At 68.0% G+C, this 54417-nt stretch carries 54 protein-coding genes and 2 riboswitches (2 of these 56 running past the window's edge); of the genes, 27 read left to right on the top strand and 27 right to left on the bottom strand.

The window, feature by feature from the left end; genetic code table 11:
- The 4 genes from accB to ACZK1G_RS20050 all read right to left on the bottom strand — a co-directional run.
- Positions 1-233: the 5' end (the start) of an acetyl-CoA carboxylase biotin carboxyl carrier protein gene (accB, locus tag ACZK1G_RS20065; RefSeq protein WP_049443248.1), read on the bottom strand. The gene continues 247 nt to the left of window position 1, outside the view; only the first 233 of its 480 coding nucleotides appear in the window; it begins with the start codon at positions 231-233; its stop codon lies off the left edge, out of view.
- A 53-nt stretch (positions 234-286) separates the two neighbouring features.
- On the bottom strand, positions 287-706 hold the full coding sequence (locus ACZK1G_RS20060) for a lysozyme inhibitor LprI family protein (RefSeq protein ID WP_049443320.1): 420 nt from the start codon (positions 704-706) through the stop codon (positions 287-289).
- Between the two features lie 2 nt (positions 707-708).
- Positions 709-1158 (bottom strand): type II 3-dehydroquinate dehydratase, encoded by a 450-nt coding sequence (gene aroQ, locus ACZK1G_RS20055; RefSeq protein WP_014038684.1) that lies wholly within the window; start codon positions 1156-1158, stop codon positions 709-711.
- 351 nt (positions 1159-1509) lie between these two features.
- The gene (locus ACZK1G_RS20050; protein ID WP_049443249.1) at positions 1510-2238 is read right to left on the bottom strand and encodes a DOPA 4,5-dioxygenase family protein; all 729 of its coding nucleotides are present in this window, start codon (positions 2236-2238) and stop codon (positions 1510-1512) included.
- A gap of 166 nt (positions 2239-2404) precedes the next feature.
- Here ACZK1G_RS20050 and ACZK1G_RS20045 point away from each other — a divergent pair, with 166 nt between their 5' ends.
- Positions 2405-3232 (top strand): isocitrate lyase/PEP mutase family protein, encoded by an 828-nt coding sequence (locus tag ACZK1G_RS20045; RefSeq protein ID WP_049443250.1) that lies wholly within the window; start codon positions 2405-2407, stop codon positions 3230-3232.
- Between the two features lie 73 nt (positions 3233-3305).
- On the opposite strand, the gene ACZK1G_RS20040 is transcribed toward ACZK1G_RS20045, so the two are convergent.
- The gene (locus ACZK1G_RS20040) at positions 3306-3839 is read right to left on the bottom strand and encodes a hypothetical protein (RefSeq protein ID WP_101766173.1); all 534 of its coding nucleotides are present in this window, start codon (positions 3837-3839) and stop codon (positions 3306-3308) included.
- A 126-nt stretch (positions 3840-3965) separates the two neighbouring features.
- On the opposite strand from ACZK1G_RS20040, the gene ACZK1G_RS20035 reads away from it, so the two are divergent.
- Both ACZK1G_RS20035 and ACZK1G_RS20030 read left to right on the top strand, forming a co-directional pair.
- Positions 3966-4562 carry an NAD(P)H-dependent oxidoreductase gene (locus tag ACZK1G_RS20035; RefSeq protein ID WP_101766172.1) on the top strand — a complete coding sequence of 199 codons (597 nt, stop codon included), beginning with the start codon at positions 3966-3968 and terminating at the stop codon, positions 4560-4562.
- A gap of 16 nt (positions 4563-4578) precedes the next feature.
- Complete coding sequence (locus tag ACZK1G_RS20030; protein ID WP_101766171.1) at positions 4579-5172, top strand: TetR/AcrR family transcriptional regulator; 594 nt, start codon at positions 4579-4581, stop codon at positions 5170-5172.
- A gap of 5 nt (positions 5173-5177) precedes the next feature.
- On the opposite strand, the gene ACZK1G_RS20025 is transcribed toward ACZK1G_RS20030, so the two are convergent.
- Positions 5178-5972, bottom strand: coding sequence for a D-alanyl-D-alanine carboxypeptidase family protein (locus ACZK1G_RS20025; protein ID WP_101766170.1), 795 nt, complete (start codon positions 5970-5972; stop codon positions 5178-5180).
- A gap of 118 nt (positions 5973-6090) precedes the next feature.
- Here ACZK1G_RS20025 and ACZK1G_RS20020 point away from each other — a divergent pair, with 118 nt between their 5' ends.
- Both ACZK1G_RS20020 and ACZK1G_RS20015 read left to right on the top strand, forming a co-directional pair.
- The gene (locus tag ACZK1G_RS20020) at positions 6091-7644 is read left to right on the top strand and encodes an alkaline phosphatase (RefSeq protein WP_101766169.1); all 1554 of its coding nucleotides are present in this window, start codon (positions 6091-6093) and stop codon (positions 7642-7644) included.
- Positions 7645-7686: 42 nt separating this feature from the next.
- Positions 7687-8253 carry a GIY-YIG nuclease family protein gene (locus ACZK1G_RS20015; protein WP_101766168.1) on the top strand — a complete coding sequence of 189 codons (567 nt, stop codon included), beginning with the start codon at positions 7687-7689 and terminating at the stop codon, positions 8251-8253.
- Positions 8254-8260: 7 nt separating this feature from the next.
- On the opposite strand, the gene ACZK1G_RS20010 is transcribed toward ACZK1G_RS20015, so the two are convergent.
- Entirely contained in the window at positions 8261-8404 is a 144-nt protein-coding gene (locus ACZK1G_RS20010; protein ID WP_182474401.1) for a hypothetical protein, read from the bottom strand.
- 98 nt (positions 8405-8502) lie between these two features.
- Here ACZK1G_RS20010 and ACZK1G_RS20005 point away from each other — a divergent pair, with 98 nt between their 5' ends.
- Positions 8503-9402 carry a LysR substrate-binding domain-containing protein gene (locus ACZK1G_RS20005; protein WP_101766167.1) on the top strand — a complete coding sequence of 300 codons (900 nt, stop codon included), beginning with the start codon at positions 8503-8505 and terminating at the stop codon, positions 9400-9402.
- Positions 9403-9436: 34 nt separating this feature from the next.
- Here ACZK1G_RS20005 and ACZK1G_RS20000 read toward each other — a convergent pair whose 3' ends face one another.
- The gene (locus ACZK1G_RS20000) at positions 9437-10153 is read right to left on the bottom strand and encodes a transporter substrate-binding domain-containing protein (RefSeq protein WP_101766166.1); all 717 of its coding nucleotides are present in this window, start codon (positions 10151-10153) and stop codon (positions 9437-9439) included.
- 82 nt (positions 10154-10235) lie between these two features.
- Between ACZK1G_RS20000 and ACZK1G_RS19995 the strand changes: the two genes are divergently transcribed.
- Positions 10236-10607 carry a VOC family protein gene (locus ACZK1G_RS19995; RefSeq protein WP_101766165.1) on the top strand — a complete coding sequence of 124 codons (372 nt, stop codon included), beginning with the start codon at positions 10236-10238 and terminating at the stop codon, positions 10605-10607.
- Between the two features lie 64 nt (positions 10608-10671).
- Here the strand turns inward: ACZK1G_RS19995 and ACZK1G_RS19990 are convergent, their stop codons facing one another.
- A complete protein-coding gene (locus ACZK1G_RS19990) occupies positions 10672-11514 on the bottom strand; it encodes an arylamine N-acetyltransferase family protein (protein WP_101766164.1) in 843 nt (280 codons plus the stop codon).
- 202 nt (positions 11515-11716) lie between these two features.
- On the opposite strand from ACZK1G_RS19990, the gene ACZK1G_RS19985 reads away from it, so the two are divergent.
- A complete protein-coding gene (locus tag ACZK1G_RS19985) occupies positions 11717-14254 on the top strand; it encodes a methyl-accepting chemotaxis protein (RefSeq protein ID WP_101766163.1) in 2538 nt (845 codons plus the stop codon).
- 46 nt (positions 14255-14300) lie between these two features.
- On the opposite strand, the gene ACZK1G_RS19980 is transcribed toward ACZK1G_RS19985, so the two are convergent.
- From ACZK1G_RS19980 to ACZK1G_RS19960, 5 genes are all read right to left on the bottom strand, one after another.
- The gene (locus ACZK1G_RS19980) at positions 14301-16823 is read right to left on the bottom strand and encodes a PepSY domain-containing protein (RefSeq protein WP_101766162.1); all 2523 of its coding nucleotides are present in this window, start codon (positions 16821-16823) and stop codon (positions 14301-14303) included.
- 533 nt (positions 16824-17356) lie between these two features.
- Complete coding sequence (locus ACZK1G_RS19975; protein ID WP_101766161.1) at positions 17357-17920, bottom strand: TlpA family protein disulfide reductase; 564 nt, start codon at positions 17918-17920, stop codon at positions 17357-17359.
- Positions 17917-20298, bottom strand: a complete 2382-nt coding sequence (locus tag ACZK1G_RS19970; protein ID WP_101766160.1) for a protein-disulfide reductase DsbD family protein — start codon at positions 20296-20298, stop codon at positions 17917-17919. Before ACZK1G_RS19970 ends, ACZK1G_RS19975 begins: the two co-directional genes overlap by 4 nt.
- Positions 20295-20633, bottom strand: a complete 339-nt coding sequence (gene cutA / locus ACZK1G_RS19965) for a divalent-cation tolerance protein CutA (protein WP_014648595.1) — start codon at positions 20631-20633, stop codon at positions 20295-20297. The genes ACZK1G_RS19970 and cutA overlap by 4 nt, the downstream gene beginning before the upstream one ends.
- Before the next feature lie 68 nt (positions 20634-20701).
- A complete protein-coding gene (locus ACZK1G_RS19960; RefSeq protein ID WP_049443265.1) occupies positions 20702-22492 on the bottom strand; it encodes an endonuclease in 1791 nt (596 codons plus the stop codon).
- Between the two features lie 358 nt (positions 22493-22850).
- Here ACZK1G_RS19960 and ACZK1G_RS19955 point away from each other — a divergent pair, with 358 nt between their 5' ends.
- The 3 genes from ACZK1G_RS19955 to ACZK1G_RS19945 all read left to right on the top strand — a co-directional run bounded on the left by ACZK1G_RS19955 (position 22851) and on the right by ACZK1G_RS19945 (position 25613).
- On the top strand, positions 22851-23138 hold the full coding sequence (locus ACZK1G_RS19955; protein WP_006396661.1) for a co-chaperone GroES: 288 nt from the start codon (positions 22851-22853) through the stop codon (positions 23136-23138).
- 81 nt (positions 23139-23219) lie between these two features.
- Entirely contained in the window at positions 23220-24869 is a 1650-nt protein-coding gene (gene groL, locus ACZK1G_RS19950; RefSeq protein ID WP_014038666.1) for a chaperonin GroEL, read from the top strand.
- 132 nt (positions 24870-25001) lie between these two features.
- Entirely contained in the window at positions 25002-25613 is a 612-nt protein-coding gene (locus ACZK1G_RS19945; RefSeq protein WP_014038665.1) for a DUF6445 family protein, read from the top strand.
- Between the two features lie 49 nt (positions 25614-25662).
- Here ACZK1G_RS19945 and ACZK1G_RS19940 read toward each other — a convergent pair whose 3' ends face one another.
- Both ACZK1G_RS19940 and ACZK1G_RS19935 read right to left on the bottom strand, forming a co-directional pair.
- Positions 25663-26826: a serine hydrolase domain-containing protein gene (locus ACZK1G_RS19940; RefSeq protein WP_101766159.1), complete on the bottom strand. Its 1164-nt coding sequence runs from the start codon at positions 26824-26826 to the stop codon at positions 25663-25665.
- Between the two features lie 67 nt (positions 26827-26893).
- Entirely contained in the window at positions 26894-27823 is a 930-nt protein-coding gene (locus ACZK1G_RS19935) for a pepsin/retropepsin-like aspartic protease family protein (protein WP_049443267.1), read from the bottom strand.
- A gap of 106 nt (positions 27824-27929) precedes the next feature.
- On the opposite strand from ACZK1G_RS19935, the gene ACZK1G_RS19930 reads away from it, so the two are divergent.
- The 6 genes from ACZK1G_RS19930 to ACZK1G_RS19905 all read left to right on the top strand — a co-directional run bounded on the left by ACZK1G_RS19930 (position 27930) and on the right by ACZK1G_RS19905 (position 33017).
- Positions 27930-28637: a response regulator gene (locus ACZK1G_RS19930; RefSeq protein WP_049443268.1), complete on the top strand. Its 708-nt coding sequence runs from the start codon at positions 27930-27932 to the stop codon at positions 28635-28637.
- Positions 28638-28669: 32 nt separating this feature from the next.
- Positions 28670-29968 carry a sensor histidine kinase gene (locus tag ACZK1G_RS19925; RefSeq protein WP_049443321.1) on the top strand — a complete coding sequence of 433 codons (1299 nt, stop codon included), beginning with the start codon at positions 28670-28672 and terminating at the stop codon, positions 29966-29968.
- Between the two features lie 71 nt (positions 29969-30039).
- Positions 30040-30540 carry a MarR family winged helix-turn-helix transcriptional regulator gene (locus ACZK1G_RS19920; RefSeq protein ID WP_101766158.1) on the top strand — a complete coding sequence of 167 codons (501 nt, stop codon included), beginning with the start codon at positions 30040-30042 and terminating at the stop codon, positions 30538-30540.
- Positions 30537-31277 carry a DNA alkylation repair protein gene (locus ACZK1G_RS19915; RefSeq protein WP_101766157.1) on the top strand — a complete coding sequence of 247 codons (741 nt, stop codon included), beginning with the start codon at positions 30537-30539 and terminating at the stop codon, positions 31275-31277. The genes ACZK1G_RS19920 and ACZK1G_RS19915 overlap by 4 nt, the downstream gene beginning before the upstream one ends.
- Positions 31278-31390: 113 nt before the next feature.
- A complete protein-coding gene (locus tag ACZK1G_RS19910) occupies positions 31391-31648 on the top strand; it encodes a hypothetical protein (protein WP_049443322.1) in 258 nt (85 codons plus the stop codon).
- A 295-nt stretch (positions 31649-31943) separates the two neighbouring features.
- A complete protein-coding gene (locus ACZK1G_RS19905) occupies positions 31944-33017 on the top strand; it encodes a 3-deoxy-7-phosphoheptulonate synthase (RefSeq protein WP_101766156.1) in 1074 nt (357 codons plus the stop codon).
- 197 nt (positions 33018-33214) lie between these two features.
- Here ACZK1G_RS19905 and ACZK1G_RS19900 read toward each other — a convergent pair whose 3' ends face one another.
- Positions 33215-33832: a trimeric intracellular cation channel family protein gene (locus ACZK1G_RS19900; RefSeq protein WP_005411215.1), complete on the bottom strand. Its 618-nt coding sequence runs from the start codon at positions 33830-33832 to the stop codon at positions 33215-33217.
- 84 nt (positions 33833-33916) lie between these two features.
- A riboswitch (glycine riboswitch) is annotated at positions 33917-34020 on the bottom strand.
- Between the two features lie 13 nt (positions 34021-34033).
- A riboswitch (glycine riboswitch) is annotated at positions 34034-34123 on the bottom strand.
- A 40-nt stretch (positions 34124-34163) separates the two neighbouring features.
- Here ACZK1G_RS19900 and ACZK1G_RS19895 point away from each other — a divergent pair.
- From ACZK1G_RS19895 to ACZK1G_RS19885, 3 genes are all read left to right on the top strand, one after another.
- The gene (locus tag ACZK1G_RS19895) at positions 34164-34439 is read left to right on the top strand and encodes a GIY-YIG nuclease family protein (RefSeq protein WP_049443272.1); all 276 of its coding nucleotides are present in this window, start codon (positions 34164-34166) and stop codon (positions 34437-34439) included.
- Positions 34440-34560: 121 nt separating this feature from the next.
- Positions 34561-34992: a nuclear transport factor 2 family protein gene (locus tag ACZK1G_RS19890; RefSeq protein WP_075676067.1), complete on the top strand. Its 432-nt coding sequence runs from the start codon at positions 34561-34563 to the stop codon at positions 34990-34992.
- Between the two features lie 5 nt (positions 34993-34997).
- On the top strand, positions 34998-35453 hold the full coding sequence (locus ACZK1G_RS19885) for a hypothetical protein (RefSeq protein ID WP_101766155.1): 456 nt from the start codon (positions 34998-35000) through the stop codon (positions 35451-35453).
- A 102-nt stretch (positions 35454-35555) separates the two neighbouring features.
- On the opposite strand, the gene ACZK1G_RS19880 is transcribed toward ACZK1G_RS19885, so the two are convergent.
- Positions 35556-36836: an NAD(P)/FAD-dependent oxidoreductase gene (locus ACZK1G_RS19880; protein WP_101766154.1), complete on the bottom strand. Its 1281-nt coding sequence runs from the start codon at positions 36834-36836 to the stop codon at positions 35556-35558.
- Between the two features lie 123 nt (positions 36837-36959).
- Here ACZK1G_RS19880 and ACZK1G_RS19875 point away from each other — a divergent pair, with 123 nt between their 5' ends.
- Together ACZK1G_RS19875 and ACZK1G_RS19870 are read left to right on the top strand one after the other, a co-directional pair.
- Entirely contained in the window at positions 36960-37739 is a 780-nt protein-coding gene (locus tag ACZK1G_RS19875; protein WP_101766153.1) for an NYN domain-containing protein, read from the top strand.
- A gap of 112 nt (positions 37740-37851) precedes the next feature.
- The gene (locus tag ACZK1G_RS19870; RefSeq protein WP_101766152.1) at positions 37852-38472 is read left to right on the top strand and encodes a glutathione S-transferase family protein; all 621 of its coding nucleotides are present in this window, start codon (positions 37852-37854) and stop codon (positions 38470-38472) included.
- Positions 38473-38569: 97 nt separating this feature from the next.
- Here the strand turns inward: ACZK1G_RS19870 and ACZK1G_RS19865 are convergent, their stop codons facing one another.
- The gene (locus tag ACZK1G_RS19865) at positions 38570-40747 is read right to left on the bottom strand and encodes a primosomal protein N' (protein WP_101766151.1); all 2178 of its coding nucleotides are present in this window, start codon (positions 40745-40747) and stop codon (positions 38570-38572) included.
- A 412-nt stretch (positions 40748-41159) separates the two neighbouring features.
- Between ACZK1G_RS19865 and ACZK1G_RS19860 the strand changes: the two genes are divergently transcribed.
- The 4 genes from ACZK1G_RS19860 (at position 41160) to sppA (ending at position 46346) form a co-directional block, all read left to right on the top strand.
- Entirely contained in the window at positions 41160-42164 is a 1005-nt protein-coding gene (locus ACZK1G_RS19860) for a hypothetical protein (protein WP_049443276.1), read from the top strand.
- The gene (locus ACZK1G_RS19855; protein WP_049443277.1) at positions 42157-42738 is read left to right on the top strand and encodes a DUF3106 domain-containing protein; all 582 of its coding nucleotides are present in this window, start codon (positions 42157-42159) and stop codon (positions 42736-42738) included. Before ACZK1G_RS19860 ends, ACZK1G_RS19855 begins: the two co-directional genes overlap by 8 nt.
- A gap of 205 nt (positions 42739-42943) precedes the next feature.
- Entirely contained in the window at positions 42944-44308 is a 1365-nt protein-coding gene (locus ACZK1G_RS19850) for an MATE family efflux transporter (RefSeq protein ID WP_101766150.1), read from the top strand.
- Between the two features lie 115 nt (positions 44309-44423).
- The gene (sppA, locus tag ACZK1G_RS19845) at positions 44424-46346 is read left to right on the top strand and encodes a signal peptide peptidase SppA (protein WP_032958263.1); all 1923 of its coding nucleotides are present in this window, start codon (positions 44424-44426) and stop codon (positions 46344-46346) included.
- Between the two features lie 98 nt (positions 46347-46444).
- On the opposite strand, the gene ACZK1G_RS19840 is transcribed toward sppA, so the two are convergent.
- Positions 46445-46657 (bottom strand): hypothetical protein, encoded by a 213-nt coding sequence (locus tag ACZK1G_RS19840; RefSeq protein WP_014038644.1) that lies wholly within the window; start codon positions 46655-46657, stop codon positions 46445-46447.
- Positions 46658-46769: 112 nt separating this feature from the next.
- Between ACZK1G_RS19840 and ACZK1G_RS19835 the strand changes: the two genes are divergently transcribed.
- A complete protein-coding gene (locus ACZK1G_RS19835; protein ID WP_014038643.1) occupies positions 46770-47546 on the top strand; it encodes an SDR family oxidoreductase in 777 nt (258 codons plus the stop codon).
- A 92-nt stretch (positions 47547-47638) separates the two neighbouring features.
- Here the strand turns inward: ACZK1G_RS19835 and ACZK1G_RS19830 are convergent, their stop codons facing one another.
- From ACZK1G_RS19830 to ACZK1G_RS19800, 7 genes are all read right to left on the bottom strand, one after another.
- Positions 47639-48358: a hypothetical protein gene (locus ACZK1G_RS19830; RefSeq protein ID WP_049443325.1), complete on the bottom strand. Its 720-nt coding sequence runs from the start codon at positions 48356-48358 to the stop codon at positions 47639-47641.
- Positions 48359-48392: 34 nt separating this feature from the next.
- Positions 48393-49082 (bottom strand): hypothetical protein, encoded by a 690-nt coding sequence (locus ACZK1G_RS19825; RefSeq protein WP_049443278.1) that lies wholly within the window; start codon positions 49080-49082, stop codon positions 48393-48395.
- A 43-nt stretch (positions 49083-49125) separates the two neighbouring features.
- Positions 49126-49716 (bottom strand): L-threonylcarbamoyladenylate synthase type 1 TsaC, encoded by a 591-nt coding sequence (tsaC, locus tag ACZK1G_RS19820; RefSeq protein ID WP_080347457.1) that lies wholly within the window; start codon positions 49714-49716, stop codon positions 49126-49128.
- A gap of 97 nt (positions 49717-49813) precedes the next feature.
- Entirely contained in the window at positions 49814-52303 is a 2490-nt protein-coding gene (locus ACZK1G_RS19815; protein WP_101766149.1) for a DNA topoisomerase I, read from the bottom strand.
- A 193-nt stretch (positions 52304-52496) separates the two neighbouring features.
- The gene (locus ACZK1G_RS19810) at positions 52497-53426 is read right to left on the bottom strand and encodes an RDD family protein (RefSeq protein WP_014038638.1); all 930 of its coding nucleotides are present in this window, start codon (positions 53424-53426) and stop codon (positions 52497-52499) included.
- A 49-nt stretch (positions 53427-53475) separates the two neighbouring features.
- On the bottom strand, positions 53476-54240 hold the full coding sequence (locus ACZK1G_RS19805) for a pilin (RefSeq protein ID WP_101766148.1): 765 nt from the start codon (positions 54238-54240) through the stop codon (positions 53476-53478).
- Positions 54241-54279: 39 nt separating this feature from the next.
- Positions 54280-54417, bottom strand: the 3' end of a protein-coding gene (locus ACZK1G_RS19800) for a DUF494 family protein (RefSeq protein WP_005419622.1). The gene runs 336 nt beyond the window's last position; only the last 138 of its 474 coding nucleotides appear in the window; its start codon lies beyond the right edge, outside the window — the gene reads right to left on this strand; its stop codon occupies positions 54280-54282.

The following is a 54417-nucleotide window of genomic DNA, read 5'->3' as shown; positions in this document are numbered from 1 at the left end:
GGGCCCGGCTTGGCGGTGCCGCCGGTGGAGGCTTCGGTCGGCGACTGCATCGGCATCGCCTGCGGCGCCGGAGCGGCCGGAGCGGCATACACCGGGGCCGCAATCGGGGCGGCATAGCCGGCCACCGGGGCGCGCGACAGGCGCACCGACTCTTCGCCTTCCTTGATTTCGATTTCAGCCAGGTTCGACTCTTCCAGCAGGTCGATCAGCTTCTTGATTTTGCGGAGATCCATGGTGGCCTCTTTGCTCGTGATGTCAGTGTGGTGGGAAGCGCATCGCGCTCGGGTCAAAGCAGTTCGTAGAACTCGCGCAGCTGCCGCGTACGGTCGCGCGCGAGGGTGGTCAGGCAGCGCATCTGTGCGCCGTTGCGTGCCGTGCCATCGGAATTGAGGGCATAGACCGCGTTGCAGTCGTGGTCGCGCAGCTGGATCCAGGCACGCTGGGCCAGTACCAGCTCCTGCTCGGCATCGCCGCAATAGCTGCAGGTGCCACCGCGGGCCGGGGTACGCAGCTGGCGACGCGCCTGTGCATAGACGGTATTGAGTTCGGCATCAGCGGCGGCGGCCACGTCCGAGGCGCACAGGTCGCTCTCCATCGTGGTACCCGGATGGGCGCAGTCGATGCCTTCGTCCTTGCGGTCGAACGCGGCGGCGGCACCGTAGATGCCGGCCCACGCCACAACGCCGGCGAGCACGCGCGGCAGCATCTTCACGCGCTGGCCGCCTGCACGCGCAGCAGTGCCGCGTCCATCGCGTAGCGGTAGCTGTCGGCACCGAAGCCGCATACCACGCCCACGGCCTTGTCACTGAAGTAGCTGTGCTGGCGGAACGGCTCGCGGGTATGCGGGTTGGACAGGTGGATCTCGATGAACGGCACCGCCACCGCCGCCAGCGCATCGCGCAGGGCCACCGAGGTGTGGGTGAAGGCGGCGGGGTTGATCAGGATGAAAGCGGTTCCGTCACTGCGCGCGGCCTGCACGCGGTCCACCAGCACATGCTCGGCGTTGGACTGCAGGCTGTCCACGGTGTGCCCGGCGGCCGATGCCTGGGCAGCCAGGGCCTGGTCGATGTCGGCCAGCGTGGTGTGGCCGTAGACCTCCGGCTCGCGGGTGCCGAGCAGGTTGAGGTTGGGGCCGTGCAGGACCAGCAGCTTCGCCATGGGATCCGGAAGACGGGAAAGGGCGGCAGTCTGGCGGAACCGGCGGATGCTGTCCAGTTCGGCGAAGTTTGCAGCGTTTCAATCGATCGTTTGAAATCTGCCGGAGTGCTTGTGGCCGTATGGCGGGCGCTGGATCAAGGCGCGCTGAACGTGGTGCTGGCCGGGGATGCTGGCACGTAGGCCGACGATGCCGGCAAGGCTGGGCGCTGACCGATGCCGCAATGGGCCGTGATGCGGCGGATCCACGCCATGCGTGGATGAAGGAAGTTCGGTGCGCAGCAAGCTACGCACCCACCGAGGGGCAGCCCGAGGCGCGCTGCACGCCACCCACCGCCCCCGCCACGCACCCGCTCAGGTCTCCAGCGGCACTGTCGGCACCACGTTCGGGAACACCTCCTCCAGCGGCTCCCGTTCCCCCGGCTTCGGCGTCGGCCAGTTGTAGGCGTTCACCGGCTGCGCGCGATTCACCCATAACGCGTAATACAGATGGTCGGCGCGGCCATCACCGGTGTTGGGGTGGATCAGGATGGTCAGCCCCAGGCTGTTGAGCTGCAGCCAGGGCACCAGCACCGGCAGCAGGTCGTTGGTGAAGCCGAAATAGAACGAGGGAGTGACGTGCGGTCCGCGCGGCTCAAGGTTCCAGTTGCCCAGCTCGACCGGGAAGCGCTCGGCGGCCCAGCGCCGCAGCAGCGCGGCCTTCTCGAAGCTGTCCTCGTCGAAGTAGATATGCGCGTGGTAGCTCTTGATGGCGGTGTAGGCGCGTGGCCGGGTGGGCAGCGTGGCCTCGCCGGGGCGCACGCTGGCCGGGCGCGGGGTCGGTTCGCTGGCGGTGGCCTGGCCCCAGGGGCTGCGGCCCTCCGGCGCCGGCGGGATGATGGTGCGGAAGCCAGGGCGCCCGGGTTCGGTGGTGTTCACCGTGCTGTCGCTGCGCGCGGCTGCGGTGGCGGTCGACGCGCTGGCCAGCCCACCGGCGGCCAGTCCGGCCGAGGCGATCAGGCGACGCCGTGCGGGCGAGAGCAGGTCGGCCCAGTGGGCGTCATCGTCGCCGGCGTCGATGAGGGTCGGCGGGTCCGGGTGCATGAAGGGCTCCGTGGCGGCATTGTGTGGGCAGGCAAGCACGCTCGGGCACCTGCATCCACAGCGTCCAATAAGCAGGCGGCATCACCTCATGCACGGCTGCCTTCATCGCCATTGAGCGCGACCGGGCGGCGGGCTAGGGTGCAGGTCTGCCGCCCCGGAGCCCGCCATGACCTCGTCCGATGCCGATACCCAACGCAAGCGCGCGGCCTTCCGCCAGCTGCATGCAGCAGGGTGCTTCGTCCTGCCCAATCCGTGGGACGTGGGCAGTGCACGCTACCTGCAGCGGCAGGGCTTCCAGGCACTGGCCACGACCAGTGCCGGCTGCGCCTGGAGTGAAGGGCGGCCGGATGGGGCGGTTTCGCTGCAGGCCACGCTGGAACATCTGCGGCTGATGGCGGCAGCGACACCGCTGCCGTTGAACGCCGATTTCGGTGATGGCTTCGGCGCCACGCCACAGGCAGTGGGGGAGGCGGTGGCGGCGGCGATCGATACCGGCATCGCGGCGTTGTCGATCGAGGATGCCAGTGGCGTAGCTGATGCGCCGCTGCGGCCGATCGGGCAGGCGGTCGAGCGACTGCGCGCGGCACGTGCGGCCATCGACCACGCGGGTGGCGATGTGCTGCTGGTCGGGCGGGCCGAGAACTTCTTCGTCGGCGTGCCGGATCTGCAGGACACCCTGCAGCGCCTGCGCGCCTACGCCGAGGCCGGCGCCGATGTGCTGTATGCACCGGGCATCAGCACGCGTGAACAGATCAGCGCGGTGGTCGCCGCTGCGGGGCCGAAGCCGGTGAACCTGCTGGTCGGTGGACCGACACCGCTGAGCCTGCAGGACATCGCCGCACTCGGCGTGCGCCGGGTCAGCCTGGGCGGTGCGCTGGCGCGTGCGGCGTGGGGTGGGCTGATGCAGGCGACCCAGCCGATCGCGCAGGACGGCCGCTTCGATGGCCTGCAGCAGGCGGCCTCGGGTGCGGCGTTGAACGCGCTGTTCCGTTGACGGAAACCCCGGTGCGGACTCTGGCCAGCAGGGACAGTGGATCCACGCCATGCGTGGATGGATGCGCCTACGCCTACAGCGCTTCCGTCTCACTCTCCGGCAGGACCACGCCCGGTTCCAGGTCGGGCAGCAGCTGCTGCAACAGCCCGGGGTTGTCCGGCAGCGCGGCGCCATCCAGATAGCGCCATTGCGTGGTACCGACGCTCCGCACAGCGACCATGAATGACGTGCTGCGCATCGGCGCCTCGCGCACGCGCAGCAGCGACTGGCGCGGTACGAAGCAGACTTCCTCGTCACCGGCCGCATAGGTGCGGCCTGGCACGCCCGCCTCGTCGCTGATGATGGTGACGCCGGCCTTGCGCAGCGCCTTCACCGTGTCGCGGGTCGCCCGCGCAAAGGCCTCGTCGCCGCCAGCCAGCTGCTTCAGGCTGGGATGGGTGCGCGCGATGATCAGCTCGGTATCGCCCCGGGCGAAGGCGTCCATCATCGCCTGCACCTCCTTGCGCAATGCAGCCGAGTCTTCCGGACTGAGTTCACCGGCCAGCGCTGGCGCAACGGCCATTGCCATGGGCAGGGCCAGCAGAAGGGCAAGCAGATATCGGTGCATCGTCGGGTATCTCAGCGGGAACCGCCGCACTATACGGTGGATGCGGAAACAGCGTCCCACGCATGGTGCTGGTATCCCGGGCGTCACTACTTACTATTGGTAGTTAGTGAATTCCGGACATCCCCCATGCACACCCTCATCGTTACCGCCCATCCTGAATCCGCCGCGTTGACCCATGCCATCGCCAGGTGCATCGGCGAAGCCATCATCGCGTCGGACGCCGCCAACCGCGTGACCCACGCCGATCTGATGGCCGAAGGCTTCGATCCGCGCTTCAACATGCAGGACCACGCGCTGTTCCGTGGCACCGGCGCAACGCCGGCCGACGTCGCCGCCGAGCAGGCGCGGCTGGAGGCTGCCGACACGTTGGTACTGGTCTACCCGTTGTACTGGTGGTCGTTCCCCGCGCTGCTGAAGGGCTGGATCGATCGTGTGTTCACCCAGGGCTGGGCCTACCAGGACGGTGCCGATGGCAAGGTGCAGAAAAAGCTGCAGCGGTTGCGCGTGCACCTGGTCGGCATCGGCGGGGCCGGCGCGGACATGATCGAACGGCGCGGCTACGGTGCGGCGATGAAGACCCAGATCGACATGGGCATCTTCGACTACTGCGGCGCGCGCGTGCTGTCGTCCGACCTGCTGCTGGACGCCGATTCCGGTACAGCCGAAGCGCATCTGCAGACCGCGCTGGCGATCGGCCGTAAAATCGGTACTCCGATGCGCTGACCGCCGTGCTCCACCGATGCCTGCCAACGCCGCACCCACGCGCCGCCGATTGACCCGTGAGCAACGCGCCCGCCAGTTGCTGGACGTGGCCTGGGCGCTGGTCGGCGACGAAGGTACCGATGCGCTGACGCTGGGGCGGCTGGCCGAGGCTGCGGGTGTGACCAAGCCGGTGGCCTACGATCACTTCGTGACCCGCAATGGGCTGCTGGCCGCGCTCTACGATGACTACGACGGTCGCCAGACGATGGTCTTCAACGAGCGCATCGGCCGCGCCCGGGCGCAGTTGGCCGATCGTGCGGCGGCAATCGCCTCCGGCTACATCGACTGCATCCTCAGCCAGGGCAGCGAAGTGCAGGGCATCCTTGCCGCGCTGGTCGGTGCACCCGAACTGCGCGAGGTGAGGCGGCGCTACCAGCAGGATTTCATCGACAACTGCGACATCTGGCTGGGCCCATTTGCGGCCGACGGCACGGTGCCACTGGCCGGGTGCTGGGCGATTCTCGGTGCGGCCGAGGCCCTGTCCGAAGCCGTGGCAGCAGGCGCGCTGGACAAGGCCGACGCCGAGGCCGAGCTGCAGCGCTTGATCGTGGCGACGGTCAAGCGGCGCTGAGCCGCTCAGGCGTCGGCGGTGTTGCCGGCCAGCGCTGTGAACCCGGCGGCCAGACGCTCGCGCACAAGGGCATCGCGTGCGTCACGGCTTTCAGAACCCAGCACCACGGTGATCAGGCGTACCGGCTGATCCCGCCCGGGCACTGACCGGCATGCGGTGGCGGCCAGGCAGAAGCCTGCTGCCTGGGTGTAGCCGGTCTTCAATCCATCCACGCCGTTTTCGCCAAGCAGGGCGTTCTGGTTGCTGCGGCTGAAGCTGCCATGCGCGAACGCGCGCTGCGCGGTGATTGCCAGTATCTGCGGATGGTCATTCAGCAGGCAGGCGGCGAGTACCGCCATGTCGCGCGCGCTGGAGGCATGGTGCGCGGTGGTGATGCCGGACACGCTGGCGAACCACGTGCTGCGCAGGCCGAGCTGGCGCGCGTGCCGGTTCATGCGGTCCAGGAATGCGGGTTGTGATCCGTCCAGATGGCGCGCGATGGCCAGCGCCGCATCATTGCCGGAGACGATCATCAACCCTTCCAGCAGGCGTGCCAGGCTGACCGTTTCGCCGGGCGCCAGGCCCATGCGCGTTTCATCCTCGGCCACCGCATGCACATCTTCGGCAGCGATGGTGACCACTTCGTCCCACGCACGACCGTTCTCTTCGACGCATTCGTAAGCGGCGTAGGCGGTCATCAGCTTGGTCAGCGAGGCCGGTTGCCGCGCGATGTCCGCGTTGTGCTGGTGGATCACCGCGAAGGTTGCCGCATCGAGGGTGATCGAGGACAACGGCGCGCGTGCAGGAGCAGGAGACGGCATGGATGCGGTGATGGAGGAAGGCCTGCAGGATAGCCCGCGGCGGCTGCATGAAGCTGCAATATTGAAACGATATAACGTACCGTTATTGTGGGCCGCCGCTGGCCCGACGGGATCTCCGATGACTGCACGCATGCCACGCCGCTGGCTCCATTCCTCGCTGCTGCTTGCGCTGGCCGCGCTGGGTGGCTGCCAGCCCAACCTGCGCGCCGATGCTGTTCCCACCGCCGCAGCGCGCCCGCACAACGTGATCGTGATGATCAATGACGGTGCCGGATGGGGCACCTGGGACGCCGCCGCCTACTGGCAATACGGCAGCCGCGAAGGCGCGCCATATGCGGATTTCCCGCAGCGTCTGGCGGTCACCACCTTCCCGTTGAACGTCAGCAGCCAGCCGACCCGCGACAACGCACAGACCCTGGGCTACGACGCGGGCAAGGCCTGGGACAGCGAACCGGTGCCGGCGCAGGACCTGCCGTTCGTCGGCTACCAGTACCTGGCGGCAGTCGCGACCGACAGTGCTGCGGCCGGTACGGCGTTGTCCTCTGGCATCAAGACCTACAACAACGCCATCAACTTCAACAACGATGGCAATCCGGTCGAGTTCAATACGCTGCGCGCCAAGCGCCTGGGCATGGCGACCGGCGTGGTGACCTCGGTGCCGTTCGCGCATGCAACGCCGGCGGCGTTCGCGGCGCAGAACGAATCGCGCAACAACTATCACGCGATTGCGCACCAGATGCTGGCGCAGGGCCACATGGACCTGGTGATGGGCACCGGCGGTCCCGGCTACAGCGTTGATGGTCACGCCTGTGACGAGGGGGCCGGCTCGGCGAAGGCCGAGGGCTGCGCGAACCCGTGGGAATGGGTCTCCCCGCAGGATTGGCAGCAGCTGGAAGCGGGCAGCACCATTGCCGGCAATCCGGCGGGGCCGTGGCGCCTGATCCGCAGCAAGGAAGAGTTCACTGCATTGGCGCAGGGTCGGTTGCCGGCCGACCGGCCGCTGATCGGCGTGCCGCGCGTGGCCAATACGCTCCAGCAGGCGCGCCAGCTGCAGGTGCTGGACAAGGATGCGGCCACGCCTTCCGGTGTGAGGAAGATCGACAGCGTGCCCGATCTTGCGACCATGACGCGTGGCGCGCTGCGGTTCCTGCAGCAGCGTTCGGCCAAGGGCCTGTTCCTGATGGTGGAAGGCGGTGCCACCGACTGGGCCGCGCACACCAGCGCCTGCGGCACCGAATGGCACTACGGCCAATGCAGCGACCAGCCGCAGTACGGCCGCCTGATCGAGGAAACCGTGGAGTTCAACGACGCAGTGGCAGCAGTGGTTGAATGGATCGAGCGCAACGGCGGTTGGGAGCGCAACCTGCTGATCGTCACCACTGACCATGACAACAGCATGCCGATGGGCCCGGATGCACAGAACGTTGCCTTCGCGCCGGTACGCAACAACGGCCGTGGACGCATGCCGGGGATGAGCTTCCGGCCCACCGGCAACCACTCCAATGCGCTGGTGCCGCTGTGGGCCAAGGGCGCAGGTGCGGAGCTGCTTGGAAAGCGCGTACGGGGCGTCGATGCCGGTTACCGCCAGCACGTGCGCTGGAATGACGGCAGCTACATCGACAACACCGACGTGGCTGCGGCGGTGCAGGAGGCACTGCAGCGTCCACGGTAACGCCCGGTTGCACCCGGGCTGTCGTCGAGGCAGCCTGCGCACATGCAGTCGGATATCCGCATCGACGGTCGTGTCTTCGCCTACGTCTTCCCCTGTGCGTGGGAAGACTACGCGAAGATCGGTTTCTCGCGTGATCCGCTCGGACGCATCAGCGCATTGCACCGGCGTTGGTTCGAGTTCTTCGATCTCGACGCCGGTGCACTGGTGGAAGCGGAAAGCGAGCGCGATGCAAGAGATCTGGAACTGCAGCTGCGTTCGCCGTTCAAGGCGCACCGCGCGCCGGCGCCGATGACGGTCCAGGACAAGGCTGGGGGGCGCACCGAATGGGTACGTGGTGCCAACCAGGCTTTGTCGCTTGCGATTGCCGCGTTGGGCGAACAAGGCTATCGCTGTTATCCATTGAAGGCGTGGCTGCGGGCCGCCCTGCGCCTGCGCCTGGATCGGCTGCACGACTGGGCTGCGGTGCAGCTTCCGGAAGAGGAGGGCCTGCGGATGCCCGGTGGCCCCGGCGAGGGCGTGCTGCGTGACACCCTCGACGGTTGTCGGGCATTGGATATCGATCCGACCCCGTGGCTGCCTGAACACGTCCAGCGCTGGTATGCAGGCTGAGGGGCGCTCAACGGGCTCGCGGCGGCTGAACCGGCGCAGCCGGTTGCCGCGGGCACTGCGGGGCAGGTGTGGACGGGCTGGCAAGCTGCCGTGCCAGCTCGGCGCTGGCCACGTGGCCGTGCAGGAACAACAGGCTGCCGTAGATGTTCATGAGCGTGCCTCCACTTGAGTGGATTGCACGATACGGGCAGCATGGAAGGGCAAAAAGCGACATTTCCGCAAGCATGCCTTGAGAGGAATTCAAGCCTTATGTCCCGTCCGCCCCTTCATGCCCTGCAGGGTTTCGTGGCTGCCGCCCGGCTCGGCAACCTGTCGCGCGCGGCGGCGTCGATGAACCTGACCGTCAGTGCGCTCAGCCATCAGATGCGCCAGCTGGAAGAGCGGCTGGGGCAGCCGTTGCTGGTCCGCCAGCCGCGTGGCGTCACCCTCACGCTGGAGGGGCAGCGCCTGCTCGACCAGGTCGGCCCGCATCTGGATGCGATCAACGAGGCCTTCCAGCCCTATGCCGCACGCGCCGAGCACGTGCTGACGATCAGCGCGGTACCGTCGATGGCGTCGGCGTGGCTGGTGCCGCGGCTGGGGCACTTCGTGGCCGAGCACCCGCAGATCGAGATCAACCTGCAGTCAAGTGAGCGCCTGGTTGATTTCGAGCGGCAGCGCCAGTTCGATGCCGCGCTGCGGCTGGGCAGCGGGCAGTGGCCGGGCCTGGTGGTGGAGCCGCTGTTCGACGAGTGGCTGCTGCCGATGGCCAGCCCGGCGCTGATCGAACGCATGGGAGGGATCGACCGCGTGCCGCTGAACCAGTGGCCGCTGTTGGGGGATCCCGATGGAGCGTGGGGCGCCTGGTTCGCGCTGAGTGGACAGAACCCGCCGCCGCGCTTCGTGGCGGTGCTGGATGATTCGGAGGCGCACCACCGCGCGGCGCTGGACGGGGTAGGCGTGGCGCTGGGACGGGTGACGCGGGCGCGCCTGCTGCTGGATTCCGGCCAACTGGTGGCGCTGTCCAGCCTGCGACTGAAAACCGCCTGGCCGCATTGGCTGGTCTACCCGCAGCGCTCGGCCCGCCATCGTGGCTTCCTCGCGTTCCGCGACTGGCTGCATGCGCAGGCCGCCGAGCACGTGCGGCACATGGCAGACGCACATCTTTAGCGTTGGGCCATGCTCGACTGCGTGTGCGCGGCATTCACCGTACCAACGTAACCGCCTGCCCGGCACGGGCGAAGGCTTCGCCCAGCAACGAGCCTGCCTTGATCGCCTCCACGTCCTCGAACAGCGCCTGCAATGCATCGGCCGGGCGCGAGGCCGGCGCCGCGACCGCCTGCTGGATCGCGGTGAAGCGGTCGGCCAGTACGCGGTGGCCGGGATGGGCCTGTGCCCATGCCGCCAACGGTTGGCGCACGCCGGCGGCGGCATCCAGGCGCTGCTGCTCGAACAGGGTGATCGCCGCCGCCGACGTCTCGGCCCGCTCGATCTTGGCGTGGCGCAGTTCGCGGCTGAGGAACAGGTCGTAGGCCGCGCCACGACCGACCGCGATGCGCAGGCCATCGCGGTCCAGGTCGGCCACCTGCTGCGCAGGGCTGTCCTCGCGCACCAGGTAGGTGCCTTCGATCTCCACATAGGCGGCACTGAAGGCGATGCGGTCGGCACGCGCCGGATCGATGGCCAGGAAGGCCAGGTCCCAGGCATCCTCGCTGGCCGCAGCGACCACCGAGGCCGCTGAGTCGTGGCAGGTGAAGCGTGCCTGCACGCCCATGCGCTGCGCCAATGCCGTGGCCAGTTCCAGCGACGGCCCGCGCGGGGAGCGCGCATCGCCCTGTGCCAGCACCGGGTTGCCCAGGTTGATGGCCACGCGCAGGTAGCCCAGCGGTGCCAGCGCACTACGATGATCGGCCAGGGACATGCAGGACTCCGCGGGGAAAGGGCGCCCCAGCATGCCAGTGCCGCCCTGCAAGGCCGTGTCAGTATCCGGTTATCCTGCGGCGATGAACCCCATCCTGCACGTTGAGATACCGGTCACTGACCTGGTCCGGGCCATCACGTTCTACCAGCAATGGCTGCAGGTGGCGGTGGACGAACCGATCCTGCTGCATGACTGCAGGATGGCGTACCTGCCGTTTGCCGATGAGGCCGCCGGCGCCAGCATGTCGCTGGTGCAGGGTGCGGACTACCGGCCCTCCGAACAGGGCGCGCGCATCTATATCGGCGTCGATGACCTGGATGCCAGCCTCGAGCGTGCGCTGCAGGCAGGGGCCGAGCTGCGCTTCGGCCCGGCCGATGCCGGCGACTGGCGCGTGGCCGAGATCCGCGACAGCGAAGGCAACCGGATCGCATTGCAGGCGCGCGCGGTTCTGTAGCGTCGAGCGATGCTCGACTGACGCGTTCCCCGCGCCGCCAACAGCAGTCGAGCATGGCTCGACGCTACACGTGGGTCGCGGCACGCGAGCGCTGCAGCCAGTCGTTGATCGCCGGATCCAGCCGTGGATCGTCCGGCAACTGCATGCCGAAGCGTTGCTGCAACACTTCGCGCACGTCGCCAACATCATGCAGCGGGCGCTTGTCCGGTGCCTGGCCAGGGCGGTACTCGGTGTAGTTGCCGCTGCCGATGGTGCGTCGCCAGTCCGGCCCGGTCAGTGACGCGCGCAGCTGGCCGGGGAAACTGGAATCGGGATGGGTGCACACGTACCAGTTGCCCACCACGTTGTCGATCGGTGCCGGCGCGTGCAGGTCGAAGCGATACATCGCCCGCCAGCCATCGCTGGACTCGGCGGACAGCACGAAATCCCCCTCGCCGGGCAGGCGCTGCAGCAGGAAGCGCTCGTGAGGCGTGGCCTGCGGCTGTGGATCACGCAGGCGCAGCGGCACGGTCGGGGTCAGGCTGCCGAAACCGGCATCCACCAGCCAGTCATCGCCGTCCACCTGCACGCGCAGCAGCAGGTGGGTCCGTGCGGTCAGTTCGCCGTCCTGGGCGGCCAGCAGCACGCGCGCGCTCAACGGCTGCGCATCGAAGCCCAGCGCCTGCAGCAGCGCCAGCAGGCCGCCATTGAGTTCGAAGCAGTAGCCGCCACGGTGGTCGTCGAGCAGCTTGCGCTGCACGCTGTCCAGGTCGATCGGCACTGCATCGCGCAGCAGGCAGCTGAGGGTTTCGAACGGCAGCAGTGCGTTGTGGCGCTGCTGCAGCAGCGTCAGGCCCGCCAGCGTCAGCGGTGGCGGTGCATCCAGCTGCAGGCGTTGCAGGTAGCGGGGGACATCGAGCGTCGTCATGGGGGCACCGGGCGGGGAGGGAGGTCCACTGTGCTCCCCCAACCGGGGTTGAGGTCAAGCACTGCGCGGGTGTCATCCCCCCGTCGCCTGTGCCGGGTACAAAGGCCGCGTCCGCCAGCAATCGGTGGAACTGCACCAAGAACGCCCTAAAGTTGCTCCATTTCCAGCCGATACAGGTGCGTCCTTCCGCCTGGAGTCTGTCATGTCGGCCGTTGCCCCCCACCTCCGGTCCCTGCGCATGCGGCTTGCCGCGCTGCGCTCGGCGTCCCCCGGCCTGCTGCTGTGGCTGCAGCCGCACCGGCTCAGCGTAGCCAACAAGCTCAAGGCGACCCTGTGGGTCTGTGGCCTGGGCCTGATCGCGATCGCTGCGGTCTACGCCTGGACCGGCCATGCCAGCACGCAGGCGGCACGCAGCCAGGCCAGCTACCAGCACGGCAGCGATCTGGCCGCGAGCCTGGCGACACGGGTGGCCGAGGCGCGTCGTCTGCAGACCCAGTATGCACGCAGTTTCGACGATGCCGACCGCGCGCAGCTGCTGGCGACGCAGAAGGCGCTGCAGGCCGATCTTCAGGCGCTGCGCGCGATGCCGATGGATGCCGGCCGGCGCAAGGCGCTGCAGGCGCTGACCGAAGCTGCCGGTGCATTCTCGCAGGGTGTGGCCGCCCTGTTCGAACGCGTCGATGAGATGGGTCGTGGCGATGCCGGCCTCGCCGCGCAGCTGCAGCAGGCCGCCGACACCCTGCAGGCGCAGGTGGATGCGCTGCAGCGGCCTTCGTTGGCGTTGTCCCTGCAGAAGATGCGCCGACAGGAGGCGCTGCTGCTGCTCGATGGCGATTCCACCCATGCCGACCGTGCGAGCGAAGAGAAACTGCCGTTCGATCTCGCGCTGGTGGGCCTGCCGACCGATGCGCAGGATGCCCTTCGCAACGGCATGGAGGCCTATCAGGTCGCGTTGCTGGGCTATACCGCCGCCCGCGTTGGCCTGGATGTGGAGGCGCAATCGTTGCTGGATACCGCCGCAGGCGTGGCGCCGGCGCTGGCCGCCTTCCAGCAGGCCCAGATGGCGGTGCTGGCCGAGGCACAGGCGCGCCAGCAGGCCGGCACGCGCACCATGAGCGTGCTGTTCGCAGTGACCCTGCTGCTGGTCGCCGGCGTGTTGATCACCAGCCTGGTGCTGGTGCTGCGTGCGGTGCGCCAGCCGATCCAGGACACCCTGCGTTTCGCCAGCGATATCGCCGACGACCGCCTGGATACCACCCTGCGCGTGTACAACGCCAACGACGAGATCGGACAGCTGGCACAGCGCCTGGTCGACATGCAGCAGCGCCTGCGTGCGCGCATCGAGACCGAGCGTGCCGGTGCGCGCGGCAATACCCGCGTGCGCCAGGCGCTGGACAGCGCGCAGACCGGGCTGATGGTGATCGATGCCGAGGGCCAGGTGGCCTACGTCAATCCGGCACTGCTGCAGCAACTCGAACGCCAGCTCGAAGACCTGGTGGGCAGCGATGCAGTGCGCCTGCATCCGGCGTTGGCCAGCCTGGCCGGCGTGCGTCAGCGCGAGGAGCGCGAGATCGGTCATGTCGGTGTGCGCTACCAGCTGATTGCCAACCCCATCATCGACGAAGGGCAGTTCCTCGGCGTAGCGGTGGAATGGCGCAGTCGTGCGCTGGAGACGCTGCTGGAAACCGAAGTGGCTGCCCTGGTCGATGCGGCGGCACACGGTGACCTGCATGGCCGTATCGCGCTGGAGGGCAAGCAGGGCTTCGTGCGCACGTTGTCGACCAGCATCAATCGCCTGCTGGCCACCTTTGAAACCAACCTCGGTGACCTGCAGGCACTGCTCGCTGCACTGGCCCGCGGCGACCTCAGCGTGCGCATGGAGGGGGACCTGCAGGGCGTGTTCGCGCGCATGCGGGACGATGCCAATGCCACCGTCGCGCAGCTGGGCCGCATCGTCACCCGCATCCAGCAGGCCACGTCCAGCCTCGATACCGGTGTCGGTGAGATCGTTGCCGGTCATCACGATCTGTCGCAGCGCACCGAGCAACAGGCCGCCAACCTGGAAGAGACCGCAGCGTCGATGCATGAGCTGACCGACACCGTTGGCCGCAACGCCGATGCCGCCGGTCGCGCCGATGCCCTGGTGCAGGGCGCGGCAGCAGTGGCGCAGCGCGGCGGTGAGGCTGTTGGCCAGGTGGTGGCAACCATGCATGGCATCAGTGAAGCGTCACGGCGGATCGGTGACATCACCCAGCTGATTGATGGCATCGCCTTCCAGACCAACATCCTTGCGCTCAACGCGGCGGTGGAAGCGGCGCGCGCCGGCGAGCAGGGCCGCAGCTTCGCCGTGGTGGCTGCCGAAGTACGCCTGCTGGCGCAGCGCAGTGCCGAGGCGGCCAAGCAGATCAAGGGCCTGATCGAGGATTCGGTGGCGCGCGTCGGGCAGGGCAACCGGCAGGCCGAGCAGGCCGGCACCACGATGGGCGAGATCGTCGGCAGCGTGCAGCAGCTGGCCGACCTGCTGGCTGGCATCCGCAGTGCGTCGCAGGACCAGCATGCCGGCATCGCCCAGGTGAACCAGACCATCGTGCAGATGGAAGCCAGCACCCAGCGCAACGCCAGCCTGGTGGAAGAGGCCGGTGCCTCGACTGCGCAGATGCAGGCGCAGGTACATGCCCTGGCCGAAGCAGTGGGCGCGTTCCGTCTGCAGTCGATACCGCAGGCGCGTGCGGCGGCCTGAAGCTGCCCCGGTAGTGCCGGCCGCTGGCCGGCACCACCCTTGTGGCTCAATACACGTCGCGGCGGTAGCGCCCGTTTTCCAGCAGCGTTTCCACCACTTCATCACCCAGCGCGGTACGCAGCACCTGGTCCACGCCTTCGGCCATGCCCTGCAGCGAGCCGCAGACATGGATCACCGCACCGCGCTGCATCCACCCGCGCAGCGCATCGGTGGCCGCCCGCAGGTAATCCTGCACGTAACTACCCTCGCCATCGCGCGAGAACGCCAGGTCCACCCGTGCAAGATGGCCGGCGACCTGCCAGGCCTCGATCTCGTCGGCGAACAGGAAGTCGTGTGCGCGCTGGCGCTCACCGAACAGCAGCCAGTGCCCGTGCTCGCCTGCGTGGGCGGCTTCGCGCAACAGGCTGCGCAGCCCGGCGATGCCGGTGCCGTTGCCGATCAGCACCATCGGGGCGCCACTGACACGATGGAATCCAGGATTGCGGTGCACACGGGCAACGATGCTGGCACCGATCGGCGCATGCAACGACAGCCAGCCCGAGCCCAGCCCGGCTCGACCGGAGGCGTCATGCACCAGCCGCACCACCAGCTCCACCACGCCATCATCCGTGCAGGAGGCGACCGAATACTCGCGGCTGGGCAGCAGCGGCAGCCCGGCCAGCCACAGGCAGGCATCCTGCACCGCCAGCGCAGCATCGGCCTCGGGCAGCTCGCGTTCGCTGGCCAGCGCCAGCAGCGTGCGCGGATGGCCGTCGACCAGTAGTGGCTGCAGCGGGTCCAGCCCATGTGCCTTCAACACGGCACCGGCATGCCGCGCGTTGTGGCGGGGCGCGATGTGCAGGATGTCACCCGCCTGCCACTGCATGTCGGCCGGTGTGGCAAGACGGATACGCCAGATGGCTCCGCCGATGCTGCCCGGGTTGAGGCGGTCGCGGCCGAGCAGCCGCCACTCATGCATCTGCGTAGCCGCAGGCAGCATGCTGTCATCGGTGGTGATGCCGGTCAGCGCACCCAGCTGCTGCTGCCACTGGCGCAGCGCCGGCACCGAAGCGGCATCGACATCGATGCGCTCGAACAGCGGACGCGCGCCATTGTCGATCAGCCAGCCATCGAACTGGCGGCCGAAGCCGCAGTAATGAGGGTACTGGCGGTCGCCCAGCGCAAGCAGGCCGAACTGCAGGCACGACAGGTCCAGGCGTTGTGCGAGCAGCAGCCGCGCGGCGCGGCGCGCCGCATCCGGCGGCTCGCCATCGCCGAACGTGCTCAGCACCAGCAATGCCTGGGAGGTGGCCTGCAGCTTCGCGGCATCGACGCGGGCCAGCGGCAGCACCTGCACCGCATGACCGGACGCCTGCAGCTGCGCGGCCGCACGCCACGCCAGTTGTTCGCCCAGTCCGCTCTGGCTGGCATGCACCACCAGCCATGGCGAACCACCGCCATCGGTGGTCGTTGTCGGCAGCGACCGGCGCAGCCCTCGCGCCGCACGTTGGCTGCGGCGGCGGTCCAGATACAGCATCCAGCCGGTGATGAAGAACAGGCTCATGCCCAGGCTGCTGAGCATCACCACCACCCGCCCGGGCACACCGAAGTAGCTGCCCGAATGCAGCGCGAACACGCTGGTGGCCAGCTGCCCGCCCGCACCCTGGCGTGCGTACGGACGGGCATCGAGAATCGCGCCGCTGGCCGGATCGAGCTGCAGCAGGTCATGCGCACGATCGTGGTGGCCGCCGCGCTGCGACGGATCGCCGGCCATCACCCGCACGTTCAGCGCCTGCCCCGGCTTCTCCGGCAGACGCAGGTCGATGAAGCCGGTGCGCACGCCGGGCAGTGCGTACAGCGTGGCCTCGATGCGATCCAGGTCCAGTGCCGCGTCGGCGGCCACCTTGTGCTTTGCCGCCGGCGCCACACCCAGCAGCGTGTTGGCCGCGTTGCGGTACCAGTCGAACGACCACCACAGGCCGGTCAGTGCACTCATCAGGTAGATCAGCAGCACCCAGGTGCCGATCACCGAGTGCAGGCTCCACAGGAAGCCACGGCCGCTGCGCGTCCACTCCACCGCCAGCCAGCTGCGCCAGTGCCACCAGCGCCGTGGCCAGCGCAGGTAAAGACCGGACAGGGTGAAGAACAGCAGCGCGATCGCACAGCTGCCGGTGATCCACTTGCCGCGCTCACCGGCGGCGAGGTGGCGATGCAGGTCTTCGACGAAGTCGAAGAACGCCTGCCCGCGCAGGGCGCTGAAGCGCTCGCCGCTGTACGGATCGAAGTACACCCAGTGGTCCTTGCCGCCGGCAAATCGCGCAACCGACGGCCGCTGTCCCGTGGCGTCCACGCGCAGGCGTTGCAGGGGCCGCTCGCTGCCGGCCTGCAGCAACGGCACCAGTTCACTGAGTGCAAGGGGATGCTGGCCGTCCGCATGGTGCTCGGCGATTTCGGCGAAGCCGGGATTGGCCGCGCGCAGCAGCTCGTCCTCGAAGGACAGCACGGCGCCGCTGAGGCCCATCACGGCCAGGACGGCACCGGCGGTGATGCCCAGCAGCCAATGCAGTTGGAACAGGACGTTCTTGAACATCGAAGGAGAGGGGCCCGGGAGGCTGCCGCCCGCATCCTGCGCAACAGCAAATGAGAATTAGTCGCGGAATTCTCCGTGGCGCCCTGCCTGCGGTCAAGCGGAGGGATCGGCCGGGCGGCGCCCGGCACCTGCGGTAGTGGCCGGCCGCTGGCCGGCAACAGCAACAGCAGGTTGCCACTCCACCATGGACAGATTTCCGCGATCTGGTGGAACGGCAGTGGGGTCAGATCCGTTTTCCGCAGGAAAACGGATCTGACCCCGGATTTATTTCGATATCTGACAGATGTGTCGACCAAGGTCGACACCTACCAACAGCTGCGGGAGTCTGTCAGAGGCGGGGCGGTGTGGGTGGTCAGGACCGTTGGCGCCATGGATGGCGCCATCGAGCCCCCATGGATGGGTTTACGGCGTGTCCTGCCCAGCCACACCGCCCCGCCAGGCCATCAGCAATCCGGAGCCGCATTGGCTTTGGCTTTGGCTGTTGCCGTGGCTTGAAGGCCTCTGCAGGTGCAGGGTGCAACCCTGCCGGACCCTCACTTCACCCAGCCGTCGATCTCACCGTGCTCGAACGGCCCCAGCTTCGCCTTCACCAGCCGCCCCTGTGCATCGAACAGCGCGCTGTAGGGCAGCAGGCCCTGCATATTGCCCAACTGCACGCTGGCATCGCGTGGCCCCGGCGTCTCGACCACGATCGGGTAGTCCACCGGCACCCGCAGCAGGAAAGCGCGCACGTCGTCCGGGGTATCGAGCGCAATGCCCAGCACCTGCACGCCGTTGTCGCCCTGGGCATCGGCGAAGCGCGCCAGTTCGGGCATCTCTTCCACACAGGGCGCACACCAGCTGGCCCAGACGTTGATCAGCAGCGGGCGGCCGGCGAAGCGAGCGCGCAGGTCCAGCGGCTGTCCCGCCAGGTCCGGCAGCGTCAGCGCCGGCAAGGGATCACCCACCTGCAGCGGGGGCGTCACGGCCGTCGCCGTGGAAGCCGTCGCTGGCGCGGCCGGTGCAGACGGGCCAGGTGACAATCGATGCCCGGCCCACAGGCCGAGGCCGGCGGCCAGCACCGCTGTCCACAGCAGCGCTGGCCGTTGCCACTTCATCGTGCGGTGCGCAGCAGCGCTTCCTCGACCACCGCCTGGGTCAACAGGGTCGGCAGCACGGTCGGCGGCGCGCCGGGGCCATACACCACGTACAGCGGCACGCCCACGGCCTTGTGCTCTTCCAGGAACGTGGTGATCTGCGGGTCGACATTGGTGTAGTCACCGCGCATGTACACCGCGTTGGTGCGCTTGAGCAGTTCCTTGAACTCCGGCCGCGACAGCACGGCGCGTTCATTGGCCTTGCAGCTCACGCACCAGTCGGCGGTCATGTTGACGAACACCACGCGGTTGTCGGCGCGCAGGCGGTCCAGCAACTGCGGCGAATACTCGACCACGTTCTCGCTGGCCGCCTGTGCGGCCCGTGCCGGCGGTGCCAGCTGGGTCACGCCCCAGGCAGGAACCAGCGCACCAATCGCCAGCAACACGCCGAGCAGTGTCACCGCGCGCGAGCCAGTCCAGCGGTTGCGTTCAAACAGCCACAGGCCGAAGGCGAACAGCAGCAGGCCGCCCAGCACCAGCGCCATGCCGTCCACGCCGCGCTGCTTGCCCAGTACCCACAGCAGCCACAGCGCGGTGGCATACATCGGGAAGGCCAGCACGTGCTTGAGCGTTTCCATCCACGGGCCGGGCTTGGGCAGGCGGCGTGCCAGCGCCGGCACGAAGCCGATCAGCAGGAACGGCAGCGCCAGGCCCAGGCCGAGGAACAGGAACACGGTCATCGCCTTCAGCGGCGGGGCAATGAAGGCATAGGCAATCGCCCCGCCCATGAACGGGCCGACACAGGCGCTGCCGACCAGGCAGGCCAGCGCACCGGTGAAGAAATCACCGGCCGGGCCGCTGCGGCTGGCCAGCGACTGGCCGAGGTTGCCGATGCCACCGCCGAGGGTGAACACGCCCGACAGGCTCAGGCCCACCGCGAACATGATGTACGCCAGCGCCGCCACCACGCCCGGGTGCTGCAGCTGGAAGCCGATGCCGACGGCGTTGCCGATCGCGCGCAGGCCCACCATCAGCGCACCGATCACCGCGAAGGCGACCAGCACGCCCAGCGTGTACCAGAGGGCATGGCTGCGCGCACGCTCGGGGCTTTCGCCACTCTGCGCCAGGCTCAGCACCTTCAGCGACAGGATCGGCAGCACGCAGGGCATCAGGTTCAGCACCAGGCCGCCGGCCAGCGCCAGCAGCAGCACCCAGACGAACGAGCGGTCCGGATTCGGCGTGGTCACCGGTGGCCGCGTGCGCAGGGCGTTGCCATCGCGCGCGTCGGCGGCGAACTCATTGCGTGCGCCCTCACTGCCGCTGGCGGCGGGAGCGGCGCTGCCGTCGTTGGGCACGGTCGGCAGCAGGCGCAGCGGTGCGCCGTTGGCGGATTCACGTGGCGCGCCGGCGGCGCGCAGCGGGCTGATCACCTCGTTGCGTGCTGGCGCCTGGTCAGTGCTGGCGGAGAGCTTGCCCGCCGGAATCGACAGCTTCACCCGGCGGGTCATCGGCGGGTAGCAGATGCCATCGGTCTGGCAGCCCTGGAAGGTCACCACCAGGGTGCTGTCGACCGCATCAGTGACAGTGCGGCGCAGCGGCAGCGGCACTTCCACCTGGTTGAAGTAGACCGAGACATCGCCGAAGTGCTCGTCGCGATGCGATTGCGCGGCTGGCCAGCGCGGCTTGTCGGCCAGCACGCCGGCGCTGCCTTCCAGCTTCAGCGAGGTGCGGTCGCGATACAGGTAATAGCCGGGCGCTGGGCTGAAGCGCAGCAGCAGGGTGTTGCCGTCACTGGCGATGGCATCGAAGCCGAACGCCTGTTCCGACGGCAGCGGCAGGGCCTGGCTGTTGTTGGCCGCGCCCGGCAGGCGCAGGCCACCGCTGTTGCCGGCACCGGCCAGCGGGTTGTTGAACGGGCTGGCCGCACCCGTACGCGCGGCAGGCGGCGCGGACGCCGCACCGGCGCCCGGCAGGGTGACCTGCACCACGCGCTTCTGCGGCGGGTAGCAGACACCGGCATCGGCGCAGCCCTGGTAACGCACTTCCAGGCTGATGGTGCCGGCGGCGTCGGTCGGCGTGCCGGGCAGGGTGGCCTGCAGGCGCTCGCGATAGGTCTCGACCTCGCCGAAGAAATCGTCGTGGTGCCTGTCGCCCTTGGGCATCTGCAGCGCGCCGGCGTTGAAGGCCGGGTCGGCCTTGACGCTGGTGCGGTGGCGATACAGGTAATAGCCCGGTGCGATCTTGAACTGCAGTTGCACCTGGCCCCGTTCGGGGGCACTGGCGGTCAGCGCGAACGCCTGGTCCACCGGCAGCAGGTCCTTCTCATCCAGCGCGAAGGCCGGCAGCGAGAGCCACAACAGGGCGCACAAGGCGGCGCCGCGCGCAAACAGAGTCTTCAATCAGTGTCCTCCCGGGTCTGTGCCCGGATCCAGTCCAGATACGCCGGCAGGCCGGCCCGGGTTTCGACCGCGATGCACTCCGGGAGTTCATACGGATGCAGTGCGACGATCCGGGCAATCGCGTCATCGACGCGGCTCGCGGTGGTTTTCACCAGCAGCTGCAGTTCGGCGTCGGTGGTCACCTCGCCCTGCCAGCGGTAGGTCGACTGCGCGCCATCGAGGCGGGTTACGCACGCCGCCAGGCGCTCGCCGACCAGCGCGTGCGCGATGCGCTCGGCACTGGCCCGGTCCGGGCAGGTGGTCAACAGCAGCAGGACGGGATCGACGGTCGACATGACCGTCGAGTATAGGGCCGCCGCCGGGTCAGGGCCCGGCGGCGGCGGTGGACCGCTGCGTTGCGCGGTCAGTTGGCCAGCTGGCAGGTGGCCGGCTTGGCCGAGGTGAACAGGGCCGGGGTTGCCCACTCGGGGTGGTCGATGAACGGATTGCGGTTGCCCTGGAAGCTGTAGACCACGTCATTGCGCGCACGCTCGGCATCATCCGGCGGATCGGACAGGTGCCAGTCGATCAGGGTCGACAGCAGGCCCATGTAGGCCGGCGAACTGCTGGTCTTGACGATCTTGCTGCGGTCGTCGGTCAGCTCCAGGTCCGGCTCGGACTGGCCGGTGGCCGCATCCTTGCCGCCCTCGTAGCGGATCGCCATGTACATCACCGCACGCGCCATGTCGCCCTTGCGCTTGCCCCACACCTCGAAGGTGCCGGTGTTGCCGTCCGGCGTGCGCACCCAGTTGGAGTTGCCCGGATAGCCACCGCTGCCGCCGCCCTGACCGTTGTTGGCCTCGGTGGCGCGCTCGCCGCAATTGGCGTCGCACTTGCCGAACGGCTTGTTGCCACGGTCGGCGTTCCACTGCGCGTCGGTCAGGTACAGCATGTGGGTGTCGGTGTACGGCGCGTACGGCAGGCCCTTGTCGCCGGTGGTGCTGGCAAAGCCCAGCGAGTTCGGCCAGGTGTGCTCGCGGTTGTACTTCAGGCCACTGCCGCTGCCGGCGCGATCGGTCACCTTGGCGTAGCTGTGGTTGCGATACGCATCCAGGATCCTGCCGGAATTGTTCGGATCCTCGTCGGCGATTTCCAGGATGGTCCAGGTACTGGTGCCCGAGCCACTGTACGGATAGGCGGTGTGGCCCTTGATGGTGGCGTGCAGCGAGCAGCGCAGCTGGCTGGGGCTGCTGGTGTTGACCTTGGAGTAGTAGCCGGCCGGCACGCCCGGGTTGCCCGGGTCCGGATTGCCGCCGGTGCTGGCCACGGTGAAGGCGATGCGGCTGTCGGCGGCCGGGTGCGCGCCCTGCAGGTCGGTGATGCGCGCGGCACGGATATCGAAGCGGCAGGCTTCACCGGCCACCAGCGCGGTGTTGGTGGACAGCTTCACGCTGCGGCCGCTGGCCGGGAAAGTCAGCGGCACGCTGCCGGAGGTGCCGCAGCTCAGGGCGAAGGCGCCACTGGCCAGGTTCACCGTCTCGCTGAACACCACTTCCAGGTCGGCGGCGGCCGGGAAGGTGCTGCTGCCCTGCGCCGGGGTGGTGGTGGAGACCGACGGCGGCGTGTTCGGGCCCGGGGTGCCACCGCCGCTGAAGGTCTGGCCGTTGTTGCAGCTGCCGAACGTCTGCTTGGCCGACTCGGCCCAGGTGAAGTGGGCGTACTGGCTGCCGCTGCCGGTCAGCTGCAGCGAGGTGCCCGGCGCCGTGCTGTTGGTCTCGGCCACCGGGATGTTCTGGCTGGTCATGCCGGCGGCAGGGCCGCCGGAGGCGGTGATGGCGCCCTCGTAGCTGAGGAACTGGACCACCTTGCCGCTGGCATCGACCAGGGCGATGCCGTCGTTGGGGCCGTTCTGGATGCCGTTGGTCGGGTAGTTGACCACGGCGATCGTGGCGCTGCCGCAGCCGGCGGCGCTGCCAGCCGGCACCGGCTTGTTGTCGTACACCACGGCGGCCGAGGCGTTGGCGCCGTTGTACAGGTACAGGCGGTAGCCGGACAGGTCCTCACCGGCGGTGGCCACGACCTCGATCGCTTCGCCGACGTCACCGGCGGCGGTGCTGTCGTCGTAGTGCAGTTCATTGATGAAGACCTCGGCCTGGGCCGGCGCGGCGGCCAGGGCCAGCAGGCAGGCGGCGGCAAGCGGGGACAGCAATCGCATCGACTACTCCTTGTGATTGGGAATGCGCGGCCGAGCCTAAGGCCGATCCAGTGACACTTTGTCGTAAATGAACGTCAGATATCTGACAGTGCGACGCTGGTCACCAAATGTCGAGGGTTTTGGGCACGGGGTTGTCGCGCTGCACCGGCCTGAATGCCTTCACGCAGGGTGGGAATCCGCGCATCCCGGGGCGGCGAAAATTTTTGCTCGCCCGGCCTTGAAAGGTCCGGGCGCAGCTCCATCTCTGTCCTGCTCCCGATTCATCGGGCTTTTTCGCGAGCAATGCTGGCAGTCACCTGGGGTGAGTGCTAACATCGCCAGACTTTTTCAGACCAATCAATAACTTAAGAGGTCTCTCATGAGCATCAAGCCGCTGCACGACCGCGTTGTGGTCAAGCCGATCGAAGCCGACGAAATCTCCGCCGGTGGCATCGTCATTCCGGATTCGGCCAAGGAAAAGTCCACCAAGGGTGAAGTCGTGGCCGTCGGCCCGGGCAAGCCGCTGGACAACGGCAGCGTGCGCGCTCCGTCGCTGAAGGTCGGCGACAAGGTCATCTACGGCCAGTACGCCGGCAGCTCGTACAAGAGCGAAGGCGTCGAGTACAAGGTCCTGCGCGAAGACGACGTGCTCGCCGTCATCGGCTGAGCCCCGGCGCGACCTGTTTCAACCTGATCCCCAAATCCCAGCCGCCGGGCCTCGTCCGGCGCTACCAATGAGGTAAATGCAATGGCTGCCAAGGATATTCGTTTCGGTGAAGACGCCCGTTCGCGCATGGTGCGCGGCGTCAACGTTCTCGCCAATGCCGTCAAGGCCACCCTGGGCCCGAAGGGCCGCAACGTCGTGCTGGAAAAGAGCTTCGGCGCGCCGACCATCACCAAGGACGGCGTCTCCGTCGCCAAGGAAATCGAACTGGCTGACAAGTTCGAGAACATGGGCGCGCAGATGGTGAAGGAAGTTGCTTCGCGCACCAACGATGACGCGGGCGACGGCACCACCACCGCCACCGTGCTGGCCCAGGCCCTGATCCGCGAAGGTGCCAAGGCGGTTGCCGCCGGCATGAACCCGATGGACCTGAAGCGTGGTATCGACAAGGCCGTCGTGGCCGCCGTTGCCGAACTGAAGACCATCTCCAAGCCGACCGCCGACGACAAGGCGATTGCCCAGGTCGGTACCATCTCGGCCAACTCGGACGAGTCGATCGGCCAGATCATCGCCGACGCGATGAAGGAAGTCGGCAAGGAAGGCGTGATCACCGTTGAAGAAGGCTCGGGCCTGGACAACGAGCTGGACGTGGTCAAGGGCATGCAGTTCGACCGCGGCTACCTGTCCCCGTACTTCATCAACAACCAGCAGTCGCAGACCGCTGATCTGGATGACCCGTTCATCCTGCTGCACGACAAGAAGATCTCCAACGTCCGTGACCTGCTGCCGGTGCTGGAAGGCGTCGCCAAGGCCGGCAAGCCGCTGCTGATCGTGGCCGAGGAAGTCGAAGGCGAAGCGCTGGCCACCCTGGTGGTCAACACCATCCGTGGCATCGTCAAGGTCGTGGCCGTCAAGGCTCCGGGCTTCGGCGACCGTCGCAAGGCGATGCTGGAAGACATGGCCGTGCTGACCGGCGGCACCGTGATCTCCGAAGAAGTCGGCCTGTCGCTGGAAAAGGCCACCATCAAGGACCTGGGCCGCGCCAAGAAGGTGCAGGTTTCCAAGGAAAACACCACCATCATCGATGGCGTGGGCGACAAGGCGGCCGTCGATGCACGCGTCGGCCAGATCAAGACCCAGATCCAGGACACCTCCTCCGACTACGATCGCGAGAAGCTGCAGGAACGCGTGGCCAAGCTGGCCGGCGGCGTTGCCGTGATCAAGGTCGGCGCGTCGACCGAAATCGAAATGAAGGAAAAGAAGGATCGCGTCGACGACGCCCTGCACGCCACCCGTGCAGCCGTTGAAGAAGGCGTGGTCCCGGGCGGCGGCGTGGCCCTGGTTCGTGCGGTCACCGCACTGGCCGGCCTGAAGGGTGCCAACGAAGACCAGAACCACGGCATCCAGATCGCCCTGCGCGCGATGGAAGCCCCGCTGCGCGAAATCGTGGCCAACGCCGGCGAAGAGCCGTCGGTCATCATCAACAAGGTCAAGGAAGGCACCGGCAGCTTCGGCTACAACGCCGCCACCGGCGAGTTCGGCGACATGCTGCAGTTCGGCATCCTGGACCCGACCAAGGTGACCCGTTCGGCGCTGCAGAACGCCGCTTCGATTGCTGGCCTGATGATCACCACCGAAGCCATGGTTGCCGAAGCTCCGAAGAAGGACGAGCCGGCCATGGGTGGCGCCGGTGGCATGGGCGGCATGGGTGGCATGGGCGGCATGGACTTCTAAGTCCACGTCCCCGGCGGTCGTTGCCGGCCCTGGTCGGCACGCCTTCCCGATGCAAGGAAGAACCCCGCCGCGAGGCGGGGTTTTTCGTTGCCCGGTTGCTGCCGCCGCAGCGCATCGCTACGCTCGGTGGCCATGCCTACCTCGTTCATCATCGTTGACGACTTCCTTTCTCCTGCCGATGCGCAGGGGTTGCGCCAGGCGGCGCTGGGCCTGACCTATCCCGTGCAGGAGGGCGCGTTTCCCGGCCGCAATTCGCAGCAGCGGCTGGATCTGGATGGACTGTCCGGCGCGGTCTCGCGGCTGGTCAACGAACCGCTGCGGCCGGTCAACCCGCTGCAGTCGCACGGCAAGTTCCGGATCACCCTGGCCGGTGATACCGGCCGCGCCAAGGTGCACGCCGACCACTCGCACTGGTCGGGCATCCTCTACCTGAGTGCACCGGAGCACTGCGAGGGCGGCACCGAGTTCTTCCGCCACCGCCGCACCGGCACCGAGCGCATGGCCCTGGATGCAGCGGAGCTGGCCGCATTAGGCTATGCCAACGGCGGCGACATGCATCGCGACATCATCGAGCGCGACAGCAACGACGACAGCCAGTGGGAAATGACCATGCGCATCCCGATGCGCTTCAACCGGCTGGTGCTGCTGCGCCCCTGGTTCTGGCACACCGCCGGGCCCGCGTTCGGCGACTGCCTGGAGAATGGCCGGCTGGTGTACCTGATGTTCTTCGAACAGGCGCGATAAGCGGGGCAGCCATCCACGCCGCGCTCGCCACGCAGGCGTCATCGCACCGTCACTCGACGAATGCCTTCGCCGCGCCGTACTCCCACTGCCATGGCACGCCGGTATCGCCCAGCACGAACGCCACCAGTGCCGGGAACGTAGCCTCCGCCCGTACATCGTTGCCCAGGATCACCACGCAGCGTTTGTGCCGCTCGATGCACACCAGGGTGTTGCCGACCGCATCGTCGTGGCCGCCCTTGTAGAAGCCTGCACCCTGGGGACCACGGAAGGTCACTACGCCCAGGCCCGCGGCCAGATCCCTGTGCTGCTGCGCAACGGGCAGCTCCGGCTGCAGTGTTGGGAACTGGCTGGCGGTGGTGATCGGTAGCTGTGGCCGCACCAGCTCCCTGCGCATTGCCGGGGACAGCCCATCGCCGCGCACATAGCCGGCGGCGAAGTGGGCCATGTCGGTGATGGTGGTATCCATCGACCCCGCCGCCCGCACACGGCTGCGTTCATCGTGCGGCTCTGAATTGCCTTCGGCCGTCCAGCCATCGGCCAGGTTGCCGGCGAAATCGCTGCGCCACGTCATGCTGGTCCGCGCCATGCCGAAGCGATCGAACACGCGCTGCTGCATCAAGGTGCCCACGTCCTGACCCGGCCGCCCGCGTTCAATCACGAACTGCAGCAGGATCAGCCCATCACCGGAGTATGCGTAGCGGCTGCCGGGGTCGAAGTGGAACTTCAAGCGGCCATCCGGTTCGAGAAAGCCGAAGTTGGCGAAGCCGCTGGCGTGGTTCAGCAGCCGTCGCGGCGTGAGCTGGCGCCAGCGCGCATCACTGGCCAGCACGCTGTAGTCGGCGTACTTCTTCGGTTCCGGTGGATAGTCCGGCAGCGGTTTGTCCAGGGCGGTAGCAATGCTGGCGTCCAGATCGATACGCGCGTCCTGCACCAGTTGTGCGACCAGGTACCCGAACGCCATCTTGGTCAGCGATGCGGCGTACATCACAGTGTCGGTGCGCAGCGGCTCGCCCGCGGCGTTGCGTTCACCGTAGGCGGCCACGTGCACCACCTTGCCGTCGTCGATCACCGCCAGCGCCATCCCGCGCGCATGGGCCGCCTGCATCAGCCGCTGTGCTTCGGCATCGATGCGAGCCGGCGTGGGCACGGGTGGCGGCGCGGCCAGTACCGCCAGCGGGAGCAGCGTCAGCAACATCAGGGTGGCACGGCACATGCGTGGAACTCCTGGTGGGGCGCACGGCGATGCTACGCCAGGCTGCCGCTGGCGTCATTGCCAGATGTCAGCTGGCCTGCGGCCGGCGCAGGCAGATCCGGGCCGCGCCGGCACCGAAGTCCACCTGGCCTCCGCGCATTGCATCGGCACCGAGGATCAGCGCCGGCCGCGCCTCCAGGCCGATCGCCTTGAACACCGGTAGTTCGCTGATGCGGACCTCCATCGACGGGTGCTTCCAGCCGCTGCCGGTCATCCCGGGCAGGGTGTACAGCCAGGTGGCCTGCGCGCCGCCGCCCAGCCCCTCGGTGCCCTTTTCGCGCATGCTTACCCGTGCGTCGCTGCCGTCGGTGCGCAACCCCAGTGCGCGGGCCGCTTCAGCGTTGAGAACAGTCTGCGCCGCGCCGGTGTCGACCACGGCAATGGCCTCCACACCCGGCGTGCCCAGTGCCAGTGTGATGAAGCCGAACTGGCGCAGGCTGGCAGTGCGCTCGGGCAGCGCATTGGGCTGGCAACCCGGTCCTTCCAGGTTCAATCGGCCAGGCGTCCATAGCGCCAGGCGATTGCCGCCGAAGTCCCAGCGCGTGTCCCAGCGTCCGGTCAGGTCATTGCCGATCAAACCGTCGATGGCCGGATCATCGTCCTTGGCCAGGGAGGACAGGTCGACCTGCATGCCACGGGCCTGCAGCTGCCAGCTGCCCAGCTGCCAGGACGTGCTGCGCGTGCGCTGCAACCGGGCCGCCTTCGCACTTGCGCCCTGGGCGTGCGATACCGCCGCATCCGCATCCTCCAGGCCATAGCGCCTCGCCACACGGGCATCGACCAGCGTTGCCCCGGCGGCACTGTCGACCACGAAGCGCAGCGGTTCGGCGCGTCCGTCCAGCAGGACGGCCACCGCCGGATGACCACCCTGCATCCACATTGGCAGCACGTGTTCGGGGGCATCGGACGCCAGCGCAGGCAGCGGCGCAGCAAGCAGGGACAGGAGGATGAGGCGCAAGGGAAATCTCCGCAGTGATCATGGGCGCCCATTGGCGCGCAGCGGCGTATCGCGGGAATATCGCTGTTGATACCGTCCTGATACAGACCGGCCCGATACTGCCCGCATGACGACTCCCGCCCGTGTCATCGTTGTCGATGACGACGCCAGCATCCGCGATGCCATCGCCGATTGCCTGTTGCTGCATGGCTACCAGGTGCGGGTGGCCGCGGACGCGACGGCGCTCGACATGGTGCTGCAGAGCGAACGGCCCGACCTGATCATCCTTGACTGGATGATGCCCGGCGAGGACGGGCTTTCGGTCTGCCGCCGGCTGCAGGCACGCGCCATCCCGATCCTGATGCTGTCGGCGATGGGCAGCGCGCCGGATCGGGTGATCGGACTGGAGATGGGTGCGGACGACTACCTGGCCAAGCCGTTCGATCCGCGGGAGCTGCTGGCACGGGTACGCGCGCTGCTGCGCCGCCAGCACAAGCTGCGCGCGCAGGTGGCCAGCGAACTGCGCTTTGCCGGTTGGCGGCTGCTGCCTGATCAACGTCGCCTGTTCGCGCCGGACGGAAACGAACTGATGCTCAGCCGCGGTGAGTTCAGCCTGCTGCTGGCGCTGGCCGAACGTCCCGGGCGGGTGCTGGGGCGTGAGCAGCTGCTGCAGCTGAGCCGCGGTGAACCCACCGACAGCGTCGATCGTGCGGTCGACCTGGCGATCAGTCGGCTGCGACGCAAGCTGGGGCAGGCCTCACCCGGTGCTGAAGCCCTGGTGCAGACCTTGCGCGGTGAAGGCTACCGCTTCGACGCCGAGGTACAGGTGTTGTGAGCAGCCGGTGGCCGACCGCGCGCTGGATCGCGATGCTGGCCCTGGCCAGCCTGCTGCTGGCGACATTGGTCAGCGTGGCCGTGGTTGGCTGGATGCCCCGGCCCGCGCCTCCGCCGATGCGGTTGGACCAGGCCGTGCAGGTGCTGCGCGGCGAACAGGCCGCAGCGCCATTGGGCCTGCATCTGGCGACACAGGACGCACCACCACAGGGCAGCGCCAGCGACTGGCTCACCCAGTTGGCGGCGCTGCAGATGGGTTTGCCGGCGAAGGAGGTACGCCTGGTCTGGAGTGGGCAGGGCAAGGCGCCGGACGTGCAGGTCATCGAGGGGGGTACCGTGCTCGATGCCACGGCGCGGGCCGGTGTACTGAAGGCGCAGGCGGCGGTACTGACCGCCATGCAATGGCCGCCGTTTGAACTGGGCGTACGCCAGGCCGATGGCCGTTGGCAGGTGGTCGGCAGCGATCACAGCGATCTGGCGGCCTGGCGCCGCCAGGTGGTGCTTGCGCTGCTGGGTGGTGCGGTCCTGCTGGCGCCGCTGGCGGCGTGGGCATCGATCCGGCTGGGACGCCCGCTGCACCGCCTGGCCGAAGCCAGCGCACGGGTGGACCTGCAGGCCGCAGCGCCCTTGCCGGATGACGGCCCACGCGAGGTACAGATGCTGGCCGCTGCGATCAGCACCGGTCGCGATCGCCTGCATGCGCAGGCACAGGACATGACCCACATGCTGGCCGCAGTGGCGCATGATCTGCGCACGCCGTTGACCGGCCTGCGCCTACGCGCCGAGTTTGCGCCTGCGCCACAGGCGGCACGGATGGTGGCGGACATCGAGCGCATGGATACGATGATCGAGCAGGTGCTCGACTACGCACGTGGTGAACTGCAGCCGTTGCAGATGCACTCGCTGGATCTGGCTGCGCTGCTGGAGGAGTGCGTGCAGGCGGCGCTGCTGCGCGGAGCCGGCATCTCCATCCAGGGGCCGGACACGCTGCGCTGGAACGGCGATGCGCTGCTGATCCGGCGCGCGGTCGACAATCTCATCGACAACGCCGAGCGCTACGCCGGGGCCGTGGAGCTGCAGCTCGCCATGGCCGGCCACAGGGTGCAGCTGGATGTGATGGACCGCGGCCCGGGCATCGCCGAGGCCGACCGTGCACGCCTGCTGCAACCGTTCCAGCGCAGCGAGAGCTCGCGCAGCCGCGCCACCGGTGGCGCCGGGTTGGGGTTGGCTGTGGCCGCCAATGTGGCCAGGCGGCACGCAGGCGAACTGCAGCTGCTGCACCGTGAGGGCGGCGGGCTGATCGCGCGCCTGTTGCTGGGGACGTTCTCCTGAACACCGGCGTGGTTCATGGATGAAGTATTTTTATAATATGATTAGGTGGCTAATCATATTGAAGGGGTGCCATGATCAAAGCCAAGCACCATGCCCTGCTGGATGAGGCGCAGCGACGCGGCCACGCCAACGTCGCGCAGCTGCGCCTGTGTTTCCAGCTGCTCTCGCTGGCCTCGTCGATCGATCGCGACTGCGCTGCCCGGCTTGCACCGCACGGGCTCAGCGAGGGCCGCTTCATCGTGCTGTTCCTGCTACACGGGGCGGGCGGCACGCTGCCGCCCCATGAACTGGCAGAGCGTGCCGGCGTGACCCGTGCCACCATCAGCGGCCTGCTCGACGGCATGCAACGCGAAGGCCTGCTGCAGCGTCGCAGCGATGCCGAGGATGGCCGCCGCCTGCAGATCGTGTTGACCGCAAAGGGGGCGCGCCTGGCCGAAGCGCTGTTCGAGCAGCACACACAGTGGATCGGCGGCCTGTTCAACGGCCTGGATGCGGATGAACAGCAACAGCTGTCACGGCTGCTGCACAAGGTCTGGCAGCACACGGACGCCGGGCGGGAATCCGCAGCATGAGCACGCCCATTCCAGCGGAACGGCGGCGCGCACTCAACAGCGGCAACGCCGCCGCTACCCATCTGGCCGAATGCCTGGCAGTGGATTTCGCCGAGCTGTTGCAAGGGGTAGCGCCTGCGCTTGAACCCGAAGCGCTGCACCGCATGCACGAAGCCTCAGGCAAGGGCATCACCCAGCGCATGGCCTTGGCCGCGCAGTTGCTGCGCGGGGCGGGGCAGGGCGCGCCTGCACTCTGGCAGCATCACAGCTCCGATACCGTGCGCGGCTGGGCCTGTTATCTGATCGGCAGCGATGCTCGCGCAACGTTGGCAGAGAAGCTGCAGCAGATGCGCACGCTGGCCGACGACCCACACTTCGGAGTGCGCGAATGGGCGTGGCTGGCGCTACGCACGGACATTGTTTCCGCGCCGGTGCAGGCGCTCGGGTACCTGCAACCGTGGACACAGGAAACATCGCCGTACCTGCGCCGCTTCGCCTGCGAAGCACTGCGCCCGCGTGGTGTCTGGGCCACGCACATCGCCCTGTTCAAGCAACATCCGGAACATGCAGTGGCGCTGCTGGAAGCACTGGCCGATGACCCGGAACGCTATGTGCAGGATTCCGTCGGCAACTGGCTCAATGATGCCGGAAAGACAAAGCCGCAGTGGCTGCGCGAACTCTGCGCGCGCTGGCAGCGCGAGCACGACAGCACCGCCAACGCCTACATCCGCAAACGCGCGATGCGCTCGCTTCGGTAGTGCCGGCCGCTGGCCGGCAACCCCAGGCCATTCAAGCGAGCATGGCACATGCGCCTGTCACCCGGACGCGGTAAACAGTGCATTGCCCATGTCCATCCGCAGGGAAGTTGATCATGCAGAGCACGCTCCAGGTCACGCTGTTCGGCCCGCTTGGCGACAGCCCGGCATTGCAGTTGCCGGGGCTGGAAGGGCCGTCGGTCGCCATCCCGGAAGCGGCCCTGCGGCGGTTGGTCTCCGACCTCTACACCGCCCGTTCCCTGCTCAACCCCGAGCAGCTGGACGAGGCCAGGCAGGAGCTGGATCGCGTGCTGGAACGCTGGGCCGACATCCACGAAGGCCTGCTGCTGGACGTGGAAGTGCATGGCAAATGAGCGACTCTGCGTGGCTGCTGCCAGGTAGGCAGCGCTGGCGCGCACCTCGCTGAACCGGGTCCCCAGTTGCGGATGAAACATTTTGCACTGCGCAAAAGCTGTGCTATCAATACACCCCATGAACGCAGCCGCTACCCGCTTTTACTGGTATTACTTTCCGAAGCCACTGGCGGAGGAAGGACTGCGCTCACCCTGAAGAAAGCTTCAGACGCATTCCCGAAAGCCGCCAGCGAACCTGGCGGCTTTTTTCATGCCGCCACGCTGGGGACCCCCAACGTTCCGGAGATCTCCTGCAATGCCCCCGCACACCGACGACCTGCGTATCCGCACCATCGAACCGCTGACACCGCCCGCCCAGCTGCTGGCGATGCTGCCCTGTGACGATGAAGCCTCCGACACCGTCAGCGCCTCGCGCGCGGCCCTGCACCAGATCCTGCATGGCCGTGACGATCGCCTTGCGGTGGTGGTGGGCCCGTGCTCGATCCACGACCCGAAGGCCGCCATCGAATACGCCCAGCGCCTCAAGCCGCTGCGCGACGCGCTGGCCGGCGAACTGGAAATCGTCATGCGCGTGTACTTCGAGAAGCCGCGCACCACGGTGGGCTGGAAGGGCCTGATCAACGATCCGGACCTGGATGGCAGCTTCAGGATCGACAAGGGCCTGCGCATCGCCCGCGGCCTGCTGCGCGACATCAACAAGCTCGGCCTGCCAGCCGGTGTCGAGTTCCTTGACGTGATCTCGCCGCAGTACATCGCCGACCTGGTGGCGTGGGGCGCGATCGGTGCACGCACCACCGAAAGCCAGGTGCATCGCGAGCTGGCGTCGGGGCTGTCGTGCCCGGTCGGCTTCAAGAACGGCACCGATGGCAACGTGAAGATCGCCGCCGACGCGGTGGGTGCAGCGTCCAATCCGCACCACTTCCTGTCGGTCACCAAGCAGGGCGGTACCGCCATCGTATCGACCGCCGGCAATCCGGATTGCCATGTGATCCTGCGCGGCGGCAAGCAGCCGAACTACGACGCAGGCAGCGTCGCCGACGCCTGCCAGGTGCTGGCCAAGGCCAGGCTGCCGACGCGCCTGATGATCGACGCCAGCCATGCCAACAGCCTGAAGAATCCGGAAAACCAGCCGAAGGTGATCGAGGACATCGCCGTTCAGTTGGAAGACGGCGAACAGCGCATCGTTGGTGTGATGATCGAGAGCCATCTGGTTGGTGGCCGCCAGGAACTGGTGGAAGGCCAGCCGCTGGTCTACGGGCAGAGCATCACCGATGGCTGCATCGACTGGGACACCACCGTGACGGTGTTGCAGCGACTGGCTGCGGCCGTGCGCGCCCGTCGCGACGTGAAGGTGTCCGAAGCCGCTTGAGTGCGGCACGTGTGTGGATGGCGGCCAGCGCCTGCGGGGGTGCGGCCGCGATCAGGGCCGGCCGGAGTTGGAGACCGGCCCATCTGCACCGGCGATGCGCCTGGCGCTGCGCATGAGCGACAGCGCCAGGTACATCGCCGGGGTGGTGCAGTAGATCCGCGCCAAGCCTGGAACCCCATGCTCGGCGAACGCGAACCTCAATGCACTTCGTCGTGGTACACGAACTTCGGCATTTCCCAGCGGTAGTGGATCGCCAGCAGGCGCAGCGCGAAGCCGCCGCCCAGGCAGCACAGGATCGCAGTGGCATCGGCCACGCCCCAATGCAGCAGCAACAGATAGGCCGCGCCGGTCAGCAGCGCGATGATCGCGTACAGCTCCTTCTGGAAGATCAGCGGCACCTCGTTGCAGAGGATGTCGCGCAGCACGCCGCCGAACGCGCCGGTCAGCATGCCGGCGATCAGCACGATCGGCATCGCATGGCCGGCCTCGCGCGCGATCGAGCAGCCGATCAGGGTGAAGGCGATCAGGCCCAGGCCATCGAGCACCAGGAAGGTGCGGCGGAAGTGGTGCATCCAGCGTGCGACCCAGGTGGCGATCAGCGCCGCGCATACGGTGAAGCCCAGGTACTCGGGATGCTTCACCCAGCCCAGCGGGTAATGGCCGAGCAGGATGTCGCGCAGCGAGCCGCCGCCGAGGGCGGTGACGCAGGCGATCATGACCACGCCGAACAGGTCCATGCGGCGGCGGCCGGCGGACAGCGCGCCGGTCATGGCTTCGGCGGAAATGGCGATCAGGTAGATGATGGACAGCAGCATGGGGCAGGCTCCGGGCGCGGTGGGGCCGGCCATGCGCGTATACCGCCACTGCCTGCGCAATGACGGGATGACGATGACCGGTGCCGCTCCCGCTGTCCTTTTGCCTGAGAGTTCAGCGGCGTGGGCCGCGTGCCCCTTCGGCGGATCGTCCCGGGCGTGCCCGGTGACCTCTCTCCAGCTCGGCGAGTCGAATGCATGGTTGGTGGGATTCCAGCCCACCGGCCTGAGCGATCATGGGAGCCTGCGCCTTCGGCGGGCGCCAGCGCGGCGCCTCTCTCCTGCATTCGGGCGCCAGTATATCCGCTGCAGTGCAGCACGGCATAATCCGGGCATGGCCCCGTCCCTCCGCCCGTGGTTCCTGTACCTGCTCGAATGCCGCGATGGCAGCTATTACGCCGGCATCAGCACCGATGTGGAGGCGCGTTTCGCCGCCCACCAGGCCGGCAAGGGCGCGCGCTACACCCGGGCACGGCCACCGCTGCGCGTGCTGGCCGTGCGCGAGTACCCGGACCGGGCCGCCGCCTCACGCGCCGAGTGGCAACTCAAGCAGCAGCCGCGCGAACGCAAGCTGGCCTGGCTGCAGGCACCAGCCGAGACGCTTCTGTAGATCCACGCCCACGCTCGGCTCCGGCCTGCCGACATCGCCGGTCCCAGTAGAGCCACGCCATGCGTGGATGGGCTGCCCGGCCCATGCGATGATCGCCCCGCGCCCAGCCCTGGAGACCCGGATGTCCACGATCGCCCTGCTGTTCGCTCTCTCCGCATCAACAAGTCCCGCCGCAGACCCGGCCACCATCGCGGCCATCGAAGCTACCTGCCACGATTACGTCGACGGCCAGCTGGAGGCCGACCCGCAGCGCGTCGCCCGCTCCCTGCATCCGGATCTGGCCAAGCGCGCGGTCCTCGGCGATACACCCGATGAACGCCTGGGCCTGCGCCGGATGTCGAAGGAAGAGCTGGTCTCGCTGACGAAGCAGGGCGCGTTGAAGACGCCGAAGGATCAATGGGACCGCCGCTGCACGGTGCTGGACGTGACCGGCAACGCGGCCTCGGTGCGGCTGGAAACCCCGTGGTTCGTCGACTACTTCCACATGGGGCGCTTCGACCAGCGCTGGGTCATCGTCAACGCACTGTGGTATCCAAAACCAAAGGCGAAGTGAGCGCGATGCGCGCTGCTGGCAAGGCATTGATCTCCGTCGTCGTAGTGGTCGCCGGTATCGCGCTGCTGCCTGGCCTGCTGTACCTGCTCGGACTGGCGCTGGTGGAAGGCCGGCCGAAGCCGGCGGACCGCGCGCCCAGTGGTGTGGCTGCGTGCAGTAGTGAACCACGGGCGGGATACCAGCCGATGAACCCCTGGCGCTTCGCCGCGCAGTTCTTCGACAAGGACGTGATGCAGAAGAAGGTGCCGGAAGTGGAGCGGGAGGCCTTCTGGATTGCCCGACGCCATCTGTGGCGACAGCCTCGGCACGGCATGCTGCGCTGGCATCTGAGCAGCACCGCGTTGACGATCTGGATCACCCGGCATTGGAGTACCGCGCAGATTGCCGATACCGCAAGGAAGGAGGACTTCTGCCGGACATGGTCGAAACGGCGGGTGCCAGGTGGCCCGATGAGGCAGTAGAGCCACGCCATGCGTGGCTGAGCTCGATGCGTCCTGCACAGACATTCATCCACGCATGGCGTGGATCTACTCCCAGGCAGAGAACCGTGTCCGTCTTCGGCCCTACCGCTTCGGCCGCCGGTCTTCCTGGTCATCACCGAAGATGATGCGCGCGCTGCGCTGGTAGCTCCAGTACGCGACCGCCCAGTTCAGCAGCACCACGATGCGGTTGCGGAAGCCGATCAGGAAGAACACGTGCGCGGCCAGCCAGAACCACCAGGCCAGGATGCCCGACAACTGCAGCCGGCCCAGGTGCACGATCGCGGCCATGCGGCCGATGGTGGCGAGGTTGCCGTAGTCGGCGTACTTGAACGGCCCCGGTGCCGCCTTGGCATGCAGCCGCGCGCGGATCACCTCGGCCACGTACTTGCCCATCTGCTTGGCGGCAGGCGCCACGCCGGGCACCGGCTTGCCGTTGGCCTGGTTCAGTGCGGCCAGATCGCCGGCCACGAACAGCTCCGGGTGGTCGGGCAGGGTCAGGTCCGGTTGCACCTGCACGCGGCCGGCGCGGTCCAGCGGCACGTCCAGCGTGCGCGCCAGCGGCGAAGCAGCCACGCCGGCGGCCCACACCACGGTGCGTGCCGGCACGAACTGGTCACCGAGCTTGAAGCCCTGGCTGTCGATGTCGCTCACCGGGGTACCGGTCAGCACTTCCACGCCCAGCTTTTCAAGCTGCCGGCGCGCCTTCAGCGAAAGCACTTCCGGGAACGAGGACAGCACGCGCGGGCCGGCCTCGACCAGCCGCACCTTGGCGCTGGCCGGGTCGATGTGGCGGAATTCGTTGCGCAGCGTATGCCGCGCGATCTCGGCCAGGGTGCCGGCCAGTTCGACGCCGGTGGGACCGCCGCCGACCACCGCGAAGCTCAGCCATGCCGCCTTCTTCGCCGGGTCCGGTTCGGCCTCGGCGCGCTCGAATGCCAGCAGCAGCTTGCGGCGCAGCGCGATGGCATCGTCCAGCGTCTTCAGGCCGGGCGCATCATCGGCCCACTGGTCGTTGCCGAAGTAGGCGTGGGTGGCGCCGGTGGCCAGCAGCAGGCTGTCGTAGTCCAGCGTGCTGCCATCGGCCATGCGGATCTGCCGGGCCTGCTTGTCGATGGCGACCACTTCGCCCAGGCGTACTTCCACGTTGCGCTGGTGGCCGAGGATGTGGCGCAGCGGTGCAGCGATATCCGGCGCGGACAGGCCGGCGGTGGCCACCTGGTACAGCAGCGGCTGGAACAGGTGATGGTTGCGGCGGTCGACCAGGGTGATGCGTATGCGCTCGCGGGCCAGGGCACGGGTGGCCCAGAGGCCGGCAAAACCGCCGCCGACAACGACCAGGTGGGAAACGCGCTCGCGACTCATCGACTCACTCCAGTGGGGGCATTGGGGGAAGCGCCTGGCATCTTCGCACGGCGGCTGCCTGTCACGTCAGCGCCCGCGTGGATCGGCGATACTCGGGTTCAGGCAACGGCCCCTGAGGAGCCCATGAGCGAACCGGAAAAGCGCATCGCCCTGTTGATCGACGCCGACAACGCGCCGGCCTCGAAGATCGACGAGGTCCTGGCCGAAGTCGCCCGCTACGGCGTGGCCAACGTGCGCCGCGCCTATGGCAACTGGAAGAGCCCGCGGTTGAAGGGCTGGGAAGCGGTGCTGCACGAATATGCGATCCGCCCGATCCAGCAGTTCGCCTACAGCAAGGGCAAGAATGCCTCCGACATGGCGATGGTGATCGATGCCATGGACCTGCTGTACGCGCGCAACCTTGATGGGTTCGCCATCGTGTCCAGCGATGCCGATTTCACCCCGATGGTGATGCGCCTGCTGACCGATGGCGTGAAGGTGTATGGCTTCGGCGAAAAGAAGACGCCCGAACCGTTCGTCAACGCGTGCTCGAAGTTCACCTATCTGGAAGCGCTGGGCCAGACCCATGCCAGCGTGCCGGATGCCGAGCAGGCATCGAGCGAACAGGCGTCGAACGAGCCCGTCGCCAGTGATGATGCGCGCCCGCGCAAGAGCGGGGCGGAGATGCGCAGCGACACGCGGCTGGTGAAGATGCTGCGCCGCGCGGTGTCCTCGGCCGAGGGCGAGGATGGCTGGTCGCACCTGGGGCCGGTCGGCAGCCAGATCGGCAACCAGGCCTCGTTCGATCCGCGCAACTACGGCTACGGCAAGCTCAGTGATCTGCTGGCAGCAATCGGGTTGTTCGAGCTGAAGAAGGACGGCAAGTCGTCCTACGTGCGCGCGCTGCCAAAAAAGAGCCGGTAGTGCCGGCCGCTGGCCGGCAAGCCCCAGATGCCTGGTCCCGCATCCGGCACGCACATCTCCACTCCGATCAGGCGTATCGTTGCCGCTCGCATTGCCAGCAAGGAAAACCCGCATGTTGAAGATCTGGGGCCGCCGCAATTCCAGCAACGTCCGCAAGGTACTGTGGTGCGCCGAGGAGATCGGCCTGCCGTATGAGTCCATCGAGGTCGGAGGCAGCCATGGTGGTACGCAGACGCCGGAGTACCAGGCGATGAATCCCAACAGCCTGGTGCCGGTGATCGAAGACCACGGCCTGCCGCTATGGGAATCGAATGCCATCGTGCGCTACCTCAGCGCGCGCTACGCGCTGGGCACCCTGTACGCCGAAGATCCGATGCAGCGCGCCCAGGCCGAGAAGTGGATGGACTGGAGCACCTCGCGGATGGCGCCGCTGTACAGCGACCTGGTCTGGGGCATCATGCGCACCGCGCCGGCCGACCGCGACGAAGCGCGCATCAGCGCCGCCATCGTCCGCGCCGGTGACTACCTGGCAATGGCCGATGCCACCCTGGCGAAACAGCCGTGGCTGTCGGGCGAGACGTTTGCGATGGGTGACATCCCGCTGGGTTCGCTGATCTACGCCTGGTTCGAACTGCCGATCCAGCGCCCGGAGCTGCCGCATCTGGCTGACTGGTACGCGCGGCTGCGGGAGCGCCCGGCCTACCAGCGCGGCGTGATGTCGCCGCTGACGTAAGCGGTGGCGTTCGGGGTCAGAGCCCTTTTCTGCGAAAAGGGATCCGACCCCCTGGCCATCGGGGTCGGATCCCACCCAGCGGGTGGGCTCCGACCCCTCAATACAGATCCGTCGGATCCACATCCAGCGACCAGCGCACCTTGCGTGCTTCCGGCAGTGCATACAGCTGCGGCACCAACTGCGAAAGCACACCATGCAGCGGCGGCCGCTGCATGGCCGACAGCAGCAGCTGCGTGCGCTGGTAGCCAGCACGCCGTGGCATCGGTGCCGGCATCGGGCCGTAGGCTTCGACCACGTTCTGCTCGCCCAGCAACTGCCGAGCGGCCAGCAGGAACGCGTTGGCATGCTCCACCTGCTGCGCTTCGGCGCGCATCAGCGCCAGATGCGCGAACGGCGGGAATCCGGCCGCCTGGCGCTGGTTCAACTCGGCCTGCGCGAACGGCTGGTAGCCACCGCTCACCAGGGTTTCCAGCAGCGGGTGCCCGGGGTGATGAGTCTGCAGCCAGACCTCGCCGGGGTCACGTGCACGTCCGGCGCGACCGGCCACCTGGATCAGCTGCTGGGCCAGTTTCTCGCTGGCGCGGAAGTCGGCGGAGAACAGACCTTCGTCGATGCCGACCACCACCACCAGCGTCAGCTTGGGCAGGTCGTGGCCCTTGGCCAGGATCTGCGTGCCGACCAGGATGCCGGGCTGGTCGCCCAGTTTCGCCAGCTGCTGTTCCAGCGCGTCGCGCCGTGAGGTGGTGCCGCGGTCGATGCGTACCACGGGGAAGTCGGCGAAGGCGGCGGTGAGGTGTTCTTCCAGGCGTTCGGTGCCGATGCCCTGCGGCTGCAGCGCCAGGCTGCCGCAGGCCGGGCACGCGAGCGGCGCCGGTTGCCGCGCACCGCAGTGGTGGCACTGCAGGCGACGACCGCCACCATGCACCGTCATCGGCGCATCGCAGCGCTGGCATGGCGCGGTCCAGCCGCAGTCGTGGCAAAGCAGCACCGGCGCATAGCCGCGGCGGTTCTTGAAGACCAGTACCTGCTGGCCGCGCTGCAGGTGCTCGCCGATGCCGGCCAGCACATCGGCGGAGAGGCCGTCATGCAGCGGGCGCTTGCGTACGTCCAGGATGCGCACGCGCGGTGGCCGCGCATCGCCGGCGCGCTGTTTCAGGCGCAGGTGGGTGTAACGCCCTGCGTAGGCGTTGTGCAGGGTTTCCAGCGAGGGCGTGGCACTGCCCAGCAGAACCGGAATGCCCAGCGACTTGGCCCGGACCAGGGCGAAATCGCGCGCGTGGTAACGGATGCCGTCCTGCTGCTTGTAGCTGCCGTCGTGTTCCTCGTCGACGATCAGCAGGCCGGCCTGGGGCAGCGGCGTGAACACTGCCGAGCGGGTGCCGACGATGACGCGTGCTTCGCCGCGTGAGGCCGCTGCCCAGACGCGCGCGCGCTCGTTGTCGTTCAACCCCGAATGCAGCGCATGCACGGCGATGCCGAGGCGGCCGCGGAAGCGTGCCAGGGTCTGCGGGGTCAGGCCGATTTCCGGCACCAGCACCAGCGCCTGCTTGCCCTGTGCCAGGCAATGGATGATCGCCTGCAGATAGACCTCGGTCTTGCCGCTGCCGGTCACGCCATCCAGCAGGAACGGCTGGAAGCCGTCGGCGGCGTTGATCGCCGCCACGGCCTCGGCCTGGTCCGGGTTGAGCGTGGGGCCGGGCAGTGGCTGCGCGTGTTGGGGGGCCACGCTCAGCGCAACGCGCTCGGCCAGCCCGCGCTTGGCCAGGCTGCGTGCGGCGGTGCGCCAGTCCTCCATGCGTTCGCCCAGCACGTCCTCATCCACGATGGCTTCGGCCAGCAGTTCGGCCAGTTGCCGTGGGCGGCTGCCGGCGCGCAGCCTGTCGCGCTGATCGCGGCCTTCCGGGGTCAGCTGCCAGCCCCAGTGGTGGGTGTCCGGCAGGGGCTCGCCATGGCGCAGCGGGCCGGGAAGGGCGGTGCTCAGCACCTCGCCCAGGGGGGCGTGGGTGTAGCGCGCCAGCCATTGCAGGCTCTGCCACAGCTCACCCTGCAGCAGCGGCTGCGGGTCGCACCAGGCCAGGGCCTGGCGCAGTCCCTGGCCGTCGTCGATCTGGCCGTGACCGACCACCACACCGACCAGCTCCCGGTTGCCGAATGGCACCTTCAGGCGGCAGCCGACCGCGACCGCCGGGCCATCACCCTCAGGCGACAGGTAGTCGAACAGGCGGGGCAGGGGGACGGGCAGGGCGACCTGCAGGGTCGGAATCGGTGAAAGCATCGGGCCAGTGTAACGGGCCATGCGCGCGCGAATGGCAGAAGAGGGAGCGGCCGGGCGGCGCCCGTTGAATCATAAATGTCACCTAAATATCGGTGTCCATTGGAGATTCAGTCTTATCCACATGTTCTGTGGATAACGTTGTGCGTTAACGGTCAGCGGAAACGCAGAAGGCCGATGGCGACGGCCTCACGCTTGGGTTGGTCAAAAAATCGCCACATAGTAAAAACATTCAAAATCAACAACTTAAGTGTGAAACAATGCTGAAACAGAGTGAATTCAGCTGGATGCCCCAGTTTTCCGCTGCGGGGGCGTGGTGCTGTGCACAACCTGCAGCACGAAGTGCCTGTGGGCGCAAGTCCTACGGGCGTCGATGGCCTGCCGCTATCATGCCGGCAGACCTTTGGAGTGACCGATGACGGCTGTGCCCGCCCCTGTTTCCTCGACCGCGGCCGGCGCGCTGTCGGCGTTCCTGCGTGGCGTCGAGCGCCGTGCCCTGGTGGTCGCTGAACTGCAGTGCGGCGATGCCGCGCGCGCCGAGCAGACCCTGGTGGCGGTGATGCGCGCCTTTGCCGCCGTCGCCAGCGATCTGCCGATGGCGCAGTGGCCGACCCGCTTCTGGACCCTGCTGGGCCAGCGCCAGGCGTTGCGCGAGCCGGCGGGCGGGCAGTGGGGGCCGCCGTTGGCCGCGCTGGGCGCGATGCCACCGCTGCCGCGCCTGGCATTGCTGCTGCGGGTGGGCGGCAGCCTGGATGAGGGCATCGCCATGCGCGTGCTCGACCAGGACGAGGCCGGCTACCAGCACCTGCTGGCCGACGCCTGCCCGCGTGATGCCCACGGCCAGCCGGATGCCTCGGCCTGGCGCCAGCTGGCCGAACAGGTGCAGGCGCGCATCCGTGAGCTGCCGGCCGCGCGCCTGCAGCAGCTGCAGCAACCCGCCGCACCGGCCGCCCACAACGAAGCCCCGACCTCGAGCTGGCGCGCACCGCAGCGCGATGAGCGTGCGGCCGCCCATGGCAAGCGCCGTCGCACGAACGCCAAGCCGCGCTGGCGCGGTCCGCTGATCCTGCTGGTGACCGTGGCGGTGCTGTTGGCCGCAGCGCTGGGCTGGCGCTACTGGCAGGGGCATTCCTTCGGCAGTGATGCACCGCTGCCGGAGGGTGTGGTGGGCGAAGCCGGTCCGGTGACGGTGGAAGCCCTGCCACCAAGCAAGGTCAACGCCACCCCGGATGCGACCACGGCCCAGGCCACGGACGACGCCACGATGCTGGCCGACCGCGACTACCCGCTGGTGGCCGATGCCGACCTGTACGCGTGGACTGCCGCGGGCGGTCCGCTGCCGGTAGACGAATCGCAATCCAAGCCGAGCCGGCCGGAGCCGGCCAGCGCCACGCTGGAAACCGCTGCTGCCGATGAATAAGTCCTGGTTCGCCAGCCTGTTGCTGGCCCTGCCGTTGTCGCTGTCTGCGGCACCGCAATCGTTGAACGTGCCGTTGCCGCCACCGTCGTCGCCGGCCACGCCGGTGGCTTCGCCGGCATCGACGACGGCAGCACCCGCTGCCTTCGCCCAGCTCGATGCGCAGCAACAGCGCCAACGCCGCGCCGACTACGCCGCGTGGCGCGCGTTGCCTGAAGGAGAGCGCGAGCGTATCCGCCAGGCGGCTGCGCGATTCAATGCGCTGCCTGCGGACCAGCAGCAGCGCCTGCGCCAACAGTTCCGCGACCAGGACCAGGCGTTCCGCGACGGGTGGCGGCTGGGCCCGCAACTGGGCCTGGAATTCCCCAAGCTGCATGGCTTGTTCGGCTTCGTGCCCCCGGAACAGCGCGAGACCGCGCTGGCCGTACTGCGCCAGCTCAGCCCGGCGCAGCTGGCCCAGCTGACCCTGGTCGCGCAGCGCACGCCACCGCAGGAACGCGACACCGTGCGCAGCGCCTTCCTCGCCGTGCCCGCCGCCGAGCGCGACAGCTGGCTCAAGCGCCAGGCCGGCCAGTAAAAAAGGGACGGAGGGGATTAAGTCGTTTCAGGCCCGCTAGTGCCGGATACGACTTAATCCCCTCCGTCCCCTTTTTGTGTGGGGCGGCTGAAACCCAGCATTCACGCCATGTCATGGGAATGCACGCGCCGCCCGCGTAAGATGGGCGCCCGCAACCCGGTGCCTGTGCCCTTCGCGCGCAACCGCAGTTCGCGTCAAGCACCTTATGTCTACTGCAACCTCCACGCCGCGCTTCAGCAAGGAAGTCGGCGCCACCGGTCTGCTCGCCCTGCCGCTCGTGCTGGGTCATGTGTCCACCGGTCTGATCTCCTTCGTCGACAACGTGATTGCTGGCCACCACGCCACGGCCACGCTGGCCGCCGTCACCATCGGTACGGCGCTGCTGTGGCTGCCGATGCTGATTCCGATCGGCACCCTGATCTCGCTCACCGCCTCGGTGTCGCAGCTGCATGGCGCCGGCCGCGAGCGCGAGATCGGCCCGCTGTTCCGCCAGGCACTGTGGCTGGCGCTGGGGCTGGGCCTGATCATGTTCACCTTCCTCACCGTGGTGCCGCCGCTGCTGCCGGCATTCGGCATCGCGCCGGACATCGTGCCGGGGACCACCGCATTCCTGCATGCGGTGCGCTGGGGCGGACCTGCGCTGACCCTGTATTTCTGCATGCGCTATCTCAGCGAGGGCATGCACTGGACGCTGCCGACCATGCTGCTCGGCTTCGGTGGCCTGCTGGTGCTGGCACCGATGGGCTATGTGCTGGCCAACGGCAAGCTCGGCTTCCCGGAAATGGGCGCCGAAGGCCTGGGCATCGCCTCGGCGGTGATGATGTGGCTGCAGGCGATCGCCTTCGCCACCTACCTGTGGTTCACCAAGCGCTTCGCCCGCCTGCAGCTGTTCTCGCACTTCGAAGGACCGCGCTGGAAGGCGATCTGGGAGCTGCTGCGCACCGGCCTGCCGATCGGCATCACCGTGCTGATGGAAGGCGGCCTGTTCATCGTCACCGCGCTGCTGATCGGCCGCCTCGGTGCCAATGAAGCGGCCGCGCACCAGATCGCGATCAATGTCGCCCAGCTGTGCTTCATGATCCCGATGGGCGTGGCCGAGGCCACCACCGTGCGCGTCGGCCATGCGGTCGGCCGTGGTGACGGCTTCGGCGTGCGGCGCGCGGCCTGGGCCGGTTACGCGATCATCATGGGCACGCAGACGTTGTCGGCGGCGGTGCTGCTGTTCGGCCACGATGCCATCGTCGGTGTATACACCAACGACCTGGCGGTGGCCGGGCTGGCCTCGACCCTGCTGCTGTACGCGGCCACCTTCCAGTTCCCGGACGGCATCCAGGTGCTGTCGGCCGGCGCGCTGCGCGGGCTGAAGGACACCCGCGTGCCGATGTTCATCGCCATGTTCGCGTACTGGGGCCTGGGCATGCCGCTCGGCGCCGGCCTCGGCCTGGGGCTGGGCATGGGCCCGCAGGGCATGTGGATCGGCCTGATCGTCGGCCTGACCGCCGCTGCCATCCTGATGGGCTGGCGCCTGCGCCGCAGCAGCCTGCGCATCGGCCAGTCGATGTTGTCCTGATCGTCCCGCCCGCCCTGCCGACCCATGGCGGGCGATCCCCTGACTTGTGTCCGATGCCGCATCACGCGGCACCGGCTATGCTGGTACCACGGCAAGAAGCCATCCGGAGCGTTCCATGAATCAACCCGTGCCCCCGCTGCCCCCGGCGCGTCGCAATCCCGTCGCCAGCTTCTTCATCGGGCTGTGGGACGTCATGAACTTCACCCGCCGGTTGATCCTCAACCTGGTGTTCTTCGGCCTGCTGTTCCTGCTGCTGGTGATGTTCGTCATCGCCGCCGGCATGGGCGCCGGTGCCAGCAAGTCGCTGCAGGACCGCACGACGCTCGTGATCGCGCCGGAAGGCCGCCTGGTCGAGCAGTTCAGTGCCGATCCGGTCAGCCGCGCGCTGGCCAAGGCAGTGGGTGACAACGGTGCCGAAGAGATCCAGCTGCGCGACCTGCTGCGGGTGATCGAGTCGGCCAAGGAAGACAAGAAGATCGAACGCGTGGTGCTGGAGCTGGACAAGCTGCAGCCGTCCGGCTTCGCCTCGCTGCGTGAAGTGGCCGCCGCGCTGCAGGACCTGCGCGCCTCCGGCAAGCAGCTGGTGGCCTACAGCGAGAGCATGGGCCAGTCGCAGTACCTGCTGGCCGCGCAGGCCGACGAGGTCTACCTGGACCCGATGGGTTCGGTCGTGCTCGAAGGCCTGGGCCGCTACCGCCAGTACTTCCGCACCGGCCTGCAGGACAAGCTGGGCGTGGACGTGCACCTGTTCAAGGTGGGCGAGTACAAGTCCGCGGCCGAGCCGTACGTGCTCGATGCTGCGTCGCCGGCCTCCAAGGAAGCCGACCTGTTCTGGATGAATGATGTGTGGCAGCGCTATCTGGGCGACATCGCCAAGGCCCGCCGCCTGGATCCGGCGCAGCTGGCCGCCGGCATCGACACGCTGCCGGAAGGCATCGCTGCCGCCGGTGGCGACCTGGCCAAGTTCGCCCTGCAGCAGAAGCTGGTGACCGCGCTGAAGACCCGCGAGGAATTCGAGGATCTGATGATCGAGCGCGGCGTGGCCGACGAGGATGCCGATGGCGGTTTCCGCAACGTCGACTTCGGCCGCTACCTGGCCCTGCTCGACGCGCGCCGCAACCCGGTGGACTCGCGTCCGCAGGTGGCCGTGGTGGTGGCCGCCGGCGAAATCAGTGGCGGTGACCTGCCGGCCGGTCGCATCGGTGGCGAGTCGACCTCGGCGCTGCTGCGCGCCGCGCGCGACGACGACAACGTGAAGTCGGTGGTGCTGCGCGTGGATTCGCCGGGCGGTGAAGTGTTCGCCTCCGAGCAGATCCGCCGCGAAGTGGTGGCGCTGCAGGCCGCCGGCAAGCCGGTGGTGGTGTCGATGGGTGACCTGGCCGCCTCCGGTGGCTACTGGATCAGCATGAATGCCGATCGCATCTATGCCGATCCGTCGACCATCACCGGTTCGATCGGCATCTTCGGCATGGTGCCGAACTTCAGCCGCGCGCTGGACAAGATCGGCGTGCACACCGATGGCGTCGGCACCACCCGTTTCGCCGGTGCCTTCGACGTCACCCGCCCGATGGACCCGGCCGTGGGCCAGGTCATCCAGACGGTGATCAACAAGGGCTACGCCGACTTCACCGGTCGCGTCGCCGACGCCCGCAAGAAGCCGGTCGAGGCCGTGGACGAGGTCGCCCGCGGCCGCGTTTGGAGCGGTGCACAGGCCAAGGAACGCGGCCTGGTCGATGCCTTCGGTGGCCTGAAGGATGCGGTGGCCGATGCGGCCAGCCGCGCCAAACTGGGCAAGGCCGATGCCTATCGCGTGCGCTACATCGAGAAGGCAGCCACGCCGTTCGCGCAGTTCGTCAGCGGTTTCGCCGGCAGCCGCGCCGGTGCCTGGATGCTGTCCGATTCGGGCATGGCGCGGATGATGCTGGCGCGCACGATGCCGGAAGTGGATACGCAGCTGCGCTTCGTCGAGAACGCGGCCCGCGAGAAGGGCAATGGCGCACCGGTGAAGGCGCTGGCGTACTGCTTCTGCGGGTTCTGACCGGCAACGGTATCGAATGAAAACGCCCGGCTCAGGCCGGGCGTTTTCGTTCATGGGGTCGGATCCCTTTGCAGCGCAAAGGGCTCTGACCCCACAGGTCACTGTGTTGCGTCGGCCTCGGCCTTGCGCTCACGCGCGGCGGCATCATCGACGGTTTTCTGCACGTCCTTGGCGCGGTCCAGCGGTTCGTTGATCGCACGCGACATCGCTCGTGGCACCGGTGGCTTCTCCGGGTTCGGCGTCGGCGGACGCTGGCAGGCCGCCAGCAGCAGGCTGGCCAGCAGTGACGTGGACAGGATCAGGATGCGCATGGCAGCTCTCCGCGGTGGGCGTATGGGCAAGTGTCGCATCCCCGGCCGAGCGCCGCCGTGAGCGCGTATCCTTGCGGCATTGAAATGCAGTGGGCACGGCCCCGGAGGACACATGACCCAGCAACGGTGGCGCCTGGACGGCCAGACGGCCCTGATCACCGGCGCCAGCGCCGGCATCGGCCTGGCCATCGCGCATGAACTGGCGGGGCTCGGCGCCGATCTGATGATCGTCGGCCGCGATATCGACATGCTGGAGACCGCGCGCGACGAACTGCTGGATGTGTATCCGCAGCACCAGGTGCATGCGCTGGCCGCCGACGTCTCCGATGACGAGGACCGCCGCCAGATCCTGGACTGGGTGGAAGACCACAGTGATGGCCTGCACATCCTGGTCAACAATGCCGGTGGCAACGTCACCAAGGCGGCCACGGAGTATTCCGAGGACGAGTGGCGCAAGATCTTCGAGACCAACCTGTTCTCGGCCTTCGAGCTGTCGCGCTACGCGCATCCGCTGCTGGCCCGGCACGCGTCGTCGTCGATCGTCAATGTCGGCAGCGTGTCCGGGCTGACCCACGTACGCAGTGGTGTGGTCTACGGCATGACCAAGGCCGCGATGCACCAGATGACCCGCAACCTGGCCGTCGAGTGGGCCGAGGATGGCATCCGGGTCAACGCGGTGGCGCCCTGGTACATCCGCACGCGGCGCACGTCCGGTCCATTGTCGGACCCGGACTACTACGAAGAAGTGATCAACCGCACGCCGATGCGCCGCATCGGCGAGCCGGAGGAAGTGGCCGCGGCCGTGGGCTTCCTGTGCCTGCCGGCGGCCAGCTATGTCACCGGCGAATGCATCGCAGTGGATGGCGGTTTCCTGCGTTACGGCTTCTGATCATGCGGTGGTAGTGCCGGCCGCTGGCCGGCAACCACAGGATCTTCAGATGATTGCAGTTGCCGGCCAGCGGCCGGCACTACCGGTGGCTGTCACCCCGGTACCGGGCAGTTGCTGGCCTCCAGCACGCCCTGCAGCCGTTCGCGTTCCCCACGGGCGTTGTCGCGGTTTTCCGGCGAGGCGAACCGTTCACGGCCGCGCGCGTCGCGGAAGCGTTGCTGCCAGCTGCTGCAGCGCTGCGCCTCCGGCAGTTCCTCGCAGCGGTCGCGCACCACTTCGCAGCCGGCGGCGTTGACCGGGGTGGCGCCGCCCAGACCCTGCACGGTCATCAGTTCGCAGCGGCCGGGAGCAGCTTCGTATTCGTGCAGATAGCCCCCGCCCTGGCTGTCGGTGCACTGGAAGATCGGTGGCAGCGGCGGTTTCGGCGGCGCATTGCTGTCCGGCGCGGCATCGGCCTGGCGTGGCAGCGATGCACTGTCGAGTATCAGATCGCCGCCTTCGCGTTCGACCATGCCGGCTTCCATGATCGTGCGTCCTTCGCCGGGGCGGCGGGGGCTGGGCGCCGAAGCGGGCGATGTACCCGCCGTCGCCGGTTCGGGTGGCGGCGGCACCGGGGCTGGTGTGGCCGGCGCAGGTGGCGCACTGGTGGCCGCCGGAATCCGCACCACCTGCTGCTTGCTGCCGGCAGGGCAGGGCGTACGTTGCAGGGTGGGCACATCGCTGCTGCTGGAGGTACAGCGGTAGATCACCCCGTCGTCGGCCACTGCGTTGCCGGCGAACAGGCCCATGGCCAGCCAGATCAGGTTCTTCATGTGCACAGCGTACATGCCACGGCAGGCGCTGCGCTCAGCGTTCGCAGTCCCGCGACAGTCGTGCGTCGATGCCACGCTGTTCGTTGCTGATGGCAGTGCGCTCGCTCTGCAGCGCACTGTTGTAGCGACGATCGAGTTCCCAGCGGCGGTCACGCAGGCGCGCACAGACTTCCTGCGGCGGCAGGGCATGACAGCTGTCGCGGACCAGCACGCTGCCGGCCGGGACCTGCACACCGACACCCACCGCGGGCGGCCGGTAGCCGGTTCCTTCACCGATGGGGGTGCCGACCGGCGTGCCGAAGGCCGGGCGTGGGCCGGGATGGACCGGGCCGTGGTGCCCGTGCGGAAGCCAGACGCTGGTCCACAACGGTACCCAGCGCGGATTGCCCTCGTTGTTGTCGCTGGTGTAGCGACGACCGTCGTCGCTCACGCACTCGTACAACGGCTGCGGCGGCTGGATGTAGACGTGACGGACCTCGCGATCACGCATCACCGGCGCCTCATCCGGCGGCGCGGCTGTCGCGTCGCTGCGCACCACCCGTGGTGCCGGGTCGCGCGGGCGCTGCAGGTCACGCACTTCCTGCCGACCACTGCTGCATGGCTTGTCCTGCAGGGCCACGGCGCCGTTGCTGGCGACACAGCGGTACACGCGCACGTCCTCGGCGGCCGGTGCGGTCCATGGCAGCAACAGGCACAGGCCCAGGGCGGTGCGCAGCAGGTTCATGGCGGCAGGGTGCGCGATTGTACGCGGCAGTGCAATCGTCGGTTCAGGAGCGCAGCACGTTGCCGCTGAGCGCGTCGCGGATCGGGGTTGGCTGGGCCAGGCCGCCGGTCTCGCCATCAAGGATGCCATCGAGCAGGCGCAACAGGCGCGGATCCAGCTCGGCACGGCTGCGTGCCGGTGGTTCACCGGCCAGGTTGGCGCTGGTGGAGACCAGGGGGCCACCCCAGGCGCGGCACAGGGCGGCGACCAGTGGGTGGGCGCTGATGCGTACGGCGATGCCGCTGTGTTCACCGGTGACCCACGGTTGGGCGCGCGGACCGGCCGGCAGGATCCAGGTGTTGGCGCCCGGCCAGCTGGCCAGAACCGCACGCTGGCGGGCGTCGGGCAGCGCCTGCAGGCGCACCCAGCCCTCCAGCTGCGACAGTTCGGCGGCGACCAGGATCATGCCCTTCTCGATCGGGCGCTGCTTCAGCCGCAGCACCATGTGCACCGCGGCTTCATGCGAGGGATCGCAGCCCAGGCCCCAGACCGCTTCGGTCGGATAGGCGATCACGCCGCCGGCGCGGAGCGTGGCGACAGCAGAGTCCAGGGTGAGTTCTTTCATGGCGGCGACCGGCCCGACGTGGGCCTTCATTATCCCCCTGCCGCGTGCAGAAGGGGTGGTGGGTGCGGACGGTAGGTGCGGACCGTTGGTCCGCACACCTTGACCCTCATCCACGCATGGCGTGGAGTTACTTCGCGGCCTTCTTGACTGCCTTCTTGACGGCCTTCTTCGCCGGGGCCTTCTTTGCGGCCGCCTTCTTTACTGCTTTCTTGGTCGGTGCCTTCTTGGCCGCGGCCTTCTTCGGCACGGCTTCCTTCTTCACCGCATCCTTCTTGGCCGGTGCCTTCTTCGCGGCGGCCTTCTTGGCGCCGAAGCCCTTGCGCACCGGCTTGCCGGTTTCTTCCATCAGCTGCTGCACTTCGGCCAGGGTCAGCGATGCCGGCTCGCGATCCTTGGGGATCTTGCCGTTCATCCTGCCGTCGCTGATGTACGGGCCGAAGCGGCCGTTCAGCACCTGGATGTCGCTGCCCTCGAACTCCTTGATGATCCGGTTGCGCGCGATCTCTTCCTTCTCTTCGATCAGGAACACGGCGCGGGCCAGGTCGATGGTGTACGGGTCGTCTTCCTTCTTCAGCGAGGCATAGGTGCTGCCGCGCTTGGCGAACGGGCCGAAGCGGCCGATGCCGACGCTGACCGGCTCGCCGTTGTCCTCGCCCAGCGCGCGTGGCATCAGGAACAGTTCCAGCGCGTCTTCCAGCGAGATGGTGTGCATCGACTGGCCGGGGCGCAGCGAGGCGAACTTCGGCTTCTCCTCGGCGTCCTCGGCGGTGCTGCCGATGGCGGCGTAAGGCCCGAAGCGGCCCAGCCGCACGCTGACCGGCTTGCCGGTCTTCGGGTCGGTGCCGAGCTCGCGCGCGCCACTGGCCTCGGCACGGTCCACCGATTCCTTCTTGTCTTCCACCAGCTCCTTGAACGGCTCCCAGAAGCGGGCCATCAGCGGGATCCACTCTTCTTCGCCACGCGAGACGGCGTCGAGCTCGTCTTCGAGCTTGGCGGTGAAGTCGTAGTCCACGTACCGGGTGAAGTGGCTGGACAGGAACTTGGACACCGCGCGGCCGACGTCGGACGGACGGAAGCTGCGGCCTTCCATTTCCACGTACTTGCGGAACAGCAGGGTCTGGATGATCGAGGCGTAGGTCGAGGGACGGCCGATGCCGTACTCTTCCAGCGCCTTCACCAGCGCCGCTTCGGTGTAGCGCGGCGGCGGCTGGGTGAAATGCTGCTCGGCCTGGATGCGTTCCAGCGGCACGCGGTCGCCAGGCTTCATCGCCGGCAGCTTGCGGCCTTCGTCTTCGTCTTCGGCGCTCTTGTTGTCCTTGCCTTCCTCGTATACGGCGAGGAAGCCGGGCACCACCACGGTGGTGCCGCTGGCACGGAACACGTGCTCGCTGCCAGCCGACAGGTCGACGCTGACCGTGTTGAGCGTGGCCGGAATCATCTGGCAGGCGACTGCGCGCTTCCAGATCAGTTCGTACAGGCGGCGCTCGTCATCGGTCAGGAAGCGCGCCACCTGGGCCGGGGTGCGCAGGGCCGAGGTCGGGCGCACCGCTTCGTGCGCTTCCTGGGCGTTCTTCGACTTGGTCTGGTAGGTGTTCGGCTGGTCAGGCAGCGAGGCGATGCCGTAATCACGGGCGATCACGTCGCGGATTTCGGCCAGCGCGTCCTGCGACAGGTTCACCGAGTCGGTACGCATGTACGAGATCAGGCCGACGGTGCCTTCGTCACCGATCGCCACGCCTTCGTACAGCTTCTGCGCCACCTGCATGGTCTTGCGGGTGGTGAAGCCGAGCTTGCGCGAGGCTTCCTGCTGCAGGGTGGAGGTGGTGAACGGCGGTGCCGGGCGGCGCTTGCGCTCCTTGCTGGCCACGTCGGTGACATGCAGCGAGCCCTGCGCGGCCTGCTGGATGCGCAGGCGGGCGGCCTCGGCGGTGTCGCCGTCGGTGATGGTGAACTGTTCGAACTTCTGCCCGTCCAGCTTGATCAGCTTGGCGTTGAAGTGCTGCGACGGGTGTGCGCACTCGGCGGCGATCGACCAGTACTCGCGGGCGATGAAGGCTTCGATCTCTTCCTCGCGCTCGACGATCATGCGCAGCGCCGGGCTCTGCACGCGGCCGGCGGACAGGCCGCGCTGGACCTTGCGCCACAGCACCGGCGACAGGTTGAAGCCGACCAGGTAGTCCAGCGCGCGGCGCGCCTGCTGGGCATCGACCAGGTCGCTGGCGATCGCGCGCGGCTGGCTGATCGCTTCCTTGATGGCGCGCGGGGTGATCTCGGTGAACACCACGCGCTGCATCGGCTTGTCCTTGACCAGCCCGCGTTCCTTCAGGATCTCGGCGATATGCCAGCTGATCGCTTCACCCTCGCGATCCGGGTCGGTTGCCAGCAGGATGTCGTCGGCGCCCTTGGCGGCCTTGGCGATCGCGTCGACATGCTTTTCGTTCTTGTCGATCACGTCGTAGTGCATGGCGAACCCGTTGTCCGGGTCGACCGCGCCTTCCTTCGGAATCAGGTCACGCACATGCCCATACGAGGCCAGGACGGTGTAGTCCTTGCCGAGGTATTTGTTGATCGTCTTGGCCTTGGCCGGCGATTCGACGATGAGCAGGTGCTTGGGCATGGCAGCAGTGTCTGTGGGGCGAGCCGCAGGGGAGGGGCCGCTAGGGTGGAGCAAACGGCCGCATTAGTGAAGCGGCCACGGACAAATCAATACGCTGAACGCCCGGTAGTGTGCCGGGCGTTCAGGTTTCACCTTATTAGAGGAATCACGCCCGGCCAGCCTGTGTCAAGCAGCCAGACGTGAGGATGGCCGTTCATGAGGCCATCTTGGCGATGAAGCCGACCGCGGCCACCAGCAGCACCAGGCCCGCCAGCGACAGCAGGCCGGTCAGCACCAGGATCACGATGGTGACCGTACCCAGCTCATGGCGCTGCAGGTGCGGCTGGTCGGTGTAGGCCCAGCGGTCGACCACCAGGGTGTCGCAGATCATGTCGTGCAGGCCCTGCTTGCGCTCGGTGAAGGCCGCCATCAGGAAGCCGATGCCGAGGGTGAAGCTGCTCAGCAGCATGGCCCAGTAGCGACCGAAGGCGCGCCCCTTGGTCAGTCGGTCACCGTTGCTGCGCACGACCTTGATGCCGACCGCCATCTTGCCCAGCGTGGCGCCACCCTGCGAGGAATGGAACCAGGTGTAGTAGGCAACGCCGATGGCCATGTTGATCAGCGCGCTGGCCACCTGTGCGACGATTTCGATGGAGGTCTCGCCACTGCCCACCGCGCCCATGCTGGCGCCAAGCACCACGCCGATGATGGCGCCGATGATGCCGCCCGGAATGGCCAGCACGAAGTAGTCGATCATGTACGCCGCTACGCGCTTCCAGAAGCCGGCATAGACCACCTCGCCGCCGATCACCGGCTGCGGGCCACCGGCACCGGCAGCGGCCGGCGCGCTGTAGGGCGAGCTGCTGAGCGCACCCGTGCCAGGCAGCGGTGCGGTGCCGTTGTCGATGGCGGCGTAGTCGCTGCGCAGGTCGAAGCCGCCACTGGCGGTGGCCGTGCTGGCGTCGGCCAGCGTCTGCAGGCCAAGCTCATCGACCACCTGGCGCAGTGCAGCCCACTGGGCCATGCCTTCGCGCCAGACCAGGGTGTCCAGGTTCAGTTCGCCGCGCTGGAAGCGCTGGCGGATTTCCTGGACCGGCAGCGGGCCCTGGCGTTGCTGTCCTTCGGCGTAGTACCACTCAGTCATTGCATGTTCCCTGTTGGATCGTCCTTGGAGGTGCTGCCGTGCGCGTGGCTCAGCCGCGGCACGACGGCGGCAGGTACTTGTCGTCGCTTTCACCGCTGCATTCCCAGCGGCCGCTGTCGCGATCATATTCCAGCCACAGCAGGTCGCCATCGAGGCTCTTGCTAGGCACGGCCAGCGTTGCTTCGATGCCACAGTGGCCGTTGTTGAAGCGGCCGATGTTCACCGCCGACAGGCCGGCCTGGGTGAAATCACCCGGGGCCGGGAAACCGGCATCGTTGGCACCGGGGCAGCGGCCTTCGTCGTCGGCGAAGTGCTGCACCTGCTGTTTCAGCGGCTGCAGGGCATTGACCGCGGTGGCGACCTTGGCACGCACGGTGTAGTCGTTGTACGCGGGCAGGGCGATCGCCGCGAGGATGGCCACGATCGGCACCAGCACCAGCAGCAGGCCGCCGCCGATGATCGCGGTCAGGGCGCAACCGGAGAGCTTCTTTTTCGGGGGCGGCAGCACCCCGGCCGGGGTCTGCGTGGCATAGGGCGTGGACGGTGGCAGCACCGGTGGCTGCGGCGGAGGCGGCGCCACCGGTTCCGGTTCGGGTTCCGGCTCGGGTTCCACGGCCGGCGCGGCGACGTCCAGTGCCGGCACGATCAGGCCCAGCTCGTCGACGACGCTGCGCAACGGCTGCCATTGCGGCAGGCCGTCGCGCCAGACCAGGGTGTCCAGGGAGATCTGGTTGTTGCGGAACAACTCGACCAACTGTTCCGCCGGCAGCGGGCCTTGCTGCCGGTTGCCTTCTGCGTGGAACCACTCGCTCACGGGGACGCTCCTGAATGCGCTATGCCCCCAAGTGTACGGTCAGTGCAGGGGTTCTGGCTCGTCCATGAACATCTGCGTCTCCATCCAGGCATAGGCCGCTTCGGAGCCGGGCTGGTTGAACAGCACCATCAGCACGACCCACTTCAGGTCGTCCAGGTCCAGTTCGTCCTGGTCCAG

The sequence above is a fragment of the Stenotrophomonas sp. 109824_Sma genome, from assembly GCF_056480025.1.
This window is presented reverse-complemented; position numbering and strand designations above follow the sequence as displayed.

Bases quoted from the DNA above. Each gene is read 5' to 3' on its own strand.
- ACZK1G_RS19920 (WP_101766158.1), top strand. From the start codon at position 30,040: ATGATCAAAGCCAAGCACCATGCCCTGCTGGATGAGGCGCAGCGACGC.
- ACZK1G_RS19955 (WP_006396661.1), top strand. From the start codon at position 22,851: ATGAGCATCAAGCCGCTGCACGACCGCGTTGTGGTCAAGCCGATCGAA.
- aroQ (WP_014038684.1), bottom strand. From the start codon at position 1,158: ATGGCGAAGCTGCTGGTCCTGCACGGCCCCAACCTCAACCTGCTCGGC.
- ACZK1G_RS19985 (WP_101766163.1), top strand. From the start codon at position 11,717: ATGTCGGCCGTTGCCCCCCACCTCCGGTCCCTGCGCATGCGGCTTGCC.
- ACZK1G_RS19975 (WP_101766161.1), bottom strand. From the start codon at position 17,920: ATGAAGTGGCAACGGCCAGCGCTGCTGTGGACAGCGGTGCTGGCCGCC.
- ACZK1G_RS19940 (WP_101766159.1), bottom strand. From the start codon at position 26,826: ATGTGCCGTGCCACCCTGATGTTGCTGACGCTGCTCCCGCTGGCGGTA.
- ACZK1G_RS19880 (WP_101766154.1), bottom strand. From the start codon at position 36,836: ATGAGTCGCGAGCGCGTTTCCCACCTGGTCGTTGTCGGCGGCGGTTTT.
- ACZK1G_RS19835 (WP_014038643.1), top strand. From the start codon at position 46,770: ATGACCCAGCAACGGTGGCGCCTGGACGGCCAGACGGCCCTGATCACC.
- ACZK1G_RS19840 (WP_014038644.1), bottom strand. From the start codon at position 46,657: ATGCGCATCCTGATCCTGTCCACGTCACTGCTGGCCAGCCTGCTGCTG.
- ACZK1G_RS19945 (WP_014038665.1), top strand. From the start codon at position 25,002: ATGCCTACCTCGTTCATCATCGTTGACGACTTCCTTTCTCCTGCCGAT.
- ACZK1G_RS20010 (WP_182474401.1), bottom strand. From the start codon at position 8,404: ATGAACATCTACGGCAGCCTGTTGTTCCTGCACGGCCACGTGGCCAGC.
- ACZK1G_RS19925 (WP_049443321.1), top strand. From the start codon at position 28,670: ATGCTGGCCCTGGCCAGCCTGCTGCTGGCGACATTGGTCAGCGTGGCC.
- ACZK1G_RS19830 (WP_049443325.1), bottom strand. From the start codon at position 48,358: ATGAAGAACCTGATCTGGCTGGCCATGGGCCTGTTCGCCGGCAACGCA.
- ACZK1G_RS19905 (WP_101766156.1), top strand. From the start codon at position 31,944: ATGCCCCCGCACACCGACGACCTGCGTATCCGCACCATCGAACCGCTG.
- ACZK1G_RS20050 (WP_049443249.1), bottom strand. From the start codon at position 2,238: ATGCACCCGGACCCGCCGACCCTCATCGACGCCGGCGACGATGACGCC.
- ACZK1G_RS19995 (WP_101766165.1), top strand. From the start codon at position 10,236: ATGAACCCCATCCTGCACGTTGAGATACCGGTCACTGACCTGGTCCGG.
- ACZK1G_RS20015 (WP_101766168.1), top strand. From the start codon at position 7,687: ATGCAGTCGGATATCCGCATCGACGGTCGTGTCTTCGCCTACGTCTTC.
- ACZK1G_RS19860 (WP_049443276.1), top strand. From the start codon at position 41,160: ATGACGGCTGTGCCCGCCCCTGTTTCCTCGACCGCGGCCGGCGCGCTG.
- ACZK1G_RS19980 (WP_101766162.1), bottom strand. From the start codon at position 16,823: ATGTTCAAGAACGTCCTGTTCCAACTGCATTGGCTGCTGGGCATCACC.
- ACZK1G_RS19915 (WP_101766157.1), top strand. From the start codon at position 30,537: ATGAGCACGCCCATTCCAGCGGAACGGCGGCGCGCACTCAACAGCGGC.
- ACZK1G_RS20030 (WP_101766171.1), top strand. From the start codon at position 4,579: ATGCCTGCCAACGCCGCACCCACGCGCCGCCGATTGACCCGTGAGCAA.
- ACZK1G_RS20045 (WP_049443250.1), top strand. From the start codon at position 2,405: ATGACCTCGTCCGATGCCGATACCCAACGCAAGCGCGCGGCCTTCCGC.
- groL (WP_014038666.1), top strand. From the start codon at position 23,220: ATGGCTGCCAAGGATATTCGTTTCGGTGAAGACGCCCGTTCGCGCATG.
- ACZK1G_RS19865 (WP_101766151.1), bottom strand. From the start codon at position 40,747: ATGCTTTCACCGATTCCGACCCTGCAGGTCGCCCTGCCCGTCCCCCTG.
- ACZK1G_RS19855 (WP_049443277.1), top strand. From the start codon at position 42,157: ATGAATAAGTCCTGGTTCGCCAGCCTGTTGCTGGCCCTGCCGTTGTCG.
- ACZK1G_RS20005 (WP_101766167.1), top strand. From the start codon at position 8,503: ATGTCCCGTCCGCCCCTTCATGCCCTGCAGGGTTTCGTGGCTGCCGCC.
- ACZK1G_RS20000 (WP_101766166.1), bottom strand. From the start codon at position 10,153: ATGTCCCTGGCCGATCATCGTAGTGCGCTGGCACCGCTGGGCTACCTG.
- ACZK1G_RS19960 (WP_049443265.1), bottom strand. From the start codon at position 22,492: ATGCGATTGCTGTCCCCGCTTGCCGCCGCCTGCCTGCTGGCCCTGGCC.
- sppA (WP_032958263.1), top strand. From the start codon at position 44,424: ATGAATCAACCCGTGCCCCCGCTGCCCCCGGCGCGTCGCAATCCCGTC.
- cutA (WP_014648595.1), bottom strand. From the start codon at position 20,633: ATGTCGACCGTCGATCCCGTCCTGCTGCTGTTGACCACCTGCCCGGAC.
- ACZK1G_RS19885 (WP_101766155.1), top strand. From the start codon at position 34,998: ATGCGCGCTGCTGGCAAGGCATTGATCTCCGTCGTCGTAGTGGTCGCC.
- ACZK1G_RS19990 (WP_101766164.1), bottom strand. From the start codon at position 11,514: ATGACGACGCTCGATGTCCCCCGCTACCTGCAACGCCTGCAGCTGGAT.
- ACZK1G_RS19875 (WP_101766153.1), top strand. From the start codon at position 36,960: ATGAGCGAACCGGAAAAGCGCATCGCCCTGTTGATCGACGCCGACAAC.
- ACZK1G_RS19810 (WP_014038638.1), bottom strand. From the start codon at position 53,426: ATGACTGAGTGGTACTACGCCGAAGGACAGCAACGCCAGGGCCCGCTG.
- ACZK1G_RS20035 (WP_101766172.1), top strand. From the start codon at position 3,966: ATGCACACCCTCATCGTTACCGCCCATCCTGAATCCGCCGCGTTGACC.
- ACZK1G_RS19850 (WP_101766150.1), top strand. From the start codon at position 42,944: ATGTCTACTGCAACCTCCACGCCGCGCTTCAGCAAGGAAGTCGGCGCC.
- tsaC (WP_080347457.1), bottom strand. From the start codon at position 49,716: ATGAAGGCCCACGTCGGGCCGGTCGCCGCCATGAAAGAACTCACCCTG.
- ACZK1G_RS19910 (WP_049443322.1), top strand. From the start codon at position 31,391: ATGCAGAGCACGCTCCAGGTCACGCTGTTCGGCCCGCTTGGCGACAGC.
- ACZK1G_RS19895 (WP_049443272.1), top strand. From the start codon at position 34,164: ATGGCCCCGTCCCTCCGCCCGTGGTTCCTGTACCTGCTCGAATGCCGC.
- ACZK1G_RS19890 (WP_075676067.1), top strand. From the start codon at position 34,561: ATGTCCACGATCGCCCTGCTGTTCGCTCTCTCCGCATCAACAAGTCCC.
- ACZK1G_RS20025 (WP_101766170.1), bottom strand. From the start codon at position 5,972: ATGCCGTCTCCTGCTCCTGCACGCGCGCCGTTGTCCTCGATCACCCTC.
- ACZK1G_RS19825 (WP_049443278.1), bottom strand. From the start codon at position 49,082: ATGAACCTGCTGCGCACCGCCCTGGGCCTGTGCCTGTTGCTGCCATGG.
- ACZK1G_RS19870 (WP_101766152.1), top strand. From the start codon at position 37,852: ATGTTGAAGATCTGGGGCCGCCGCAATTCCAGCAACGTCCGCAAGGTA.
- ACZK1G_RS19815 (WP_101766149.1), bottom strand. From the start codon at position 52,303: ATGCCCAAGCACCTGCTCATCGTCGAATCGCCGGCCAAGGCCAAGACG.
- ACZK1G_RS20020 (WP_101766169.1), top strand. From the start codon at position 6,091: ATGACTGCACGCATGCCACGCCGCTGGCTCCATTCCTCGCTGCTGCTT.
- ACZK1G_RS19930 (WP_049443268.1), top strand. From the start codon at position 27,930: ATGACGACTCCCGCCCGTGTCATCGTTGTCGATGACGACGCCAGCATC.
- ACZK1G_RS20040 (WP_101766173.1), bottom strand. From the start codon at position 3,839: ATGCACCGATATCTGCTTGCCCTTCTGCTGGCCCTGCCCATGGCAATG.
- ACZK1G_RS19900 (WP_005411215.1), bottom strand. From the start codon at position 33,832: ATGCTGCTGTCCATCATCTACCTGATCGCCATTTCCGCCGAAGCCATG.
- ACZK1G_RS20060 (WP_049443320.1), bottom strand. From the start codon at position 706: ATGCTGCCGCGCGTGCTCGCCGGCGTTGTGGCGTGGGCCGGCATCTAC.